The organism is Streptomyces sp. NPDC059371 (assembly GCF_042751995.1).
Taxonomy (GTDB): Bacteria; Actinomycetota; Actinomycetes; order Streptomycetales; family Streptomycetaceae; genus Streptomyces.
Genome location: NZ_JBHYXD010000018.1, coordinates 1 through 49,203, shown reverse-complemented (window position 1 = coordinate 49,203; position 49,203 = coordinate 1). Strand labels below are relative to the sequence as shown.

38 protein-coding genes and 1 tRNA gene are annotated in these 49,203 nt (G+C 71.2%); 15 read left to right on the top strand and 24 right to left on the bottom strand.

Translation table 11 applies throughout. The features are described 5' to 3' along the window. Window positions 1–277 precede the first annotated feature (277 nt). The 4 genes from ACFXGX_RS13360 to ACFXGX_RS13345 form a co-directional block, all read right to left on the bottom strand. Window positions 278–1,051, bottom strand: coding sequence for a class III extradiol dioxygenase subunit B-like domain-containing protein (locus ACFXGX_RS13360; protein ID WP_384789240.1), 774 nt, complete (start codon window positions 1,049–1,051; stop codon window positions 278–280). 97 nt (window positions 1,052–1,148) lie between these two features. After that, window positions 1,149–2,675: a tRNA (N6-isopentenyl adenosine(37)-C2)-methylthiotransferase MiaB gene (gene miaB, locus ACFXGX_RS13355; protein ID WP_384789237.1), complete on the bottom strand. Its 1,527-nt coding sequence runs from the start codon at window positions 2,673–2,675 to the stop codon at window positions 1,149–1,151. Window positions 2,676–2,804: 129 nt separating this feature from the next. Beyond that, window positions 2,805–3,683, bottom strand: coding sequence for an alpha/beta fold hydrolase (locus tag ACFXGX_RS13350; RefSeq protein WP_384789234.1), 879 nt, complete (start codon window positions 3,681–3,683; stop codon window positions 2,805–2,807). Between the two features lie 103 nt (window positions 3,684–3,786). After that, window positions 3,787–4,194: a hypothetical protein gene (locus ACFXGX_RS13345; protein ID WP_384789232.1), complete on the bottom strand. Its 408-nt coding sequence runs from the start codon at window positions 4,192–4,194 to the stop codon at window positions 3,787–3,789. A gap of 236 nt (window positions 4,195–4,430) precedes the next feature. Here ACFXGX_RS13345 and ACFXGX_RS13340 point away from each other — a divergent pair, with 236 nt between their 5' ends. Further along, window positions 4,431–5,429: a TAXI family TRAP transporter solute-binding subunit gene (locus ACFXGX_RS13340; protein ID WP_384789229.1), complete on the top strand. Its 999-nt coding sequence runs from the start codon at window positions 4,431–4,433 to the stop codon at window positions 5,427–5,429. A 36-nt stretch (window positions 5,430–5,465) separates the two neighbouring features. Here ACFXGX_RS13340 and ACFXGX_RS13335 read toward each other — a convergent pair whose 3' ends face one another. Continuing rightward, window positions 5,466–6,872: a sensor histidine kinase gene (locus ACFXGX_RS13335; protein WP_384789226.1), complete on the bottom strand. Its 1,407-nt coding sequence runs from the start codon at window positions 6,870–6,872 to the stop codon at window positions 5,466–5,468. A gap of 9 nt (window positions 6,873–6,881) precedes the next feature. Next, a complete protein-coding gene (locus ACFXGX_RS13330) occupies window positions 6,882–7,568 on the bottom strand; it encodes a response regulator transcription factor (RefSeq protein ID WP_384789223.1) in 687 nt (228 codons plus the stop codon). A 376-nt stretch (window positions 7,569–7,944) separates the two neighbouring features. On the opposite strand from ACFXGX_RS13330, the gene ACFXGX_RS13325 reads away from it, so the two are divergent. From ACFXGX_RS13325 to ACFXGX_RS13290, 8 genes are all read left to right on the top strand, one after another. Then, entirely contained in the window at window positions 7,945–8,721 is a 777-nt protein-coding gene (locus tag ACFXGX_RS13325; protein ID WP_384789220.1) for an amino acid ABC transporter ATP-binding protein, read from the top strand. A gap of 140 nt (window positions 8,722–8,861) precedes the next feature. Continuing rightward, window positions 8,862–9,704, top strand: a complete 843-nt coding sequence (locus ACFXGX_RS13320) for a glutamate ABC transporter substrate-binding protein (protein WP_384789217.1) — start codon at window positions 8,862–8,864, stop codon at window positions 9,702–9,704. A 180-nt stretch (window positions 9,705–9,884) separates the two neighbouring features. Then, window positions 9,885–10,550 (top strand): amino acid ABC transporter permease, encoded by a 666-nt coding sequence (locus tag ACFXGX_RS13315; protein WP_384789214.1) that lies wholly within the window; start codon window positions 9,885–9,887, stop codon window positions 10,548–10,550. Further along, entirely contained in the window at window positions 10,547–11,449 is a 903-nt protein-coding gene (locus tag ACFXGX_RS13310; protein WP_384789211.1) for an amino acid ABC transporter permease, read from the top strand. Before ACFXGX_RS13315 ends, ACFXGX_RS13310 begins: the two co-directional genes overlap by 4 nt. 185 nt (window positions 11,450–11,634) lie before the next feature. Further along, window positions 11,635–13,383: an FAD-dependent monooxygenase gene (locus ACFXGX_RS13305; protein ID WP_384789208.1), complete on the top strand. Its 1,749-nt coding sequence runs from the start codon at window positions 11,635–11,637 to the stop codon at window positions 13,381–13,383. A gap of 106 nt (window positions 13,384–13,489) precedes the next feature. Next, entirely contained in the window at window positions 13,490–13,576 is an 87-nt protein-coding gene (locus ACFXGX_RS13300; protein ID WP_384789403.1) for a putative leader peptide, read from the top strand. Between the two features lie 76 nt (window positions 13,577–13,652). Continuing rightward, complete coding sequence (locus ACFXGX_RS13295) at window positions 13,653–14,228, top strand: cysteine dioxygenase (RefSeq protein ID WP_384789205.1); 576 nt, start codon at window positions 13,653–13,655, stop codon at window positions 14,226–14,228. After that, window positions 14,225–14,638, top strand: coding sequence for a rhodanese-like domain-containing protein (locus tag ACFXGX_RS13290; protein WP_384789202.1), 414 nt, complete (start codon window positions 14,225–14,227; stop codon window positions 14,636–14,638). The genes ACFXGX_RS13295 and ACFXGX_RS13290 overlap by 4 nt, the downstream gene beginning before the upstream one ends. A 117-nt stretch (window positions 14,639–14,755) precedes the next feature. Here ACFXGX_RS13290 and recX read toward each other — a convergent pair whose 3' ends face one another. Beyond that, entirely contained in the window at window positions 14,756–15,727 is a 972-nt protein-coding gene (gene recX, locus ACFXGX_RS13285) for a recombination regulator RecX (protein WP_384789198.1), read from the bottom strand. 3 nt (window positions 15,728–15,730) lie between these two features. Continuing rightward, entirely contained in the window at window positions 15,731–16,858 is a 1,128-nt protein-coding gene (gene recA, locus ACFXGX_RS13280) for a recombinase RecA (protein WP_384789195.1), read from the bottom strand. A 390-nt stretch (window positions 16,859–17,248) separates the two neighbouring features. Between recA and ACFXGX_RS13275 the strand changes: the two genes are divergently transcribed. Continuing rightward, window positions 17,249–18,028, top strand: a complete 780-nt coding sequence (locus ACFXGX_RS13275) for a hypothetical protein (RefSeq protein WP_384789192.1) — start codon at window positions 17,249–17,251, stop codon at window positions 18,026–18,028. 41 nt (window positions 18,029–18,069) lie between these two features. Here ACFXGX_RS13275 and ACFXGX_RS13270 read toward each other — a convergent pair whose 3' ends face one another. Beyond that, window positions 18,070–19,281, bottom strand: a complete 1,212-nt coding sequence (locus ACFXGX_RS13270) for an AI-2E family transporter (protein WP_384789189.1) — start codon at window positions 19,279–19,281, stop codon at window positions 18,070–18,072. A 71-nt stretch (window positions 19,282–19,352) separates the two neighbouring features. Next, entirely contained in the window at window positions 19,353–19,547 is a 195-nt protein-coding gene (locus ACFXGX_RS13265) for a DUF3046 domain-containing protein (protein WP_384789186.1), read from the bottom strand. 80 nt (window positions 19,548–19,627) lie between these two features. Here ACFXGX_RS13265 and ACFXGX_RS13260 point away from each other — a divergent pair, with 80 nt between their 5' ends. Beyond that, window positions 19,628–20,572 carry a hypothetical protein gene (locus ACFXGX_RS13260; RefSeq protein ID WP_384789183.1) on the top strand — a complete coding sequence of 315 codons (945 nt, stop codon included), beginning with the start codon at window positions 19,628–19,630 and terminating at the stop codon, window positions 20,570–20,572. A gap of 121 nt (window positions 20,573–20,693) precedes the next feature. On the opposite strand, the gene ACFXGX_RS13255 is transcribed toward ACFXGX_RS13260, so the two are convergent. Genes ACFXGX_RS13255 through ACFXGX_RS13245 form a run of 3 tightly spaced genes read right to left on the bottom strand, consistent with a single transcriptional unit; the run spans window position 20,694 to window position 22,740 of the window. Next, the gene (locus ACFXGX_RS13255) at window positions 20,694–21,002 is read right to left on the bottom strand and encodes an AzlD domain-containing protein (protein ID WP_326785127.1); all 309 of its coding nucleotides are present in this window, start codon (window positions 21,000–21,002) and stop codon (window positions 20,694–20,696) included. Then, on the bottom strand, window positions 20,999–21,847 hold the full coding sequence (locus tag ACFXGX_RS13250) for an AzlC family ABC transporter permease (protein ID WP_384789400.1): 849 nt from the start codon (window positions 21,845–21,847) through the stop codon (window positions 20,999–21,001). Before ACFXGX_RS13250 ends, ACFXGX_RS13255 begins: the two co-directional genes overlap by 4 nt. Next, entirely contained in the window at window positions 21,748–22,740 is a 993-nt protein-coding gene (locus ACFXGX_RS13245) for an AraC family transcriptional regulator (RefSeq protein WP_384789179.1), read from the bottom strand. Before ACFXGX_RS13245 ends, ACFXGX_RS13250 begins: the two co-directional genes overlap by 100 nt. A 292-nt stretch (window positions 22,741–23,032) precedes the next feature. On the opposite strand from ACFXGX_RS13245, the gene ACFXGX_RS13240 reads away from it, so the two are divergent. Genes ACFXGX_RS13240 through ACFXGX_RS13230 form a run of 3 tightly spaced genes read left to right on the top strand, consistent with a single transcriptional unit; the run spans window position 23,033 to window position 29,753 of the window. Beyond that, the gene (locus tag ACFXGX_RS13240; RefSeq protein ID WP_384789177.1) at window positions 23,033–28,093 is read left to right on the top strand and encodes an ATP-dependent helicase; all 5,061 of its coding nucleotides are present in this window, start codon (window positions 23,033–23,035) and stop codon (window positions 28,091–28,093) included. Window positions 28,094–28,125: 32 nt separating this feature from the next. Next, on the top strand, window positions 28,126–28,959 hold the full coding sequence (locus ACFXGX_RS13235; protein ID WP_384789174.1) for an Fpg/Nei family DNA glycosylase: 834 nt from the start codon (window positions 28,126–28,128) through the stop codon (window positions 28,957–28,959). Window positions 28,960–28,991: 32 nt separating this feature from the next. After that, complete coding sequence (locus tag ACFXGX_RS13230) at window positions 28,992–29,753, top strand: SDR family NAD(P)-dependent oxidoreductase (RefSeq protein ID WP_384789171.1); 762 nt, start codon at window positions 28,992–28,994, stop codon at window positions 29,751–29,753. A 341-nt stretch (window positions 29,754–30,094) separates the two neighbouring features. On the opposite strand, the gene ACFXGX_RS13225 is transcribed toward ACFXGX_RS13230, so the two are convergent. The 9 genes from ACFXGX_RS13225 to ACFXGX_RS13185 form a co-directional block, all read right to left on the bottom strand. After that, complete coding sequence (locus tag ACFXGX_RS13225) at window positions 30,095–30,565, bottom strand: Dps family protein (protein ID WP_384789168.1); 471 nt, start codon at window positions 30,563–30,565, stop codon at window positions 30,095–30,097. Window positions 30,566–30,819: 254 nt separating this feature from the next. After that, the gene (locus ACFXGX_RS13220; protein ID WP_384789165.1) at window positions 30,820–31,197 is read right to left on the bottom strand and encodes a helix-turn-helix domain-containing protein; all 378 of its coding nucleotides are present in this window, start codon (window positions 31,195–31,197) and stop codon (window positions 30,820–30,822) included. A 109-nt stretch (window positions 31,198–31,306) separates the two neighbouring features. Further along, on the bottom strand, window positions 31,307–31,852 hold the full coding sequence (locus tag ACFXGX_RS13215) for a CinA family protein (protein ID WP_384789162.1): 546 nt from the start codon (window positions 31,850–31,852) through the stop codon (window positions 31,307–31,309). Then, window positions 31,849–32,598: a CDP-diacylglycerol--glycerol-3-phosphate 3-phosphatidyltransferase gene (gene pgsA / locus ACFXGX_RS13210; protein WP_384789159.1), complete on the bottom strand. Its 750-nt coding sequence runs from the start codon at window positions 32,596–32,598 to the stop codon at window positions 31,849–31,851. The genes ACFXGX_RS13215 and pgsA overlap by 4 nt, the downstream gene beginning before the upstream one ends. Beyond that, window positions 32,595–34,073 (bottom strand): 30S ribosomal protein S12 methylthiotransferase RimO, encoded by a 1,479-nt coding sequence (gene rimO, locus ACFXGX_RS13205; RefSeq protein WP_384789156.1) that lies wholly within the window; start codon window positions 34,071–34,073, stop codon window positions 32,595–32,597. The genes pgsA and rimO overlap by 4 nt, the downstream gene beginning before the upstream one ends. A gap of 92 nt (window positions 34,074–34,165) precedes the next feature. Then, window positions 34,166–35,023 (bottom strand): helix-turn-helix domain-containing protein, encoded by an 858-nt coding sequence (locus ACFXGX_RS13200; RefSeq protein WP_384789153.1) that lies wholly within the window; start codon window positions 35,021–35,023, stop codon window positions 34,166–34,168. A gap of 497 nt (window positions 35,024–35,520) precedes the next feature. Next, window positions 35,521–38,274, bottom strand: coding sequence for a DNA translocase FtsK (locus ACFXGX_RS13195; RefSeq protein WP_384789150.1), 2,754 nt, complete (start codon window positions 38,272–38,274; stop codon window positions 35,521–35,523). A 179-nt stretch (window positions 38,275–38,453) separates the two neighbouring features. After that, window positions 38,454–39,137 carry a two-component system response regulator gene (locus ACFXGX_RS13190; protein ID WP_384789147.1) on the bottom strand — a complete coding sequence of 228 codons (684 nt, stop codon included), beginning with the start codon at window positions 39,135–39,137 and terminating at the stop codon, window positions 38,454–38,456. A gap of 333 nt (window positions 39,138–39,470) precedes the next feature. Then, window positions 39,471–44,966 carry a HAMP domain-containing protein gene (locus ACFXGX_RS13185; RefSeq protein WP_384789144.1) on the bottom strand — a complete coding sequence of 1,832 codons (5,496 nt, stop codon included), beginning with the start codon at window positions 44,964–44,966 and terminating at the stop codon, window positions 39,471–39,473. Between the two features lie 386 nt (window positions 44,967–45,352). On the opposite strand from ACFXGX_RS13185, the gene ACFXGX_RS13180 reads away from it, so the two are divergent. Next, window positions 45,353–48,103: a SpoIIE family protein phosphatase gene (locus tag ACFXGX_RS13180; RefSeq protein ID WP_384789141.1), complete on the top strand. Its 2,751-nt coding sequence runs from the start codon at window positions 45,353–45,355 to the stop codon at window positions 48,101–48,103. 115 nt (window positions 48,104–48,218) lie between these two features. Here ACFXGX_RS13180 and ACFXGX_RS13175 read toward each other — a convergent pair. Together ACFXGX_RS13175 and ACFXGX_RS13170 are read right to left on the bottom strand one after the other, a co-directional pair. Next, window positions 48,219–48,291: transfer RNA gene (locus ACFXGX_RS13175), tRNA-Thr, on the bottom strand. Window positions 48,292–48,374: 83 nt separating this feature from the next. After that, the gene (locus ACFXGX_RS13170) at window positions 48,375–49,037 is read right to left on the bottom strand and encodes a DegT/DnrJ/EryC1/StrS family aminotransferase (RefSeq protein ID WP_384789397.1); all 663 of its coding nucleotides are present in this window, start codon (window positions 49,035–49,037) and stop codon (window positions 48,375–48,377) included. Window positions 49,038–49,203: the final 166 nt, after the last annotated feature.

Below are 49,203 nucleotides of genomic sequence, written 5' to 3'. Positions count from 1 at the left end.
GGGGCGCCGGGCCCGCGGCCGGCGCGCCCCGCCCCGCCGGCGGCCCGGGCGCCGCCGGGGCGGGGGGCGGGGGCGGGGGCCGCGCCCGGCCCCCCCCCGGCCGTCCGCCGCGTCCGGACCCCGTAGGTCCACGAGTTCCGCCCGGACCTACGCGTTCCACGGAACCTACGAGACCGAGGGGCCCGCGGGCCTACGCGCCTCCCGGCTTACGGGCGTACGCGACCGCGGACCCACACGCCTCCAGACTTACGGGCGTACGCGACCGCGGACCCAACGCCTACGACCAGGCCGCCACCATGTAGCCCACTCCGTAGGGAGCGTCGTCGTGGAGCAGGGCGCCGCCGAGTCCCGCGCCCTCGGCCGCGCCCGCGAGAACCTGCCAGGGGGCTCGCCCCGCGGCTTTCAGTTCGTACGCCAGAGAGGTGTCCAGCGCCTTGAGGGCCGCGACGTCGGCCGTCCCGAGCGCCCGCGCGACCTCGGCGTCGAAGTCCTCCGCGCGCGCGTCGAGATAGCCGGGCGCCTTGAGGGTCCTGCACGCGCTGGCGTCACCCATCACCAGCAGGGCCACGCGCCCGGCCCGGCGGCCGATCCGCTCCCCGGTCCGGACGCACCGCTCGGCCTCCAGCGGCTCCCCGACCCCGAGCCCCTCCACCGGGGCGTCGGACCAGCCGGTGCGCTCCAGCAGCCAGGCGGCGACGGCGAGGGAGGGCGGCAGCTCACGTTCCGGGGCCGCGGTGCCGTCCGCGTCCGGGTGCGCGTCGCCGGTGCCGTCCGCGTCCGGGTGCGCGTCGTCCGTTTTCGGACGGCCGAGGCATACGTCGAGGTCGACCCCGAAGCCGCTGAACGAGCCCCGGGTGCCCTCCGGATGGGGCCCGCGACCACTCTCGTCGGCCGGGCCGACGACCACCAGCAGGTCCGGACGCGACGCGGCGAGCACGCCCAGCGCGTCCGTGCACGCGGCACGCGCGGCGTCCAGCTCGGGGGCCGCTCCGGCGGCGACATCGGGGACGAGCAGCGGAGGGCAGGGGCAGATTGCGGCGGCTACAAGCATGGCCCGCAGCGTAACGCCGCGCACCACCGGTCCGCTTCGGCGCGGTGGGCCCGCGGGTGGGCCCGCGCGGGCGCGCCGGCCTGCGGGGCGGCCGCGGTCAGTCGCAGCCGCAGCCGCTGCCCGCGGCGACCGGAAGCGGCTCCGGGGCGCCGATCCTCGGCAGGCCCAGCATGACGCCGGCCGGCTTGGCGGCCTCGGCGGCGTTGCGCTTCTCCCAGGCGTCCCCCGCGCGCGTGCGGCGCACGTCCAGGACGGCGCCCTCGGCGAGCAGGTGGTGCGGGGCGGCGTAGGTGATCTCGACGGTCACCACGTCACCGGGGCGGACCTCCGCGTCGGGCTTGGTGAAGTGGACCAGCCGGTTGTCGGGGGCGCGGCCCGAGAGGCGGTGGGTGGCGCCGTCCTTGCGGCCCGCACCCTCGGCGACCATCAGCTCCAGGACACGGCCGACCTGCTTCTTGTTCTCGTCCCAGGAGATCTCCTCCTGGAGGGCGACGAGACGCTCGTAGCGCGCCTGGACGATCTCCTTGGGGATCTGGCCCTCCATGGTGGCCGCCGGGGTGCCGGGGCGCTTGGAGTACTGGAACGTGAAGGCCGCCGAGAAGCGGGCCTCGCGAACGGCGTGGAGGGTCTGCTCGAAGTCCTCCTCCGTCTCGCCGGGGAAGCCCACGATGATGTCGGTGGTGATCGCCGCGTGCGGGATGGCGTCCCGGACCTTCTCGATGATCCCGAGGAAGCGCTCCTGGCGGTACGAGCGGCGCATCGCCTTCAGGACCGTGTCCGAGCCGGACTGCATCGGCATGTGGAGCTGCGGCATGACGTTCGGCGTCTCGGCCATGGCGGCGATCACGTCGTCGGTGAAGTCGCGCGGGTGCGGCGAGGTGAAGCGCACACGCTCCAGGCCCTCGATCTTCCCGCAGGCGCGCAGCAGCTTGCTGAAGGCCTCGCGGTCGCCGATGTCGCTGCCGTACGCGTTGACGTTCTGGCCGAGGAGGGTGATCTCGGAGACGCCCTCGCCGACCAGTGCCTCGATCTCGGCCAGGATGTCGCCGGTCCTGCGGTCCTTCTCCTTGCCGCGCAGCGCGGGGACGATGCAGAAGGTGCAGGTGTTGTTGCAGCCGACGGAGATCGACACCCAGGCCGCGTACGCGCTCTCGCGGCGGGTCGGCAGCGTGGAGGGGAAGGCCTCCAGGGACTCGGCGATCTCGATCTGTGCCTCTTCCTGGACGCGGGCGCGCTCCAGGAGGACCGGCAGCTTGCCGATGTTGTGCGTGCCGAAGACGACGTCCACCCAGGGCGCCCGCTTCACGATGGTGTCGCGGTCCTTCTGGGCGAGACAGCCGCCGACGGCGATCTGCATGCCGGGGCGCTTCGTCTTCATCGGGGCGAGGCGGCCGAGGTTGCCGTAGAGCTTGTTGTCGGCGTTCTCGCGTACGGCGCAGGTGTTGAAGACGACGACGTCCGCGTCCCCGTCCGCGCCCTCGGGCGCCCGCACGTAACCGGCGTCCTCCAGGAGCCCGGAGAGCCGTTCGGAGTCGTGGACGTTCATCTGACACCCGTAGGTGCGCACTTCGTACGTCTTGGATTCCTGAACGTCCACTGCCTGACTCCGGTCGCCGCTGCTCATGGGACAAGGGTAGGCGGTGCCGGGAGTGCGTCCGGACGCCGGAGCCGCCGCCGGCCGCCGTCCGTCACACGACGTGCGGCCTCCGGCACCAGGCGTGCGGCCTCCGGCGTGCGGTCCCGGGCCCGCCGGTCATCCGCCCAGCGCGACGAACCGTTCGGCGACGGTCCTCGCGGCGGTGCCGAGCAGGATCGTGTAGTGGTTGGAGCCCTCGATCAGTTCGGCGGGGAGGCGCCCCGCGACGCCGGTCCAGTCCTCGACGACGGACGCCGCGAGCATGGGCGGCTCCTGGCCGAGCAGTCCGAGCGGCGCGTGCAGCAGCAGCGCCGGGACGCCCAGTCCCGTGAGGGCGGCGGCGAACAGGCCGGCGGACGTGAGCAGATCGCGTCCGTCGTGCCGCACGGCCTCCTCCCGTACCTTCGACCGCCTGGCGCCCCGGGTCCCCGTGACGTCGTAGCGCACGTATGCCTCGATGTCCGCGTTCCAGTGCGGTCCGAGCGCCGGATGCGCGCGGAAGAAGTCGACGTACGCCTCGTCGCTCTCGTACGTCCGGCCGAGGCGGGCCAGCGCGGGTCCGAGCGTGGCGTCGAGGACGGCGTCGGGGTCCGTGCCGGGCGGGACGGGCAGCGGCAGACCGCCGTCGACGAGCAGCAGCCGGTCGAACAGCCCGGGCCGGCGCGCGGCCGCCTTCAGCGCGGTGTAGGCGCCCATCGAGTGCCCGGTCAGGGCGACCGGCCGGCCACCGCCCAGGTCCTCGGCCAGGCGGCACAGGTCCCCGGCGTGCCGGTCGAGGCCGTACGGGCCGGGGGTGTCCGCGCTTCCGCCGCGTCCGCGCAGGTCGGGCGCGAACAGACTCCACTCGTCGGGGAGGTGACGGGCCACGGCGCGGAGGGACATCCCGGATCCGGTGATGCCGTGGGCCGCGAGAGCGGTCCGCGGCCCCCCGCCGAATCTGAGGACACGGAGGGTTCCGCCCTCGACGGGCAGATCGAGTTCGGCCGGCTCGTTCATGCGCTCTCCTGCTCGTCGCTGGCGTCCGTACGGTGGCTGCGGCCGTGCCGCCTTCCCGTCAGGGGCGCGGCGGTGCGGCCTCCCCATGACGGCTCCCCAGGTCTTACGCGCCCGGCGCGCTCCACCCCTGCCGACGCAGTACCTCCGACACGTCCGGTGCCCGGTAGTGCTCGCCCTTGAGGACCTTGCCGTCGGCCCTGCGGGCGACGTGCCCGTCGGGGCCGAGCTTCGTCATGTTGGCCCGGTGGATCTCGGCGATCACCGCGTCGAGGCCGATCCCGTGGACGAGCGCGGTGCCGTACGCCACGTACACGACGTCGGCGAGCTCGTGCGCCAGCCGGTCGAGCGGCCCGTCGACCGAGACCTCGGCGACCTCGGCGGCCTCCTCCGCGAGCAGCTCGCCCCGGTGCGCGGCGACCTTCGGGGAGACCTCGGTCGGGGTGCCGCGGACGTCGAGGCCGAAGGCGAGATGGAACTCACGGACCAGGGAGGCCGGTGAGGCCTCCGGCACGACCGGAGACTCGGGATACCTGGGCGGCGGCGGGGCCTGCGGCGCAGGAGATCCGGGCAGCGGGACCGGTGAGGCCTCAGGCGCGGACGGCGGGACCCGGAACACGGGCGATGCGGACGGCGGGACCTGCGACGGCGGGGACGGCTGCATTCGGCGAGCCTACCCATCCGCCGGAGCCCGACCCCGGGACCGGCTGCCCTGGCCAGGACCGGCCCCGGGCTGGCAGGATCGCGCGCATGTTCCAGGCAATCACGCTTATCGGCCGGCGCCGCGCCCTGTTCGGCTCGGCGGCCGTCTGCGCGGTCGTCGGGCTGCTGCTGTGGTGGTTGCTGCCGCTGGACAAGGAGTCCCCGAGCGGGACGATCACCTTCAGCACGGGCACCGCGACCGGGGTCTACCAGATGTACGGCAAGCTCCTGCAGGGCGCCATCGCCAAGGACATGCCCGACCTGAACGTGCAATTGCAGGACAGCGACGGATCTCAGCAGAACATCAGCCGGGTGGCCACGGGCGAGGCGGACTTCAGCATCGCGGCGGCCGACGCCGTGGAGACGTACCTCCTCCAGCACAAGCCGGGCGCGCGCCGGCTGCGCGGCTGTTCGCGGCTCTACGACGACTATGTGCACCTGGTGGTCCCGCGCTCCTCGCCCGTGCAGTCCGTGGAGGATCTGAGGGGCCTGAAGGTCGCCGTGGGACCGGGCGGTTCCGGGGTGCGGCTGATCGCGAACCATGTGCTGGAGGCGGCGGGGCTCGACCCCGGCAAGGACATCGAGCCGCTCGCCGTCGGCATCGCGGACATGCCCGAGCTGCTCAAGGATCACAAGATCGACGCCTTCTTCTGGTCGGGCGGTCTGCCGACGAACGCCGTTCAGGAGCTCTCGAAGGCCGACGACATCCGGCTGGTTCCGATCGGCAACGACCTGGTCGCGAAGCTGCACGAGCAGGGCGGCGCCTCCCGCTACTACCGGTCGGCCGTGATGCCCGCCGACGCCTACCCCGCGGCGCAGCGCGGTTCCGCCGTGCCGACGCTGGCCGTGGCCAACTTCCTGATCACCCGGGAGGACGCGGACGCGAACCTCACCGAGGAGCTCACCCGCACGGTGATCGGGAGCCGCGACCGCATCGGCTACGTGGTGCACGCCGCCCAGCTCGTGGACCTGCGCACGGCGATCTACACGGATCCGCTGCCGCTGCACGAGGGCGCGCGCCGGTACTACCGGTCGATCAAGCCGTAGCGGCACCCCCGCGACGGGGGCGCCCCTCGGCCTCGCTCAGGCCGTCGGCTCCGACCTGGGCACGGTCACCGTCACCCGCAGCCCGTGCGGTTCGTGGTGGCCGTACGCGATGGAGCCGCCGCCCGCGGCGAGCAGGGTCCGGGAGATGGAGAGGCCGAGGCCCGAGCCCTTGATGTTCTGATGGGCGGCGCTGCGCCAGAACCGGTCGCCGATCCGGGCCAGGTCCTCGTCGCCGAGGCCGGGGCCCCCGTCGGTGACCACGACCGTGGAGGACTCGCCGTTCGAGGCGACCGTCACCTCGACGGTCTCCCCCTCCGGCGTGAACTTGACCGCGTTGTCTATCACCGCGTCCAGGGCGCTGGACAGGGTGATGGGGTCGGCCCACGCCGTCGTGGGCGGGCAGTTGCCCGCCAGCCGTACGCCTCGGCTGTCGGCGACCGGCTGCCAGGACGCCACGCGCTCGGCGGTGAGCGCGCCGATGTCGGTCAGGCGCGTGTCGGCCTCGGCGTGCTCCGCCAGTGCCAGGTCGAGCAGGTCGTCGAGCACCTGGGTCAGACGCTTGCCCTCGGTGCGGACCGACGCGATCTCCTCGTTGCCCTCCGGGAGTTCGAGGGCGAGCAGCTCGATCCGCAGGAGCAACGCCGAGAGCGGGTTGCGCAGTTGGTGCGATGCGTCGGCGACGAAGGCGCGCTGCTGTTCCAGCACGCTCTCGACGTTGTCCGCCATCTCGTTGAACGACCGTGCCAGACGCTGGAGTTCGGGCGGTCCGCCGGCGGGCGCGACTCGCGACTTCAGACGGCCGGTCGCGATGTCGTGGGTGGTGGCGTCGAGAACGCGTACGGGCCTGAGCACCCAGCCGGTGAGGCGCAGCGCGGCGCCGAGCGCGAGCAGCATCGCGGCGATCTCGCCCGCGCCGATGATCAGCCAGCCGTGCAGGGTCTCGGAACGCATCTGCCCGGTGGGCGAGTCGGTGACGACGACGCCGATGACGTCGCCGTCCCTGACGACCGGGGAGGCGACGACGAGACGGCGGTGCTGCCAGGGCCAGACCTGTTGGGGATCGTGGCTGCGGCGGCTGACGAGCGCCTCGTTGAAGGCGTCGCGGGCCGCGCCGGTCTCGGGCAGGAGCCAGGTCTCCGGCGCGTTGGCCATCGGCTCGGCGTCGCGATAGAAGACGCCGGCCCGGATGCCGTACACCTCGTAGTAGCGGCTGAGTTCGGTGCGCAGGGTCTCGCCGCGCTCGTCCGGGAAGCCGGCCCGCGAGCGGCTCGGAGAGTCGGTGACGTACTGGGCGAGGGCCGCGAAGCGCGCGGTGTCGTCGATGCGGTCGACGACGACGCGCTGCTGCTGCTGCGCGGCGACACTCGTCGCGAGCGGGACGCCGAGCGCGAGCAGCACGGCCGCCATCAGGACGATGAGCAGCGGCAGCAGTCGGGTACGCACCTGTGCCCGCTACGCGGCCGGGGCGACGAGCCGGTACCCGACGCCGCGCACGGTCTCGATCAGCGCCGGCATGCGCAGTTTGGAGCGCAGCGACGCCACGTGCACCTCCAGCGTGCGGCCGGTTCCTTCCCAGCTCGTGCGCCACACCTCGCTGATGATCTGCTCCCGCCGGAACACCACTCCGGGGCGCTGGGCCAGCAGCGCGAGGAGGTCGAACTCCTTGCGGGTGAGCTGGACCGTCGAACCGTCCACGGTGACCGTGCGGTTGGGGAGTTCGATACGCACGGGTCCCAGGAGCACCAGGTTCTCGCCGGGCGCCGACCCGTCGTCGTGGGCGGTGCGCCTGCTGACGGCGTGGATCCGGGCGAGCAGTTCACCGGTGTCGTACGGCTTCACCACGTAGTCGTCGGCGCCGAGGTTGAGTCCGTGGATGCGGGACCGGACGTCCGCGCGCGCGGTGACCATGATCACCGGTGTGGCGGTCCGCTTGCGGATCTTGCCGCAGACCTCGTAGCCGTCCTGGTCGGGCAGTCCCAGGTCGAGCAGCACGACGCCGAAGCCGTCGCTCTCCGGGACGAGGGCCTGTAGCGCCTCCTCGCCGCTGCGGGCATGCGTGACCTCGAAGCCGTGCCGTGCCAGCACGGCGGACAGGGCGGCGGCGACGTGGTTGTCGTCCTCGACGAGGAGCAGTCTCATTCCGGCCCCCTCCGGCTCATCGGTCGTACCGTTTCATCGGTCGTACGGTCTTGGCTGTCGTCGGTCGTACGGTCTTGGCCGTACCGACTCGGTCGTACGGTCTCGGGTCTCATCAGTCGTACGGTCCCTTTTCAAGAACGCGGTGCACGCACGCGTGCACCAAGGAAGTCACGCCGATGGACAAGGACGGCGTCAAGGGGCTTCGGGTTGCCCGGGGCTTCCGTTACCCAGCCGGTACGCGCGTCCGTGCGGTCGCTACGACACGTGTCCGATTGCTATCGGATCGTGATGCTCAGATTCCCCTCAGATGTAATGACGCTGGTCGTAAGGGGTCACTACTGTCCTCGGAAACCGAGGAGGACGGAGCCCCAAAGCGATGACCGATGCATCGGTGGCCAAGGACGCCATGGCCGGGACCGACGAACTGGTCGTCCTGAAGAGCGTCGACAAGCATTTTGGCGCGTTGCACGTGCTCCAGGACATCGACCTGACGATCACCCGTGGCGAGGTCGTCGTGGTCATCGGGCCCTCCGGGTCCGGGAAGTCCACCCTGTGCCGCACCATCAACCGTCTGGAGACGATCGATTCGGGTGACATCTCGATCGACGGCAAGCCGCTGCCCCGGGAGGGCAAGGCGCTCGCCCGGCTCCGGGCCGATGTGGGCATGGTCTTCCAGTCCTTCAACCTCTTCGCGCACAAGACCGTGCTCGAGAACGTGATGCTGGGGCAGATCAAGGTCCGCAAGACCGGCAAGCAGGCGGCGGAGGAGAAGGCCCGCGCGCTGCTCGACCGCGTCGGCGTGGGCACCCAGGCCGACAAGTACCCGGCGCAGTTGTCGGGCGGCCAGCAGCAACGCGTCGCGATCGCACGGGCGTTGGCGATGGACCCCAAGGTCATGCTCTTCGACGAGCCGACCTCGGCGCTGGACCCCGAGATGATCAACGAGGTGCTGGAGGTCATGCAGCAGCTCGCCCGGGACGGCATGACCATGATCGTCGTCACCCATGAGATGGGCTTCGCCCGTTCGGCTGCCAACCGAGTCGTCTTCATGGCCGACGGCCGCATCGTCGAAGAGGCTGTGCCGGACCAGTTCTTCAGCAATCCGCGCAGCGACCGTGCCAAGGACTTCCTATCGAAGATCCTGCACCACTGATGTCCCCGCGCGACGGGATCACGTCCCCGCACCGGCGGGCCCCGTTCCCGTACAGCGGGAGCGCCTCCCGGCGCGGGGGGACCGCGCGTCGACCGACCGTCGACGGACCGTACTTCACCCTTACCCGAAGGATGTTCACCATGAAGCTCCGCAAGGCAGCCGCCGCCTCGGCCGCCGTACTCGCGCTCGCCGTGACCGCCACCGCGTGCGGTTCGAGCGACAACAACGACAGCGGGTCCTCGCCCTCGGGCGGCGGCGAGATCAAGGTCGGCATCAAGTACGACCAGCCCGGTCTCGGCCTGAAGCAGCCGGACGGTTCCTTCGCCGGTTTCGACGTGGACGTCGCGACCTATGTGGCGGGGCAGCTCGGGTACAAGCCCGGCCAGATCAAGTTCGTCGAGACCAAGAGCGCCGACCGCGAGAACGCGCTCGCCCGCGGTGACGTGAAGTTCATCGCCGCCACCTACTCGATCACCGACGAGCGCAAGCAGAAGGTCGACTTCGCGGGCCCGTACCTGCTGGCCCACCAGGACCTGCTCGTCAAGACGGACTCGAACATCGCCAAGGGCACGGACCTCAACGGCAAGAAGCTGTGCTCCGTGACCGGTTCGACCTCGGCGCAGAACATCCACGACACCATCGCCCCGAAGGCCAACCTGAAGCAGTACGGCGGCTACTCGGAGTGCATCGCCGCCCTCCAGAGCGGCGCCGTCGACGCGGTGACCACCGACGACTCGATCCTCGCGGGCTTCGCGGCGCAGGACAAGTACAAGGGCCAGTTCAAGCTCGCCGGCCTCAAGCTGAGCAACGAGAACTACGGCGTCGGCATCAAGAAGGGCGACGCCGAGCTGGAGAAGAAGATCAACACCGCGCTGGCGAAGATGGTCAGCGACGGCTCCTGGCAGAAGGCGGTCGAGAAGAACTTCGGCCCCGCGAACTACAAGAACGAGCAGGCCCCGAAGATCGGCGTGATCGTCAAGTAACGCGGGCACAGCCCAGCAGCAGGGGGATCACCGGGTAACTCGGGGGCCCTCGGGCAACGCGGGAAACCGCGGTTCACACGGGGCTGCGCGGGTGTGCCGCCGCCCGCCGCGATCACGGCGGCGGCATGCCCGACCCACCCCGTCCGCCACGTACGCCACCACCCGGAAGCGCGGGAGATCGTGTTCGACTTTCTTCAAGGTTATGACGTCCTGGGGGCGTTCTGGACGACGGTGCAACTCACCGTCTTCGCCGCCCTCGGCTCCCTGGTCCTGGGCACACTGCTGGCCGCGATGCGGGTCAGCCCGGTCCCGCTCATGCGCGGATTCGGCACCACCTACGTGAACATCGTCCGGAACATCCCGCTGACGGTCATCATCGTGTTCAGTTCGCTCGGTCTCGCGGACATCTTCGGTGTGACCATGGGCGCCGACGACTTCAAGGTCCAGGGCTTCCGGCTCGCGGTGCTCAGTCTCGTCGGCTATCACGCGGCCTTCGTCTGCGAGGCGCTGCGCTCCGGCATCAACACCGTGCCGGTCGGTCAGGCCGAGGCGGCCCGCGCGATCGGGCTCGGCTTCGGGCAGACCCTCAGGCTGATCGTGCTGCCGCAGGCGTTCCGTTCCGCCATCGTCCCGCTGGCGAACGTGCTGATCGCGCTGACCAAGAACACGACCGTGGCCGCCGCCATCGGCGTGGCCGAGGCCGCCAGCCTGATGAAGACGATGATCGAGAACGAGGCCCAGACGGTCCTCATCGCCGCGGTCTTCGCCTTCGGGTTCGTGGTCCTGACCCTCCCCACCGGCCTCTTCCTGGGCTGGCTGGGCAAGCGACTGGCGGTGAAGCGATGACCTCCGTTCTCTACGACGCCCCCGGCCCCCGGGCCAAGCGCCGCAATGTGCTCCTCTCGGTCCTCTTCGTCGTCCTGCTCGGGCTGCTGCTGTGGTGGGTATGGCTGGCCATGGACGACAAGGGCCAGCTCAAGTGGGACCTGTGGGAGCCGTTCACCACGGCGGACGCCTGGAACACGTATCTGCTGCCGGGCCTCTGGGGCACACTGAAGGCCGCCGCGCTGAGCATGGTGATCGCCCTCCCGCTGGGCGCCGTCCTCGGTATCGCGCGCCTCTCCGACCACCGCTGGGTGAGTGTCCCGGTAGGCGCCGTGGTCGAGTTCTTCCGGTCGATCCCCGTCCTGTTGCTGATGCTGTTCGCCAACGAGCTCTACGCCCGGTCCGCGAACATCGCGAGCGAGGACCGTCCGTTCTACGCGGTCGTCACCGGCCTGGTGCTCTACAACGCCTCGGTCCTCGCCGAGGTCGTCCGTGCGGGCATCCTGGCGCTCCCCAAGGGGCAGACGGAGGCCGCGTACGCGATCGGTCTGCGCAAGGGTCAGACGATGACCAACATCCTGTTGCCGCAGTCGGTCACCGTGATGCTCCCGGTGATCGTCAGCCAGCTCGTCGTCATCGTGAAGGACACCGCGCTGGGCGGTGTGATGATCGGCTTCCAGGAGCTCCTCACCGCGCGCAGCACCCTCGCGGCCAACTACGCGAACGTCGTCCAGAGCTTCATCGTGGTCGCCGTCATCTTCATCGTCCTGAACTTCACGATCACCAGCTTCGCCTCCTGGCTGGAGGGGCGGCTGCGCCGCGGCAAGAAGTCGACCGGCGCGGTGCTCTCGCCGAACGACGCGACCATCGCCGGGACCGCGGGGACGGGCGCGGGCGGAGCCGCGGGCGGAGGCTTCTGACGAATCGTCCGAACATCAGTCGATCAGTGTGACCGACGGGGTCAGTGACGGGACCGCCACTGACCCCGTCACTTGACGCAAGCAGCGGCAATGGGTTGCATACGTTCTGTGATCGTGCACCCTGCTCCACCTGCCTGTTCCCGTACGTCCCTCAGGACACAGCTCCGTGCAGGGGGCACCGCGCCGTGGACCCGGTGATCATCGTCGGAGCCGGGCCCGTGGGGCTCACCCTCGCCCTTGCGCTGGCCCGCCAGGAGGTCCCCTCCGTGGTCCTCGACGAGGGTCCCGGCAAGGACGAACAGCGGCTCGCGCGGACCGTGGTGCTGCGCGAGGACACGGTCGCGCTCGTCGAGCGGCTGACGGGTCTGCCCCTCGACGACGCCGGCTTCCGTTGGGCCGGATGGCGGTCGATGCGGCGCAGGCAGGTGATGCGCGAGATCGTGTTCGACGGGGAGGGTTCCACGGATGCGAACGGCGCCGCCGATCCCCTCGGCGGCCAGGCCGTGCGGGGCGACGGTCCTCGGGGGATCGTCGCCGCACGCGGTACCGGCGCCCCCCGGGGCCCGGAAAGCCCGGTGGACGGCGCGGAGTTCAGCGCTCCGCTGCACATCGCCCAGCACGCGCTGACCGGCGCGCTGCGCGAGGCCATCATCCACGAGCGGCTCGTCAAGGTCGCCGCGCACAGCCGTCTCGACTCCGTCGAACAGGACGCCTCCGGCGTCACGGCGCACACGCGGGGCCCCGACGGCACCTGGTGGCGCGGCAGCTATCTGATCGGCTGCGACGGACCGCGCTCGACGGTGCGCAAGCTCCAGGACATCCGCTTCCCCGGGCGCACCGCCGTCGAACGGCACGCCGTGGCGGCCCTGCGCGCGGAACTCCCCTGGCCCGGCGAAGCGTTGCTGCACCGGATGACACCGTGGCGCGCCTCCGGACCCTCGGCCGGCGAGGTGAGCGCCCGTCCGCTCGCCGAGGACGTCTGGCGGCTGGACTGGCTGCTGCCCCCGGGCAAGGACCTCGTCACGCCCGACCTGCTGGTGGCACGCATCCGGGAGACCCTCGCGGGCTGGAGCGGCGGCGCCACACCCGCGTACGAACTGCTCGACACCGGAGTCCACACCGTTCACCACCGGCTGGCCCGCCGCTGGCGCGTCGGCCGGGTCTTCCTCGCCGGGGACGCGGCCCACCTGCTCGGCGCCCTCGGCACCCAGGGTCTGGACGAAGGACTGCGGGACGCCGACAACCTCGCCTGGAAACTGGCACTCGGCTGGCACCACGGTCCGCACACCGCGCTCCTCGACAGCTACCAGGCGGAGCGGCGAGCGGTGGTCGCCGCCCGGCTGCGCGCCGCGGACCAGGCGCTGCCCCTGCTGCGGAGCGGCGGTGGCCTGCGCGCCTACGTCCCCGGGACCGCCCGCGGGCACGACGCGTTGCTCACGGACGGCCACCTTGGCTGCGGCCCGCTCGGCGCGCCGGGGGCGTACGCCGACTCCCCGCTCATGCCCCCGCCCGCCGAGTCGCACGCCGTCGTCGGCACCGAGCCCGGCGCGCCGGTCGTCGACGTGCTGGTGACCGCGGAGGACGGCTCGTTCGTTCCACTGCGCGAGCGGCTCGGGCGCGGCGTTCTGCTCGTCGTGCTGATCGCTCCGGGTACGGGGGTGTGGGAGCGCAAGCACTGGGTGACGGCCGGCGTCATGCCGCGGCTCGCCGCCGCCGTGACCGCCCTTCCTCACCCGGCCGAACTGCTCGTCGCGGAGAGCTACCCGGGTGCGGCCGCGCACACCGTGCTGCTGGTCCGCCCCGACGGACACCTGGTCACCGCCTTCGGCGGGGTCCGGCCGGCCGACCTGTACGAGGCGGCCGAGGCGGCCCTCGGTGGACCGGCACGGGTGGACGCGGAGAGCGCCGCGGAGGCGACCGCGGGCAGGTGTTGAACGCTCTGTGACCGTCCGGCCAGGGTTTCCCTGATCCGCGGGCCTTCATGGTCCATATAGTGACGGTGAGTTGACCGGTCTGCGCCACCATGGTCTACTCCGGATCGTGACCGACACCTGTGTGCGCCTGTGGCGGAGGGTCCATATGGACCTCGTCCGCTATGCGGGCTGCGTGTGTCGCCTGTCCTTCTGACTTCGCATCCTCATCTCCCGCGCGCCGCCGCCGTGCCTCCGCGCGCTTCTCTTCGCGAACTCTCAGGACGGTCCGAGTGTCTGTGCCACCCCCTGTCTCCACGTCTGTCCCCGCCTCCCCCTCCGCCTCCGTGCCCTCCGCCGTCTCCGGCGCGCCCCGGACCCCCACCCAGGCCGACCTCCTGGACTTCGTACGCCGCACGGCGGCCGATCCCGAGCTGATCGCCTCGCTCCCCCTCGACCCCGAGGGCCGTACCTGGGTGCGGCTCGAAGGCCCCGGCGGCAGTGAGGCCTGGCTGATCGGCTGGCCGCCCGGGACCGGGACCGGCTGGCACGACCACGCCGAATCGGTGGGCGCCTTCCTCACCGCGGCCGGCGAGCTCAAGGAGAACTCCCTCGCCGCCCGGCTGCCCGCCGACGGCTGGAAGACCCTGGAACTCACCGAGGAGATCGACCGGCAGCGGAAACTGCCCGCGGGCACCGGCCGCGCCTTCGGCCGGCATCACGTGCACGAGGTGCTCAACGAGTCCACCGAGGAGCACGCGATCTCGGTCCATGCCTACTACCCACCGCTCCCGCAGATCCGCCGCTACAGCCGTACGGGCCAGATCCTGCGCCTGGAGCACGTCGAGCGTCCGGAGGACTGGCAGTGAGCGGCACCGGGCAGCCCATCGGCATCGACGCCCTGCTGGAGCAGGTCCGCGCGGGCCTGGACCGGGTGGAGGCGGAGGAGGCCTTCGAGGCCGTACGGCGAGGCGAGGCGCTTCTGGTCGACACCCGGTACGCCGCCCTGCGCGAACGGGACGGTCTGATCCCCGGCGCTCTCGTCGTCGAGCGCAACGAACTGGAGTGGCGGCTCGACCCCACGGGCAGTCACCGCGCCCCGGAGGCCACGAGTCATGACCTGCGGGTCGTGCTGTTCTGCAACGAGGGGTACGCCTCCAGCCTGGCCGCCGAGTCCCTGCGCCGGCTGGGACTCCACAGGGCCACCGATCTGATCGGCGGTTTCCAGGCCTGGAAGAGCGCGGGCCTCCCGGTGACGGCCACCGGCCCGGAGAGCTGACCGCGTTCCGCCTCGCAGAGACGGGTCACCCGGACGAGCTGTCCTTGTCGAGCTGTCGATGTCGAGCTGTCCATGTACGGGAGCCCGCGAGGGCACGGTGACGGGACGTCCGTGGGATCAGAATCCCTCGTCGAGCCCTTCCGTGTCCTCGCCCTCTTCCTCCAGTGCCTGCCGGACCACGCGCAGGGCCATGCCCTGGGGGTAACCCTTGCGGGCGAGCATGCCGGCGAGGCGTCTCAGCCGCTTGTCCCGGTCCAGTCCGCGGGTGGAGCGCAGTTTGCGCGCGACCAGCTCCCGCGCGGTCGCCTCCTCCTGCTCGGAGTCGAGCTGTCCGACTGCCTCGTCGATCAGCGTCGATTCCACGCCCTTGGTCCGCAGTTCCTGGACGAGCGCCCGCCGGGCCAGCCCCCGGCCGTGGTGCCGGGACTCCACCCAGGCGTCGGCGAAGGCGCTGTCGTTGATCAGCCCGACCTCCTCGAACCGTGACAGCACCTCGTCCGCCACCTCGTCCGGGATCTCGCGCTTGCGCAACGCGTCCGCCAGTTGCTTCCGCGTGCGCGGGGTCCCGGTGAGCAGGCGCAGGCAGATCGCTCGCGCCCGCTCAGCCGGGTCCCCCGGGGACTCCCCCTTCTCGGCCCTCGACGAGGAGGGAGTGTCTCCGTCCCGCGGGTCGCCGGACGGGTCGCCGAAACCGCCGCCCCGTCGACGACCTCTTCCACCACGCGGTCCGCCCGCGGCACGTCCACCGCGCCGGGAGACCGCGTCCGGCGAACCGTGACCGCGCGGCAGGCCGTCACCGTGCCGTGCGTCACCGCCCGTCGAACCACCGTGGTCCGGATCCCCGTCGTCCGGACCGACGCCGTGGAAACCGTCGGCTCCGTAGAACCCGCCGTCGGTGCCGTAGAGCCCGCCGTCGGCTCCGTGGAGCGCGTCGTCGGTGCCGTACGGCTGACCGCCGTACCCCCCGGCACCGTCGTACGACCTGTCACCGTTTCCGGCCGGGCCGCCGTCACCCCCGTACCCCTGCCCCGGCCGCCCCTCGGGGGTCTGGGGATGGGCGTATTCGGCCCAGTCGGTTCGTCGTGTCATGGACTAGCTCTTGGCCGCCGCGGCCCTGGACTTGGTGGCCTTGGCAGCCGGAGCGGGCACCGTCTTCGCGGCGTCGTCCGGGGCAGCCGAGACCGCCGCGTCCGCGCCCGGCACGGCGGTGGGCTCCTCGGGCTTCTTCACACCGACGCCCAGCTTCTCCAGGATCTTCTTCTCGATCTCGTTGGCGAGGTCGGGGTTGTCCTTCAGGAAGTTGCGCGCGTTCTCCTTGCCCTGGCCGAGCTGGTCGCCCTCGTACGTGTACCAGGCGCCGGCCTTGCGGACGAAGCCGTGTTCCACGCCCATGTCGATCAGGCCGCCCTCGCGGCTGATGCCGTGCCCGTAGAGGATGTCGAACTCGGCCTGCTTGAACGGCGGCGCGACCTTGTTCTTGACGACCTTGACGCGGGTGCGGTTGCCGACCGCGTCGGTACCGTCCTTCAGCGTTTCGATGCGCCGGATGTCGAGGCGCACCGAGGCGTAGAACTTCAGCGCCCGGCCACCCGTCGTCGTCTCCGGAGAGCCGAACATGACGCCGATCTTCTCGCGGAGCTGGTTGATGAAGATCGCCGTGGTCTTCGACTGGTTGAGCGCGCTGGTGATCTTGCGCAGGGCCTGGCTCATCAGTCGGGCCTGGAGACCCACGTGCGAGTCGCCCATCTCGCCCTCGATCTCGGCCCGCGGCACCAGGGCGGCGACGGAGTCGATGACGATGAGGTCGAGCGCGCCGGAGCGGACCAGCATGTCCACGATCTCCAGGGCCTGCTCGCCGTTGTCCGGCTGCGAGAGGATCAGGTTGTCGATGTCGACGCCGAGCTTCTTCGCGTACTCGGGGTCGAGGGCGTGCTCGGCGTCGATGAACGCCACCTGGCCGCCGGCCTTCTGCGCGTTCGCCACCGCGTGCAGGGTGAGGGTCGTCTTTCCGGAGGACTCCGGGCCGTACACCTCCACCACGCGGCCGCGGGGCAGGCCGCCGACGCCGAGGGCGACGTCGAGCGCGGTCGACCCGGTGGGGATGACCTCGATGGGCTCATTCGGCCGCTCGCCCAGGCGCATCACTGCGCCCTTGCCGAACTGCCGTTCAATCTGCGCGAGCGCGGCGTCGAGCGCCTTCTCGCGGTCGGTTCCTGCCATGGGTTCCACCCGGTTTGCTTGAGTCGATCGCTTCACGTCAAAGACGCTAACGCCTGCCACTGACAATGCGCCCCGACGCCCGTCCAGCCTGTGGATAACTCGGGCACATATCTGTCGAAACCATGCCGAATCACCCGTCGTAAGCTTCGCCGGAACCTCCATGAGAATGGATGTTCGATTTCCGTGTCAAGCGCACCACGCGGCACTTCCGAGACTACGTTCGCCCTCCGACAACGACCGGGGATCCCGCGCCTTCGGGCCCGGCACCCGCCCCGGCACATCCCCCGGAGCCCGGTACCCGCCCCGGACTCGGGCTACTCCCCGCGGCGTACGGCCGGCGCCTTCGGGCGTACGACGACACCGGCGGGCCCGCCCGGCAGGCTGTGGGCCATGCCGACGACGACACCGCTCCCCCTGCCACCGCCGAAGCCCTCGCTCCGGCAGGCCGAGCGGCTCTGCCGGGCCACGGGCGCTCTGCTCGTCGCCTCGGGCCTGCTGCATCTGCTGGTCTTCGCCGTCGACGGCGGCCCGTGGGACGGTCCCGTCTCCTGGCGCAAGCCCGTCACCTTCGGGCTCTCCTTCGGTCTGACCCTGATCGCGGTCACCTGGGTCACCTCGTACGTGCGGATGGAGGCGAGGCCGCGCACCGCGCTGCTCGTCGTGTTCGCCGCGGACTGCGTGCTGGAGGTCGGCGGGATCACCCTTCAAGCGTGGCGCCGGGTTCCCTCGCATCTCGACATGGAGACCGGCTTCGACACCGCGGTGTCCATGATGCTCGCGGTGGGCGGCGGGATTCTGGTCGTGGTGCTCACCGCGTTCGCGGTCGCCTCGTTCCGCCACCGGCCCTCGGGGCCCGCGGGCATGCCGGTCGCCGTGCGCTCGGGGTTCGCGATCCTGCTCGTCGCGCTGGCCTCGGGCGCCGTCATGATCGCGCGCGGGGTCGTTCTCACCAGGACCGGCCACCAGGAGGCCGCGTACCACTCGACGGCTCCGCTCAAGCCGCTGCACGGCGTGAGCCTGCACGCCGTCCTGGTGCTGCCCGTGCTGGCCTGGCTGCTCTCCCGCACCGGCTGGAGCGAGGGGACCCGACAGCGGATCGTGTGGGCGGCGGTCGGCCTCTACACGGCGGCCGTCGTCCTCGCCGGTGTCCAGGCCGTCCTCACCTGGTGAACGTCACGACCGGAACGTCACGACCGGGCCTCCGGTGAACGTCACCGGCCGAGCTGCCCCCGCACCCGCGCGAGGAGTCCCGCCGAGCTGCGGGTGCGGTGCCCGTGCACCCGCGGGTCGTCCGTGACGTCGTAGCGCTTCACGTACGCGCCCAGGAACGCCTGGAGGGTGGCCACGGCGGGGATGGCGATCAGCGCGCCGACGGCTCCGAGGAGCGCGGTGCCCGCGATCACGGACCCGAAGGCGACCGCGGGGTGGATGTCCACCGTCCTGGAGGTCAGCTTGGGCTGGAGCACGTAGTTCTCGAACTGCTGGTAGACCACGACGAAGACGAGCACCCACAGCGCGTACCAGGGGTCGATCGTGAACGCGATCAGCATCGGCAGGGCGCCCGCGAGATAGGTGCCGATGGTCGGGATGAACTGCGAGACAAGACCGACCCACACACCGAGCACGGGCGCGTAGGGAACGCCCAGCGCCTCCAGCAGGATGTAGTGGGCGATACCCGAGATCAGCGCCATCAGGCCGCGTGAGTACAGATAGCCGCCGGTCTTGTCGACGGCTATCTCCCAGGCGCGCAGCACCTCGGCCTGCCGGGCCGGCGGCAGCACCGAGCACAGCGCGCGCCGCAGCCGGGGTCCGTCGGCGGCGAAGTAGAACGAGAACAGCGCCACCGTCAGGAGCTGGAAGAGACCGCCGAGGACCTGGCCGGACACGTCCAGGACGCCGGTGGCGCTGTTCTGCACGTACTTCCGCAGCCAGTCGGAGTGGAGCAGGCCCTCCTGGATGTCGACCCGCCTGAGGTCGGTCTGGAAGTGCGTGTTGATCCAGTTGATGACCGAGTCGAGGTAGTCGGGGAAGTCCTCGATCATCTTGATGATCTGGCCCGCGAGCATCGAGCCGAGCAGGGTGATGAACCCGGCGATCATGATCAGCGAGCCCAGGAAGACAAGGAAGGTGGCCAGCCCTCTGCGCATGCCCCGGGAGGCCATCCAGCTCACCGCGGGTTCTATCGCGAGCGCGAGGAAGAACGAGATCAGGATGTTGATCAGCAGGCCGGTGAGCTGGTGGAACGCCCAACTGCCGAGCTGGAAGACGGCGACGAGCGCGAGGGCGAGCACCATGGCTCGGGGCAGCCAGCGCGGCATGCGCATGCCCGCCCCGGCCGCGTCGGCATCGGGTGGACCGGGCGGCGTCGTGCCGAGCGGTGATGACTGCTGATCGACCTGCGTGTTCTCGTCTGTCGGGGCCACCCGCCAAGTCTGGCCCACGCCACCGACACCCGATCCACGTCCCCCCGGACTTTCCCGGTCTTCGGTCCCGTTCAGTGGTTTTCGTACGGAACGTTCATGGTCGCGCACACCACGCGCCACACGTCCTTGGCCTCCCAGCCCGCGTCCAGCGCCTCGCGGACGGTACGCCCGCCGAGTTCCGTCATCACATGATCGCGCGCGAACGTCTCGGCGTACCCCGCGCCGAAGTGATCAGCCATTCGCTGCCAGAAGACCGTCAACCGCATGACACCAGTATCCCGCCCCTGAGAGTGGCCCCGAGCCGGGGCCGCGTGGCGAGACCGCTTTCCGCCCTACGGTCTGACGCATGGCCGAAACCGGAGCATCCCGACTCCCCCAGACGCCCCCCGCGCACTCCCCCCTCGCCCGCGCCGAGCACTTCGTCTGGCTCACCGCGCGCGTGCTGGAACAGCGCCGCTTCGCCTATCACTTCCTCGATGGCGGCGCCGACGCGGTGGAGACGGCGCTGGCCGCCTACCGCAACGACGACGAAGGGTACGGTCACGCGCTCGAACCCGATCTGCGCGGCCCGGTCAGCCAGCCGCTGCACACGGCGCACGCGCTGCGCGTGCTCGACTCGATCGGGCGCTGCGGCGGGCAGCGCGTGGAACGGGTGTGCCGCTATCTGACCGCCGTGTCGACCGCGGACGGCGCGCTGCCGGCCGTCCATCCGAGCCAGCGCGGCTATCCGGCGGCTCCGTTCGTGCCGGTCGTCGACGATCCGCCGAGCGAACTCCTCGCCACCGGCCCGGTCGTGGGCCTGCTGCACCGCAACGAGGTGTGGAACGCCTGGCTGTTCCGGGCCACGGACTTCTGCTGGCAGGCGGTGGAGTCCCTGGAGAAGTCGCATCCGTACGAGATCGAGGCGGCCGTCACCTTCCTGGACTCGGCGGCCGACCGCCCGCGCGCGGAGGCGAGCGCCGACCGGCTGGGCCGGCTCGTCCGTGAGCAGCGGCTCGCCGTGCTGGACGCCGGGCGCCTGGAGGCCTACCCCGTCGCGCCCGGTTACGCGCCGGGCGAGCACCACTTCCCGCACGACTACGCGCGGACGCCGGACTCGCTCGCGCGCGCGTGGTTCACCGACGAGGAGATGGCCCGCTCGCTCGACCACCTCGCGGACGAGCAGCAGGAGGACGGCGGGTGGCCGATCCACTGGCGCCGGTGGGCTCCGGGCACCGCCCTGGAGTGCCGTCCCATGGTGACCGTCGAGGCCCTGCGCACACTCCGGGCGTACGGCAGGGCCATCGACTGAGGACCGCGGGGCCGGTGTCCGGGCGGTGTCCGGGCACACCGGTGTGCCCCCGTGCCCGTCCCCTCGCCGGGGACAGGGGGGCACACCGGCCTGTCCAGTGTCCCGGCCTCGCGCGCGGGGGTCAGCCGGTCAGCGCGCGGACCCCGGCCGTCACCACCACGGCCGCGGCGACGACCACCAGGAACGGGGCGCGCAGGATCAGCGCGACGGCCGCCGCGGCGAGCCCGGCGGCCTTCGCGTCGAGGACGAGGACCCGCCCGTCGGCGAACGTCTGCTGGGCCGTGAGAGCGGCCAGGAGCGCGACGGGCAGCAGGGCGGCGAGGCGCTGGACGAGCGGCCGCTCCAGCACGCCCGCGGGGATCAGCAGACCGATGAGCTTGACGGCGTAGCAGCCGACGGCGGTGACGCCGATGGCGATCCAGATGTTCAACGTACGTCTCCTGACGCGTCCGGCCCGTCGTCGTGCGTACCGGCCGGTGAACCGTGCTCCGCGCGGTTCTGTGAAGGGTTCTCCACGTCGGACAGTGACCCGTTGTCCGCACCGGCCGGTGTCCCGTGCGACGCGTCGGCGGAGGCGTCGCGGGCGGTGTCCGCGCGACGGCGCCCCGTCGCCCAGAGCACGGCGGGGGCGGCCAGGGCGGCCACCAGCACCGGTACTCCGGCGGGCAGCACGGGCAGCAGACCGAGCCCCAGAAGGACGGCGATTCCCGCGACGGCGCGTTCCGTGGCGGTCTTCAGCATCGGCGCGAGCAGCGCCAGGAACACTGCGGGTCCGGCCGCGTCCAGGCCCCACGCGTCGGTGTCGCCGATGGCCTCGGCCCCGGCCGCGCCGAGGAGGGTGGTGAGGTTCCACAGCAGGTAGAGGGACAGGCCGGTGACGGTGAAGCCGATCCGGACGCTGCGGCGGGTGGGCTGGGCGAGCGCCACGGCCGTGGTCTCGTCGATCACCCACTGCGCGGCGAACGGGCGCACCGCGCGCGGGAGGGCCAGGAGCTGGGACAGCCGCAGCCCGTAGAACGCGTTCCGGACCCCGAGGAAGAACGCGCCGGCGGCCGCGGTCAGCGGGTTGCCCCCGGCCGCGAGCGCGCCCACGAGCGCGAACTGCGACGCCCCGGTGAACACCAGGAGGCTGAGGGCGCAGGTCTGGAGCAGGCTGAGCCCGCTGCCGGCCGAGGTCACCCCGAAGGCGAAACCGGACAGTCCGACGGCGACCCCGACTCCGAGGGCGTCGCGGACGACGGCCGCGTCGGGTTTTCCGTGTTCTTCACTGCGTATGTCCGGGAGAGCTGTCTGTTGTGCCACGCGTCGGACGGTACGAGCAGTCGGCCCCCCGCGTCTTGTACGTTCTTGCGCTCCCGCTGATAGGCGCCCGGAGGGACGCCCACGATCCGGCTGAAGTGGCGGTTGAGGTGCGGCTGGTCGGTGAAGCCGACGGCGACGGCCGCTTCGGCGGGTGTGGACCCGGCGTCCAGGAGGTGGCGGGCCCGGCGTACCCGGGCGTCGGTCAGCCAGGTGTGGGGCGGCATGCCGTAGGCGTCCCGGAACGCGCGCAGCAACGCGAACGAGCTGGTGCCGAGGTCCGCCGCGAGCCGTTCCAGGGTCGGCGGCTCGGCCATCCGCTCGTCCAGGACGCCACGCGCGCGTGCCGCGAGCCGGCCGCCGGCGGTGCGCACGGCCCGCTGCGGCAGCGGGCCTCCGTTCAGGCGCAGCAGCCGGGTCACGGCGACCCTCAGCAGGGTGTCGGCGGCCAGCGCGTTGCCCTCCTCCGCGGCCCGCAGCACCTGGTGGACCAGGCCCGCCGCGTAGGGGTCGTCGAGTACCGGGCTGCTGAATCCGGGGGTGCCGCGGAGGGTGGTGGTCTCGGCGGCGATCTCGGCGACCGTCTCCGGCGAGGGGTACACGGCCCCGTACCTCCAGCCCTCGGGGACGCCCGCGCGGCCGGTGTGCGGGGTGTCGGGATTGACCAGTGCCAGCGAACCCGGGCCCGCGTACTGGTCGGCGCCGCCGTGGTGGAAGACCTCGACGCCCTCGGTGACGGCGGCGATGACGAAGTTCTCGTGGGTGTGCCGCACGAAGATCTTCTCGACGTAGCGGGCCCGCAGCAGATCGACACCGGGCAGCTCCGCGTACTGCCAGTGCCGCGCCCGCTCCTGCCCCGAACCTGCCACGTCCTCATTGTCCGCCACCGCGCCGTGACGGCTCGCCGACCGGGGAACCACCGCACCGCGGGAGCTCGCCGACCGGGGAGCATCGCGCCGCGAGAGCTGGCCGACCGGGGGGCATCGCGCCGCGACGGCCTGCCGACCGCGGGAGCCGCCTCGCCGCGACCGACCGCCGCCGCCTCCCGGCTTCGCCCACATTGGCCCGGCTCCGGCACGGTACCGGTCTCCCCCGCCGTGCTCAGCCACGGCGTTCTCGCAGGTCAGCACGATTGTCAGTGGGCGGGTGCAGGATGGACGCATGGTCAGCTCCGCGCACCCTGCGCTCGACGGCTTCTCCCCCGCGACCCGCGGCTGGTTCACGGGGGCCTTTCCCGCGCCCACCGCGGCCCAGGCCGGGGCGTGGGCGGCCATCGGCGCGGGTTCGGACGTGCTGGTCGTCGCCCCCACCGGTTCCGGCAAGACGCTGGCCGCGTTCCTCGCCGCGCTCGACCAACTGGCCTCGACGCCGCCCCCTGCGGACCCGCGCAAGCGCTGCCGGGTGCTGTACGTGTCGCCGCTCAAGGCGCTCGCGGTCGACGTGGAGCGCAATCTGCGCAGCCCGCTGACCGGCATCCGGCAGGAGTCCGTGCGGCTCGGACTGCCGGAGCCGGAGGTGAAGGTCGGCATCCGTTCCGGCGACACCCCGCCCGCCGAGCGCCGGGCGCTGGCCACCCGCCCGCCGGACATCCTGATCACGACCCCCGAGTCGCTGTTCCTGATGCTGACCTCGGCCACGCGCGACGCGCTGACCGGCATCGAGACGGTGATCCTGGACGAGGTGCACGCGGTCGCGGGCACCAAGCGCGGCGCCCATCTCGCGCTCACCCTGGAGCGTCTCGACGAGTTGCTGCCGAAGCCCGCCCGGCGCATCGGCCTCTCCGCGACGGTGCGTCCCGTGGACGAGGTGGCGCGCTATCTCTCGCCCCGCCGCAAGGTGGAGATCGTCCAGCCGCCGTCGGGCAAGGAGTTCGACCTGTCCGTGGTCGTCCCGGTGGAGGACCTGGGCGAACTGGGCGGGTCCCCGGCCGCCGACGGCAAGGAGGGCGCGGAGAAGCCCTCCATCTGGCCGCACGTCGAGGAGCGGATCGCCGACCTCGTCCAGTCCCACCGCTCGACGATCGTGTTCGCCAACTCGCGTCGTCTGGCCGAGCGGCTGTGCAACCGGCTGAACGAGATCGCCTACGAGAGGGCGACGGGCGAGCCCTTGGAGGAGGCACACGCGCCGGCCGAGCTGATGGGCGGCTCGGGCGCGGCGCAGGGGGCGCCGCCGGTCATCGCCCGCGCTCACCACGGTTCGGTCTCCAAGGAGCAGCGGGCGCAGGTCGAGGAGGATCTGAAGGCTGGGCGTCTGCCCGCCGTGGTCGCCACCTCCAGCCTCGAACTGGGCATCGACATGGGCGCGGTCGACCTCGTCGTCCAGGTGGAGTCGCCGCCGTCCGTGGCCTCGGGGCTGCAGCGGGTGGGCCGTGCGGGTCACCAGGTCGGCGCGGTCTCCACCGGTGTCGTCTTCCCGAAGTACCGGGGCGACCTGGTGCAGGCGGCGGTGGTCACCGAGCGGATGCGCACCGGCTCCATCGAGTCCCTCCGGGTGCCCGCCAACCCGCTGGACGTGCTGGCCCAGCAGCTCGTCGCGATGACGGCGCTCGACACCTGGCAGGTCGACGATCTGCTCACCACGGTCCGCCGGGCGGCCCCCTTCGCCTCGCTCCCGGAGTCGGCGTTCACCGCCGTCCTGGACATGCTCGCGGGCCGCTACCCTTCGGACGCCTTCGCCGAGCTGAGGCCCCGCGTGGTGTGGGACCGCGTCGCGGGCACGGTGACCGGCCGCCCCGGCGCCCAGCGTCTCGCCGTCACCTCCGGGGGCACCATCCCCGACCGCGGACTCTTCGGGGTGTTCCTCGCGGGGGCCGACCCCAAGAAGGGCGGCGGACGGGTCGGCGAGCTCGACGAGGAGATGGTCTACGAATCCCGGGTGGGCGACGTCTTCACCCTCGGCACGAGCTCCTGGCGCATCGAGGACATCACCAGGGACCGGGTCCTGGTCTCCCCGGCGCCCGGCGTTCCCGGCAGGCTGCCCTTCTGGAAGGGCGACCAGCTCGGGCGTCCGCTCGAACTGGGGCGCGCGGTGGGCGCGTTCCTCCGCGAGGTCGGAGCGCTCTCCGAGGGCGACGCCCGGCTGCGGCTGCTGGCGGCGGGCCTGGACGCCTGGGCCGCCGACAACGTCATCGCGTATCTCACCGAACAGCGCGAGGCGTGCGGGCACATCCCGGACGACCGCACGATCGTCGTCGAGCGCTTCCGCGACGAGCTGGGCGACTGGCGTGTGGTCGTGCACTCCCCCTTCGGCGCCCAGGTGCACGCTCCCTGGGCCCTCGCCCTGAGCGCCAAGCTCTCCGAGCGCTACGGCATGGACGCCCAGGTCATGCACGCGGACGACGGCATCGTGCTGCGGCTTCCCGACGCCGATCTGATGGGCCTGGACCTGCTCGACCAGTCACCCGCGAAGCCGGGCACGGAGTACGACGCGGAGCAGGCTCCGGTCGGCGCGGCGGACGTCGCCTTCGACAAGGGTGAGGTCAACCAGATCGTCACGGACCAGGTCGGCGGTTCGGCCCTGTTCGCCGCCCGCTTCCGCGAATGCGCCGCCCGCGCCCTGCTCCTGCCGCGCCGGAGCCCCGGCAAGCGCACCCCGCTGTGGCAGCAGCGGCAGCGCGCCGCTCAACTGCTCCAGGTGGCGAGCGAGTTCGGTTCGTTCCCGATCGTCCTGGAAGCGGTGCGCGAATGCCTCCAGGACGTCTTCGACGTACCGGGGCTCACGGAACTGATGGGCGACATCGAGTCCCGCAAGGTGCGGCTCGTCGAGGTCACCACCCCCGAACCCTCCCCCTTCGCCCGCTCCCTGCTCTTCGGATACGTCGCCCAGTTCCTGTACGAGGGCGACTCGCCACTCGCCGAGCGGCGGGCCGCCGCGCTGTCGCTGGACTCCCGTCTGCTGGCCGAACTGCTGGGCCAGGCCGAACTGCGCGAGCTCCTGGACGCGGACGTCCTGGCGGATCTGGAGCGCGAGCTCCAGTGGCTCACCGAGGACCGCCGCATCAAGGACGTGGAGGGTGTCGCCGACCTGCTGCGTCTGCTGGGGCCGCTCACGGAGGCCGACTTGGCCGAGCGGGGCGCGGAGCCGCAGTGGGCGAAGGAACTGGCGGCCGCCCGCCGCGCCATCCGGGTCCGGATCGCCGGAGCCGACCACTGGGCGGCCATCGAGGACGCGGGCCGGCTGCGCGACGCGCTCGGCACGGCCCTGCCCGTCGGCGTCCCGGAGGCCTTCACCGAGCCGGTCAAGGACCCGCTCGGCGATCTCCTCGCCCGGTACGCCCGCACCCACGGGCCGTTCACCTCGGCGACGGCCGCCGCCCGTTTCGGTCTCGGCACGGCCGTCACCGACGGCGCGCTGCATCGCCTCGCCGCGAACGGCCGGGTCGTCCAGGGCGAGTTCCATCCCGCGGGCATCGGCCAGGAGTGGTGCGACGCGGCGGTCCTGCGCAGGCTCCGCCGCCGTTCGCTCGCGGCGCTGCGCCATGAACTCGAACCGGTCCCGCCCGCCGCTCTCGCCCAGTTCCTGCCGCAGTGGCAGCACGTGGGCAGCGGTCACGGACTGCGCGGCATCGACGGACTGGTGCGCGCCGTCGAGCAGTTGCAGGGCGCGTCGGTACCGGCGTCCGCGCTGGAGAAGCTCGTGCTGCCGTCCCGGGTCGCCGGTTACACCCCCGCCCTGCTCGACGAGCTCACGGCCGCCGGTGAGGTGGTCTGGGCCGGGGCGGGTTCCCTGCCGGGCAAGGACGGCTGGGTGTCGCTGTATCTCGCGGACGCCGCTCCCCTGCTCCTCCCGGCCGCGCACCCCCTGGAGCCGACGGCGCTGCATCAGTCGGTTCTCGACACCCTCTCCGGAGGCTATGGTCTGTTCTTCCGCCAGATCGCCGACCAGGTCCGCGCCACCACGCACCCCGACGCGACGGATCCGCAGCTCGCGGACGCGATCTGGGAGCTGGCCTGGTCCGGGCGACTGACGAACGACACGCTCGCGCCGATGCGCTCCCTGCTGGGTTCGGGCCGCACCGCGGGCTCCACGGCCCACCGCGCCAAGCGGTCGGTCCCCCGCGGGCGCTACGGCTCCCTGACGGGCGGGGCGCGCCCCCAGTCACGTACGGGTCCCCCGACCGTGGCGGGCCGCTGGTCGCTGCTGCCCGAGCGTGAGCCCGACGCCACCGTCCGGGCCCACGCCCTGGCCCGTACCCTGCTCGACCGCCACGGCGTGGTGACCCGGGGAGCCGTCGCGGCGGAGGGCGTCGAGGGAGGCTTCTCGGCGGTGTACCGCATCCTGTCGGCCTTCGAGGACAGCGGTCAGGCGCGGCGGGGCTATGTGGTCGAGGGGCTCGGCGCGGCCCAGTTCGCCATGGACGGCGCGGTGGACCGGCTCCGCGCCGCGGCGAACGCCCGCGACCGGGGCGCCGCCCTCTTCGATCCCGCCGTCCCGGACAACTCCCCCGCCGCCAACGGCTTCCCGGACACACCTGTCTTCCCGCCCTCCGGCCCGGACTTCGGCGGCAAGGGCCACGGCGAGGCGTACGTCGACCGGGGCGACATCGCGGACGGTCCGGATTCCCTGAACGACCTCACCCGTGACTTCACCCTCGGCCCCGGCTCCCCGCTCGGGCCCGGCTCCGCCCTCGACCTCGATTTCGACGACGCCCACACGTTCTCCGCCGATTCCGCCCTCACGGCCGGCGCCCCTCACCCCGACGCACCCCACCCCTACGCGCCCCACAGCCGGAACACCCGGTCCGGCCGCGGCGGCACGGCGTACCCGGCGAACGGCTCCGGCCACCCCGGCGGCTCGGGTTTCCCGGGCGCCCGCCCCCGTTCCCGTACCGCCTCCCCCGCTGTCGTGCTGGCCGCCGCCGACCCCGCGAACGCCTACGGCGCGGCCCTCCCCTGGCCCGAGTCCCCGACCGAAGCGGGCCACAAGCCGGGCCGCAAGGCGGGTTCCCTGGTCGTCCTGGTCGACGGCGAACTGGCTCTGTACATGGAACGTGGCGGCAAGACACTGCTGGCCTGGCCGGCCGACCCGGACACCCCCCTCGCGCAGGACACCCGTCTGGGTGTCGCGGCGGAGGCCCTCGCCGCCGCGGCCCGCGCGGGCTCGCTCGGCACGGTCACCGTCGAACGCGTCAACGGCACGTCGGCCCTCACCTCGCCCCTCGGCACTCTCCTGGAAGGAGCGGGCTTCATCGCCACCCCGCGCGGACTCCGCCTTCGCGCCTGACCCGGCCGCCCCCACCGTGCCACCCTGGAGTCATGCCCGAAGGAGACACCGTCTGGCAGGCCGCGAGGCGCCTGCATGTCGCCCTCGCGGGCAAGGTCCTGACCCGTTCCGACCTGCGGGTGCCGCGGTACGCCACGGCCGACCTCACCGGCCGCGCCGTTCTGGACGTCACCCCGCGCGGCAAGCACCTGCTCACCCGGATCGAGGGCGGCCTGACCCTGCACTCGCATCTGCGGATGGACGGTTCGTGGAAGGTGTACGAGCCCGGCCGGCGCTGGAGCGGAGGTCCGGCCCATCAGATCCGGGCCATCCTCGGCACGTCGGACCGCACGGCGGTCGGCTACCGCCTGCCCGTGCTGGAGCTGCTCCGCACCGCCGACGAGACCCGAGCGGTCGGTCACCTCGGGCCCGATCTCCTGGGCCCTGACTGGGACCCGGACGGAGCCCTGGAGAACCTCCTTCGCGACCCCGACCGCCCCCTCGGCGAAGCCCTCCTGGACCAGCGCAACCTCGCCGGCATCGGGAACGTGTACAAGAGCGAGCTGTGTTTCCTGCTCGGCGTCACACCCTGGCTCCCCGTCGGCGCGCTGCCCGCCGACCGCGCCGCCCAACTGCCGTTCCTCGCCAAGAGGCTGCTGGAGTTCAACCGCGACCGTCCGATCCGTGTCACGACCGGGCGGCGCGAACAGAACCTGTTCGTGTACGGGCGCACCCCTCGCCCGTGTCTGCGCTGCGGAACGCCGGTCCGCTCGGGGAACCAGGGCGACGGATCCCGCGAGCGCCCCACGTACTGGTGCCCCCGCTGCCAGAGCGGCCCCACCCCGCCGCCGGCCCGTCCGCACAGCAACTTGCGCACGACCAATTGACGACCCGTCAGATTCCTTCGTACCGTCCCTTCATGGGCCTCCCCGTGTACGACCTCACCGGACGCACCGCCTTCGTCACCGGCGCGGCCGGAGGCATCGGCCGCGCGACGGCGGTCCTGCTCGCGGAGGCGGGCGCCACCGTGCACTGCGCGGACCTCGACGAGGCGGGCCTGCGCGAGACCGCGAAGCTGATCGAGGGCCAGGGCGGCACGGCGCTCGGTCACCCGCTCGACGTCACCGACCGGGCCGGGCTCCGGCAGGCCGTGGCCTCGTGCGGCCGCGTCGACGTCATGGCGGCGATCGCCGGGATCATGCACAGCAGCCCGGTCCTGGAGACCCTGGACGAGGATCTGGACCGGGTCCTGAACGTCAACTTCAAGGGGGTCCTGTACGCCTGTCAGGAGGCCGCGCGCTCCATGATCGCGAACGGCGTCCGCGGCAGCGTCATCACCATGGCGTCGGGCGCGATCGACTCCGGCGGTCCGGGCCTGCTGTGCTACAGCGCGGCCAAGGCGGCCGTCGTACAGCTCACGAAGACGCTGGCGACCGAGGTCGGTCCGCACGGCATTCGCGTCAACGCCGTGGCGCCCGGCTGGATCCGTACCCCCATGACCGACCGTCACGGAGAACGCCAGGCTCACACCGAGGCGTTCATGGCACGCCTGTCGCCGCTGGGCCGCGTCGGGGAGCCCGAGGACATCGCCCACGCCGTGCTGTACCTGGCCTCGGACGCCTCGGCCTTCACCACGGGCCAGATCCTCCGTCCCAACGGCGGCGTCGCGATGCCCTGGTAGCCCGCCCGGCGGCCCGTCGGCGCCGGATCCCCCGCCAGTGCTCCCGCCACCGGTCCGACCCGACGGCACCGGCGGCACGGGACTTCGGCACGCAGTGCACCGGCAGCAGGCTGAGCCCCCACCCGCCCGCGGCTATCGCTCCTTCGACCACCCCGGCACCGGGTGCCAGCACAAGCCGAAGCACGCTGAACCACCACAGCGCACCGAGCACCAGACAAGCCCCCCGGCGCACTGTTCGCCCCGCCATGTCACCTCCTCCGGCGCGGCACCGGGCCGCCGATCTCACGCGCGAGCAGGGCACACCGGCGGGACCCACCGGCCGGGGGCGAAACAGGTACCGCTCACCCGTTCTCCGCCTGGAACATCCAGTGATGCTTCTCCAGGTCGGCCGTGATGGCGATGAGGATGTCCTGGCTCACCGGATCCGGGTCCGCGGTGACGGCCACCCGTTCCCGCATCCGCGCGATCACCGCGCCGAGCGCCTCCACGAGCGTCCGTACGGCGTCGGTGTCCTTGATCCAGCCATCGGGGGTGTGTCCGACGCCGCTGCTCGACGCCACGGTCGCGGCCCGCCCGTCCGGCGGCACGCCCAGCGTCGAGGCGCGCTCCGCCACGGTGTCCGAATGCAGCCGCGCGATGTCCACGACCTCGTCGAGCTGGAGGTGGACGGACCGGAAGCGGGGCCCCACCACGGTCCAGTGGACCTGCTTGGCCACCAGGGAGAGGTCCAGCAGATCGACCAGGGCGCCCTGGAGCGCCTCGGAAACGGTCTTCAGGTCCGCGTCCGGCAGGGAGCTCTTCACGACGTACATCCGCATCCTCCGATTGACGACGGCTCCGGTGGCCGGCCCGACGGCCGCACGCTCACGACGGCCGGCGTCGGCTTCGCCGGTCTCTCCACCATGGAGTCCGCGCCGGATACCGGCAAACGGGCGGCGAACCGGCCCATGAAGGACTTCGGGGCACGCGAAAGCCCCGGCCCGGCTTCTCCGGGTCTCCCCGGGGAAGCCCCGGCCGGGGCTTCGGTGGTACGTCTCTCAGCTCAGGTGACGCGAGCTGGTGAGCGTCAGGCGGCGACGACGTCGACCGCTTCGGCAGGCGCCTTGATCGTGACCCGTTCCGGTGGCACACCGGTCACCGATACGGAATTGAGCATCGGGCGACGCACCGGTGCGGGCACCGGTTCGGTGGCCGCGGCCGACTGTGCCAGCTCGGCGAGGGCGAGATCGTCGCTCACTTCCCGCATGAGCTCGGACATCCGTACGTCCAGCGCGTCGCAGATCGCGGAGAGCAGCTCGGAGGATGCCTCCTTCTGCCCCCGCTCCACCTCGGAGAGATAGCCGAGTGAGACTCGGGCGGACGAGGAGACTTCGCGCAGAGTACGGCCCTGGCGCTGGCGCTGCCGACGCAGCACGTCACCCAGCAGGCGACGGAGCAGAATCATCGGTGGCTCCCTCCTCGGACCGCGTAGCCGCATCCTTCACGCCCCACCGTACCGCCTTGCGCCGCGGCCGTGCGGGGAGCGATGTCGTGTTCACTCAGGGCTGCAAACATCAAAACCCCCCGTTCTGTTCCGTATCCTGTGCCCGCTCATTCCCGGTCTGTTCGCCCGCGAGCTCCCGAAGAAGCGCCGCGAGTACGCTGCGTACACTCTCCATACGGATTTCCGCCCGGTCGCCGTTCAACCGCAGCGGCACCACTTTCCCGCCGCGAACGGTGCCGGAGGGGCCTTCGAAGGGCCCGTCGACGGCCACGTAGACCGTACCGACCGGCTGTCCGTCCTGCGGATCGGGACCGGCGACGCCCGTGGTCGCGATCCCCCAGTCGGCTCCGAGCGCCGCACGCACCCCGGCCGCCATCTGTGCCGCGACCTGCGCGTCCACCGCGCCGCGCTCGGCCAGAAGAGTGACGTCGACGCCTAGCAGCTCGTGCTTCAGTTCGGTGGCGTACGCGGTCACGGAGCCGCGGAACGCCTTCGAGGCACCCGGCACCGCGGTGATCTCCGCGGCCACCAGACCACCGGTGAGCGACTCGGCGACGGCGAGCGTCTCGCCCCTCACTGTGAGTAGTCGCACCACTTCGGCGGCCACGGGACTCACCGCTCGGCCTCCGCCGCGGCCGCCCGCCGCTCGGCGATTCCGCGGCGCCGCAGCACGACGGCCTGGCGCACATAGTCGAGCCCGGTGACCACGGTCAGCACGATCGCGACACCCATCACCCAGAACCTCAGACTGGCCAGCGCCCCGGTCAGCGGCAGGATGTACATGCCGACCGCGGTGCCCTGGGCCAGTGTCTTCAGCTTGCCGCCCCGGCTCGCCGGGATGACGCCGTAGCGGATCACGACGAAGCGCAGCAGGGTGACGCCGAGTTCACGCCCCAGGATCACGAAGGTGACCCACCAGGGCAGGTCGTCGAGGGCGGACAGGCAGACCAGCGCCGCACCCATGATCGCCTTGTCGGCGATGGGGTCGGCGATCTTCCCGAAGTCCGTGACGAGGTTGTACGTGCGCGCCAGGTGACCGTCGAAGATGTCGGTGATCATGGCGACGGCGAAGGCGGCCCAGGCCCAGGCCCGCATGGCGGGGTCGTAGCCGCCGTCGGCCAGCATCAGCGCCACGAAGCCCGGCACGAGGACGAGCCGGATCATGGTCAGGATGTTGGCGATGTTCCAGAGGCTGGCCTGGTTGACGGCCGCGGCGCCCAGTTTCCCGCCACGAGGCGTCTTCGGGCCTCCCGGGGCGTCGGGCGCACCCGAGACACCGGATGCGCCGGGAGCACCGGATGCGTCCGGAGCGCCCGTCGCGCCCGGGGAGCCGCCTGCCGCGGATGCCGGGGCTCCCGTCATCTGGCCGCCTCCTCAGTACACGCGAGCGAGCCGACGAGAAGCGGCTCGGCCACCAGGTCGACACCTTCCGTGCCGACCACCTTGGCCTCGACGATATGGCCGACGGTCAGACCCTCGCCGCTCGTGAACAGGACCTGGCCGTCCGTCTCCGGCGCCTGGTGCGCGGCGCGGCCGTACGCGCCGTCCTCGTCGTCGATGCCCTCGACCAGCACGCGCACGGTCTCGCCCACGCGCTCCTCCGCGCGCTGGGCGACCAGTTCCTCGGCGAGCCGGGACACCCGCGCGAGGCGCTCGGCGACCACGTCCTCGTCCAGCTTGTTCTCGTACGTGGCCGCTTCGGTGCCCTCCTCGTCGGAGTACCCGAAGACGCCGATCGCGTCGAGGCGGGCTCCGGTGAGGAAGCGCTCCAGCTCCGCGAGGTCGGCCTCGCTCTCGCCGGGGAAGCCCACGATGAAGTTGGAGCGGACGCCGGCCTGCGGGGCCTTGGCGCGGATGGTGTCGAGCAGTTCCAGGAAGCGGTCGGTGTCACCGAAGCGGCGCATCGAGCGCAGCACGTCGGGCGCGGAGTGCTGGAAGGACAGGTCGAAGTACGGGGCGACGTTCGGCGTCGAGGTCAGCACGTCGATGAGCCCGGGGCGCATCTCGGCGGGCTGGAGGTAACTGACCCGCACACGCTCGATGCCGTCGATCTCGGCCAGCTCGGGGAGCATCGTCTCCAGGAGACGGATGTCACCCAGGTCCTTGCCGTACGAGGTGTTGTTCTCGGAGACGAGCATCACTTCCTTCACGCCCTGCTCGGCGAGCCAGCGGGCCTCGTTCAGGACGTCGCTGGGGCGGCGCGAGATGAACGAACCGCGGAAGGAGGGGATGGCGCAGAACGTGCAGCGGCGGTCGCAGCCGGAGGCCAGCTTCACCGAGGCGACCGGGGATCCGTCCAGCCGGCGGCGCAGGGGCGCGCGGGGGCCGGAGACCGGGGCGACGCCCTCGGGGAGGTCGGAGGGGGCGCCGTGGCCGGGAAGGGCCACTTCCTCGCCGGCGCTCTGCCGCTCGGCCGGGCTGATCGGCAGCAGCTTGCGCCGGTCGCGCGGGGTGTGGGAGGCGTGGATGCCGCCGTTCAGGATGGTCTGGAGGCGGTCGGAGATGTCGGCGTAGTCGTCGAAGCCGAGCACACCGTCGGCCTCGGGAAGCGCCTCGGCGAGTTCCTTGCCGTACCGCTCGGCCATGCAGCCGACCGCGACCACGGCCTGGGTTCTGCCGTGGCCCTTGAGATCATTGGCTTCGAGGAGGGCGTCGACGGAGTCCTTCTTGGCGGCTTCGACGAACCCACAGGTGTTGACGACGGCGACGTCCGCTTGCTCGGCGTCCTCCACGAGTTGCCAGCCGTCCGCCTCCAAGCGGCCTGCGAGCTCCTCCGAGTCCACCTCGTTACGGGCGCAGCCAAGGGTGACGAGTGCGACGGTACGGCGTTCAGGCATGGGCTCAAGACTACTTTGTCTGGCCGACACCCCACGTCGACGGGGTTGGCCGATCTTGGCCAACCCCGTCGACGGTGTACTGCTGGGGACCCCTATCCGACCTGCGGGTCGCCCTTCGTGTACGTCAGACGCTCCACGGCGCCCGGCTGGAACTGATCCTCGATCTTCTTGCCGTTGACGAAGAGCTGGATGGCTCCGGCGTCGCCGAGGATGAGGTTGATCTTGGAGCTGTCCTGGAAGGTCTTCGACTCGCCCTGCTTCAGCAGCCCGTCGAAGAGCATCCGCCCGTTGTGGTCCTTGGCGGAGATCCAGCTCCGTCCGTCCGCGGCACTGACCTGGACGGTCACCTTGTCCTGCGGGGCGGCCGCGATGGCGCTGTCGGACGGCTCGGGCTTCGGATCGGCGGGCTTGGTGGCGGTCGCGGACGGGGCGGCGGACTTCTTGGTGATCGGCGTCGAGCCCTCGGCGACCTGGGTCTTCGAGTCGTCGCCGGCACCGCCGCCCTTGACCATGGTGAACCCGACGAAGCCGATCACCGCGACGATCGCGGCGACCATGGCGGCCGTCCAGTTCGGCCCACGGCGCTCGGGGCGGATACGTTCCGCCTCGAACAGCGGAGCCGCGGGCGTCGGCGCGGGACGTCCGCCGTGCTCGGCGTCGTACTGCGCGAGCAGCGGAGCCGGATCGAGCCGGACGGCGCGGGCCAGGGTCCTGATGTGCCCGCGCGCGTAGACGTCGCCACCACAGGGAGCGAAGTCGTTCTGTTCGATGGCGTGGATGATCGTGATACGGACGCGGGTGGCGTTGCTGACGTCGTCGACGGTCAGATGGGCCTCGATGCGTGCCTTCTGGAGGGCACGTCCGATCGAGAGCCGGTCGGCCGTAGGGTCGTCTTCGAACGGACGCTCGTCTTCGGGGGAGTTGCCGTCAGGTGAGTTGACGATGGACACGGGGGCGCCTTTCGAGCGTGTAGCCACCTGTGCTGGAAGTACAGTCTAGGGGGGGTACGAAAGGGTGGGGCAACCGGGCGGTGGGACTTTGTACGCCATCAGAATGGCCGGTCATCCTGATATAGGGACATGGTGGCGCCCCTTCGCTCAACTTGACGTGCGACAAGGCGAAACGGTTGCCCACCGACTCCTTACGGGTGAGTCACATTCACATATCAGCCGGGTGCGGAACATGACGTTCCGCCATCCGCCCGACACCACCGCCGCTCCCTGAGCGACCGCCACGCGCTCACCTCGCCGTTGCCGGCTGTCCCGTCCCCCTCGCCGGGGGTTCCAGGCGGTGCCGTTCGGACCAGTCCGGATCAGGCCGCGGCGTCCGGCGCGGTGCGTCGCGGGGCGGAGCGTCACCCGCGTACTGGACGTACTTGGGTGATGCGACGACGCCGCGAGGTGCCGTGCCGGGCGCCGCGGACCCGGACTGGTCCGAACGACACCGCCTAGGCTTCTGCTTCCCCGCGCATCACGGCCAACACCCCGTCCAGCTCATCGGCCTTCACAAGGACGTCACGCGCCTTGGAACCCTCGCTGGGCCCGACGATCCCGCGCGATTCCATGAGGTCCATGAGCCGGCCGGCCTTGGCGAAGCCGACGCGCAGCTTGCGCTGGAGCATCGAGGTGGACCCGAACTGCGTGGAGACGACCAGCTCGGCGGCCGCGCACAGCAGATCGAGGTCGTCGCCGATGTCCTCGTCGATCTCCTTCTTCTGCTTGGTGCCCACGGTGACGTCGTCCCGGAAGACGGGCGCCATCTGATCCTTGCAGTGCTGCACGATCGCCGCGACCTCATCCTCCGTGACGAAGGCGCCCTGCATACGCGTGGGCTTGTTGGCCCCCATCGGCAGGAAGAGTCCGTCACCCTTGCCGATGAGCTTCTCGGCACCGGGCTGGTCGAGGATGACCCGCGAGTCCGCGAGGGACGAGGTGGCGAAGGCCAGCCGGGAGGGCACGTTCGCCTTGATCAGACCCGTGACGACGTCCACGGACGGCCGCTGGGTGGCGAGCACCAGGTGGATGCCGGCCGCGCGCGCGAGCTGCGTGATGCGCACGATCGAGTCCTCGACGTCGCGCGGGGCGACCATCATCAGGTCGGCGAGCTCGTCCACGATCACCAGGAGGTACGGGTACGGGGTCAGCTCGCGCTCGCTGCCCTCGGGCAGCTTGACCTTGCCGTTCCTGATGGCCTCGTTGAAGTCGTCGATGTGCCGGAACCCGAACGCCGCGAGGTCGTCGTAGCGCAGGTCCATCTCCCGTACGACCCACTGCAGCGCCTCGGCGGCCCGCTTCGGGTTGGTGATGATGGGCGTGATCAGGTGCGGGATGCCCTCGTACGCGGTCAGCTCGACGCGTTTGGGGTCCACGAGGACCATCCGCACGTCCTCGGGGGTCGCCCGGACCATGACCGAGGTGATCAGGCAGTTGATGCAGGACGACTTGCCGGAGCCGGTGGCGCCGGCGACGAGGACGTGGGGCATCTTCGCCAGGTTGGCCATCACATAGCCGCCCTCGACGTCCTTGCCGAGCGCCACCAGCATCGGATGGTCGTCCTCCGCCGCGTCCGCCAGACGCAGCACGTCACCGAGGTTGACCATCTCGCGGTCGGTGTTGGGGATCTCGATGCCGACCGCGGACTTGCCGGGGATCGGGCTGATGATCCGCACATCGGGGCTGGCGACCGCGTACGCGATGTTCTTGGTGAGGGCGGTGATCCGCTCGACCTTCACGGCGGGGCCGAGCTCGACCTCGTAGCGGGTGACCGTCGGTCCGCGGGTGAAGCCGGTGACGGCGGCGTCGACCTTGAACTCCCGGAAGACGTTCTGCAGGGAGGCGACGACCGCGTCGTTGGCGGCGCTGCGGGTCTTGCCGGGGCCGCCGCGCTCCAGCAGGTCGAGGGAGGGCAGTGAGTAGGTGATGTCCCCGGAGAGCTGGAGCTGCTCCGCGCGCGGGGGCAGCTCGCGGGGAGCGTCGGGCGCGGACTTGGTGAGGTCGGGCACGACCGACTCGACCGGCAGGACCTCCTGCTTGGGCCGCTTGGCGCCCGGGACCGCCTTGGCGCGGGCGGCAGGTACCGGCGTCGTCTCCTCGTACCCGTCACGTTCGACGCTGACGCCCTGCGTCAGATCGGCGACCAGGGGCGAGGGCGGCATCCCGTGCAGCACGGCACCGTCCAGCGCCGCGGCGGCTGCCGCCGCGACGTCCACGGCGTCCATCGGCCGGTTCATGTCGGGCTGCTGCGCGCCGGGCCGCCGGGGGCGGCTCCGGCGCCGGGTGAGCGCGTCACGCTCCGCGCTGTCGGCGTCGTAGGCCTCTGGGGCGCGCGAGCGTCCGCCGGGGCGCCCCGCGATCCCCTCGCGCCACTGCTCGTCGTAGCGCTCCTCGTCCTCGCGGAACGCGTCCTCGTCGAAGTCCGCCTGGACGATGCCGAGCTTCTGGCCGAGCAGCCGCAGCCGCTGCGGAATCGCGTTGACCGGGGTCGCCGTGACGACGAGCAGCCCGAAGATCGTGAGCAGCACCAGGAGCGGTACGGCCAGGACGTCACCCATCGTGTACGTCAGCGGGGTGGCCGACCCCCAGCCGATGAGCCCGCCGGCGTCCCTTATCGCCTGCATCCCGTCGCCGCGCGCCGGCGAACCGCACGCGATGTGCACCTGGCCGAGCACGCCGATCACGAGTGCCGACAGACCGATCACGATCCGGCCGTTCGCCTCGGGCTGCTCGGGGTGGCGGATGAGCCGCGCCGCGATCAGGGCGAGAAGTATCGGGACGAGAAGGTCGAGGCGGCCGAAGGCGCCGGTCACCAGCACCTCGACGAGGTCGCCGACGGGACCGCGCAGATTGGACCACGTGCCCGCCGCGACGATCAGCCCGAGGCCGATGAGCAGGAGCGCGAGTCCGTCCTTGCGGTGCGCCGGGTCGAGCCCCTTGGCGCCGCGCCCTATCCCGCGGAAGGTGGCTCCGACGGCATGGGCGAGGCCCAGCCACAGGGCGCGTACGAGTCTGTACACGCCCGCGGTCGGGTTGGGCGCCGGCGCGGGGGCGGGCTTCTTGGCGGCGGCCCTCTTGGCGGGCGCCTTGCCGGCGGCCACCTTCTTCGCGGGGGCCTTTTTCGCCGGGGCCTGCTTCGCCGGAGCCTTCGTCGGAGCGGCCGCCTTCTTCGCGGGCGGCTTCTTGGCTGCGGACTGACGTGAGGCCATGTGTGTGAGGTTACCGGTGGAGACGACAGCGGACACGTGTGCCCAGTCCTTCACCCGATCGTGTCGCCCTTACGGAGATCGGAACTGACGCTTCCTCACGGTGTGACGGGCGTTCCCTCACGGTGCGGCGGGAGCTTCCTCAAGGACTGACGCTCCGTCCGGGCAGGCGAGCGCGGGCCTCAGCTCTGCGACGGCAGCGAGGTCGCCCCGCTGCCGGTGCCCGGCTCCAGCGCGTCCAGCGCCCTGCGCAGTCCGGTGAGTTTGCGTTCGAGATGGGCCGCGGTCGCCACGGCGGCCGCGTCCGCGGAGTCGTCGTCGAGCTGCTTGGACAGCGCCTCGGCCTGCTCCTCGACGGCGGCGAGCCGCGCGGAGAGTTCGGCGAGAAGTCCGGCGGGCTCCTTGGCCTCGCCGAGCGCCGCCTTGCCGCCGCCCTCGAGCTGGAGCCGCAACAGGGCCGCCTGCTCGCGGAGTTGGCAGTTCTTCATGTAGAGCTCGACGAACACCGAGACCTTCGCGCGCAGCACCCACGGGTCGAAGGGCTTGGAGATGTAGTCCACGGCGCCGGCCGCGTACCCCCGGAAGGTGTGGTGGGGGCCGTGGTTGATCGCCGTGAGGAAGATGATCGGGATGTCCCGGGTCCGCTCCCGCCGCTTGATGTGCGCGGCCGTCTCGAATCCGTCCATGCCGGGCATCTGAACGTCCAGCAGAATGACCGCGAAGTCGTCCGTGAGCAGCGCTTTGAGCGCTTCCTCCCCGGACGATGCCCGTACCAGTGTCTGATCGAGCGCGGAGAGGATCGCCTCCAGCGCCAACAGATTCTCCGGCCGGTCATCGACCAGGAGGATCTTGGCCTTCTGCACCATGGCCCGCCCTCCTCGCCCCGGCATGGGGCCTCCCCTGTCCGCAGGACTAGGGGAGGCGCCGGGCGCCGCCCCTGGGGACGACTCCCTTGCGCCGTCCGTCCTTGTGCCGGTCATGCTAGCCGCACCCCGCCCGTCGCCACACCCTGTCACCGTGATGTCACTGTGCACGTAGCAGAAACGCGGCAGGGGACCAGAAGGTTCCCCGTATCCCGTGCTTCTACACGGCTTCGGGCACAGTCAGTCATCCGACGCCCGGCCGCCCGAAAGCCCGTGCCGCACGGTGTGCCGACGACCGGACGCACCCTGACGACCCGGGTCGTCTCCTCGAGTGTGTCACCCCTCACGCATCCACTGCGCCATCACCGACAGCAGGTGATCGGGATCGACCGGCTTGGTCACATAGTCGGAGGCACCTGACTCGATCGCCTTCTCCCGGTCGCCCTTCATGGCCTTCGCCGTCAGCGCGATGATCGGCAGACCCGCGAACTGCGGCATCCGCCGGATCGCCGTGGTCGTGGCATAGCCGTCCATCTCGGGCATCATGATGTCCATCAGAACGACCGTCACATCGTCGTGCTGTTCCAGGACCTCGATGCCCTCGCGGCCGTTCTCCGCGTACAGCACCGAAAGTCCGTGCTGTTCGAGGACGCTGGTCAGCGCGAAGACGTTGCGGATGTCGTCGTCGACGATCAGCACCTTCTCGCCCTCGAATCGGATGCCCCTGCCCCCCTGCGGTCCCGCGTCCTGCTGCCCCGCGGCCGCCCACGGCTCCTGAGCGGCGCCCGCGGCACCGTCCGGCTGCCCGGAGACGTCCACTCGCTGCTCGGCCGTGGGCAGCGCCCTGCGGCGCCTCCTGAACAGCGCGGCGGGCCCGTTCTGGGCCTCCTGGTACGACTTCACCTCGGCCGGCATCCCGATGCTGTGCAGTTCACCCTCCGAGGCCAGCAGCTCCCCCGCCTCCAGCGCGGGCGCGAGCTGCCCGTAGCCCTGGGGCGGCAGTTCACTCGGGTGCAACGGCAGGTACAGCGTGAAGGTGGAGCCGCGTCCCGGCTCGCTCTGGGCATAGATCTCGCCGCCCAGCAGCCGCGCGATCTCCCGCGAGATGGAGAGCCCGAGGCCCGTACCGCCGTACTTGCGGCTCGTCGTGCCGTCCGCCTGCTTGAAGGCCTCGAAGATCACCCGCATCTTGCTCGCCGCGATCCCGATACCCGTGTCGGTCACGGAGAACGCGATGAGGTCGGCGTCCGCGTCCCGCAGCGACCCCGACTCCAGGAGCTGCTCCCTGATGGCCACCGGCACGTCGGCCCCGGCGGGCCTGATCACCAGCTCGACCGCTCCGGAATCGGTGAACTTCACCGCGTTCGAGAGGAGGTTGCGCAGCACCTGGAGAAGACGCTGCTCGTCGGTGTGCAGCGTGGCGGGCAGCTCCGGCGAGACCCGTACGGAGAAGTCGAGCCCCTTCTCCGCGGTCAGCGGACGGAAGGTCGCCTCCACGTAGTCGACGAGCTGGACGAGCGCGATGCGGGTCGGCGACACGTCCATCTTGCCCGCCTCGACCTTCGACAGGTCGAGGATGTCGTTGATGAGCTGGAGCAGGTCGGAGCCCGCGCCGTGAATCGTCTCGGCGAACTCGACCTGCTTCGGCGTAAGGTTCGTGTCCGCGTTGTCGGCGAGCAGCTTGGCCAGGATCAGCAGCGAGTTGAGCGGCGTCCGCAGCTCGTGCGACATGTTCGCCAGGAACTCGCTCTTGTAGCGCATGGAGACCGCGAGTTGTTCGGCGCGCTCCTCCAGGACCTGCCGCGCCTCCTCGATCTCGGTGTTCTTGACCTCGATGTCGCGGTTCTGCTGGGCCAGCAGCTCGGCCTTGTCCTCCAGTTCCGCGTTCGAGTCCTGGAGCGCCTTCTGCCGGTTCTCCAACTCCGCGGAGCGTTCCCGCAGTTGCTCGGTGAGCTCCTGCGACTGCCGCAGCAGCACCTCCGTCTTGGTGTTGACCGAGATGGTGTTGACGCTCGTCGCGATCATCTCCGCGATCTGGTTCAGGAAGTCCCTCTGGATCTGCGTGAAGGGCGTGAACGACGCCAGTTCGATGACACCGAGCACGGTTCCCTCGAAGAGCACCGGGAGCACGATGACCTGCGCCGGAGGCGCCTCTCCCAGTCCGGAGGAGATCTTCAGGTATCCGCTCGGCGCGTTCTCCACGAGGATCGTGCGCTTCTCCTGCGCGGCCGTCCCGATCAGCGCCTCACCGGGGCGGAACGACGTCGGCATGGAACCCATCGAGTAGCCGTACGACCCGAGCATGCGCAGCTCGTACGCCTCCTCGTCCTCGGTGCCCGCGTCCGCGCCGTCGACCAGCGGCATCGACAGGAAGAACGCGCCGTGCTGGGCCGAGACGACCGGCGTCAGCTCGCTCATGATCAGCGAGGCCACGTCGTCGAGATCGCGGCGGCCCTGCATCAGCGCGGAGATGCGGGCGAGGTTGCCCTTCAGCCAGTCCTGCTCCTTGTTCGCGATCGTGGTGTCGCGCAGGTTGGCGATCATCTTGTTGATGTAGTCCTGGAGTTCCTGGATCTCGCCGGAGGCGTCCACGTCGATCTTCAGGTTCAGGTCACCGCGGGTCACCGCGGTCGCCACGCGCGCGATGGCGCGCACCTGCCGGGTCAGGTTCCCGGCCATCTCGTTCACCGACTCGGTGAGGTCGCGCCACGTGCCGTCGACGTCACGGACCCGCGCCTGGCCGCCCAACTGCCCCTCGGTGCCCACCTCGCGGGCCACCCGGGTGACCTCCTCGGCGAACGACGAGAGCTGGTCGACCATCGTGTTGATGGTGGTCTTGAGCTCCAGGATCTCGCCGCGCGCGTCGATGTCGATCTTCTTGGTCAGATCGCCCTTGGCGATGGCCGTGGTGACCATCGCGATGTTGCGCACCTGGCCGGTCAGGTTGGACGCCATGCCGTTCACCGACTCGGTGAGGTCCTTCCACGTCCCCGCGACTCCCGGGACGTGCGCCTGACCGCCGAGGATGCCGTCCGTGCCCACCTCGCGGGCCACCTTCGTGACCTGCTCGGCGAACGAACTCAGCGTCTTCACCATGGTGTTGAAGGTGTCGGCGAGCTGCGCGACCTCACCGCGCGCCTCGATCGTCACCGTGCGGGTCAGGTCGCCGTTGGCGACGGCCGCCGCGACCTGCGAGATGTTCCGCACCTGCATGGTCAGGTTGTAGGCCATCAGGTTGACGTTGTCGCTCAGGTCCTTCCAGATGCCCGTGACACCGGGCACCCGTGCCTGACCGCCCAACTGGCCCTCGGTGCCCACCTCACGGGCCACCCGGGTCACCTGCTCGGCGAACGACGAGAGCTGGTCGACCATCGTGTTGACGGTCGTGACCAGTTCGAGGATCTCGCCCCTGGCGTCGACGGTGATCTTCTTGGACAGGTCTCCCATGGCGACCGCGGTCGTGACCTCGGCGATGTTGCGCACCTGGATGGTCAGGTTGTTGGCCATGAAGTTCACGGACTGCGTGAGGTCCTTCCAGGTGCCCGAGACACCCTGCACCTCGGCCTGCCCGCCGAGGATGCCCTCCGTGCCCACCTCGCGGGCCACCCGCGTCACCTGCTCCGCGAAGTTCGAGAGCTGGTCCACCATCGTGTTGAGGGTGTTCTTCAGCTCCAGGATCTCTCCGCGCGCGTCCACGTCGATCTTCTGCGACAGGTCACCGCGGGCCACCGCGGTCGCGACCTGCGCGATGTTGCGCACCTGGGCGGTGAGGTTGCCGGCCATGCCGTTCACCGAGTCGGTCAGGTCGCGCCACACACCGGCGACACCGGGCACCTGCGCCTGACCACCGAGCCGGCCCTCCGTACCCACGTCGCGGGCCACCCGCGTCACCTGGTCGGCGAACGCGGAGAGCTGGTCGACCATCGTGTTGATGGTGTTCTTCAGCTCCAGGATCTCGCCGCGCGCGTCCACGTCGATCTTCTGCGACAGGTCGCCGCGGGCCACCGCCGTGGTCACCTGCGCGATCTGCCGCACCTGCGAAGTCAGGTTCCCCGCCATGAAGTTGACGGAGTCCGTGAGTTCCTTCCAGGTGCCGGAGACGCCGTCCACCCGGGCCTGTCCGCCGAGCCGGCCCTCCGTACCCACGTCACGGGCCATCCGCGTCACCTGGTCGGCGAAGCTCGAAAGCTGGTCCACCATGGTGTTCACGGTGACCTTCAGCTCCAGCATCTCGCCGGCGACCTCGACGGTGACCTTCTGCGACAGATCGCCGTTGGCGACCGCCGTCGTCACCTGGGCGATGTTGCGCACCTGACCGGTCAGGTTCTGGAACGCCGTGTTGACGGAGTCCGTCAGGTCCTTCCAGGTGCCGGCGACTCCCGGAACCTGTGCCTGGCCGCCCAGCTCACCCTCGACGCCGACCTCGCGCGCCACGCGCGTGACCTCGACACCGAACGACGAGAGCTGGTCGACCATCGTGTTGACGGTGTTCTTCAGCTCCAGCATCTCGCCGGCGACCTGGACACTGACCTTCTGCGACAGATCTCCGTTGGCCACGGCGGTCGTCACGGCGGCGATGTCGCGCACCTGGGTCGTGAGGTTCCGGAAGACCGTGTTGACGGAGTCCGTGAGGTCCTTCCACGTCCCCGCCGCCCCCGGCACGTTCGCCTGACCGCCGAGCCGGCCCTCGCCGCCGACCTCGTTGGCGACACGGGTGACCTCGTCGGCGAACGTCCGCAGCGTCTCGGTCATCTGGTTGATCGTCTCGGCGAGCTGGGCGACCTCACCGCGCGCGGAGACGGTCACCTTCTGCGACAGGTCACCGCTCGCGACCGCCGTGGTCACCTGCGCGATCCCGCGCACCTGGGCCGTCAGGTTGCCGGCCATGAGGTTCACCGAATCGGTGAGGTCCTTCCACACGCCGGCCACACCGGGCACCTGCGCCTGACCGCCCAGCTCACCCTCCGTACCCACCTCGCGCGCGACCCGTGTCACCTCGGAGGAGAAGGAGGACAACTGGTCCACCATCGTGTTGACGGTGTTCTTCAGCTCCAGCATCTCGCCGGCCACATGAACGGTGACCTTCCGCGACAGGTCACCCTTGGCGACCGCCGTGGTCACGAGAGCGATGTCACGCACCTGGGCGGTGAGCCGGTACGCCATCGTGTTGACCGAGTCCGTGAGGTCCTTCCACGAACCGGACATACCGCGGACCCGGGCCTGCCCGCCCAGCTTGCCCTCGGTGCCCACCTCGCTGGCCACGCGGGTGACCTCGTCGGTGAACGTCGAGAGCTGGTCCACCAGATTGTTGACGGTCCGGCCGACCTTCAGGAACTCACCGCGCAGCGGATGCCCGTTCCCGTCCGCCGCCTGCGCGCGCAGGTCCATGCGCGGCGACAGATCGCCCTCCGCGACGGCGGACAGTACCCGGCCGACCTCGGAGACCGGCCGTACGAGATCGTCCACCAGCGCGTTCGACGCGTCGATGGCGGCCGCCCAGGCGCCTTCACCCGCGCCCGCCTCCAGGCGCTCCGTGAGCTTGCCCTCACGGCCCACCACGCGCCGTACCCGCGACAGCTCACCCGTCAAGTGCATGTTCCGGTCGGCGACCTCGTTGAAGACGGCCGAGATCTCGGACATCACGCCGTCACCGGAAACAGTGAGCCGCTTGCGGAAGTTGCCGTCCCTCATCGCCACCAGGGCCGCCAGCAACCGGTTCAGGGCCGCCGTGTCCACCTCGGTGGTTCCGGTGCGCGGTGTGCGCCCGCTCTTCAGGGACTGTCCGCCCTTCGCGCGCGTCCTACCGCCCCGCGTCGCTGCGCCAGACTCCACTGTGTCCCTCCCGCAAGGGTCGACCAATACTGCTCGGCGTACTCGGGTACTTCTTCTCGTGGTGCGCGGGAGGCATGCGACCTGCCCGGACCTTCTCCTGGAGCCTGCCCAGTGTTTCACCCCGGCCGAACCAGGCCATAACAGTTCGGCAGCTTCGCACATCGTCCGCACACCCGCGGGACAATCCTCCGGCCCCGGTCGGAGGCAATCACACGCACCTGTCCGAACGGAACACCGCACTCTTCAAGACGGAAACACCCGCGACCGGCATCCGCGGGGGCCGCGGAGGTAAGTAACCTTGCAAGCGGCTGTCCAGCCGTGCCGGTCCCGTCCGGCCTGGGCGGTGGCACGAGTACGAGCGGGCAGGCATCGGAGGGCACCGCACCATGACCACCGGACTGCATCCCGGGGAGACACCCCAGGATCCCCGGCCGACAGGGCACCACGCTCTGCCCACGCAGGAGCGGGCCGGCCACGGAAGCCCGCACGCCGCCGACGACCGGACAAGGAGTTCTGTGATCACCGCGCGCGCGGCCGCCAGTTTCGAACCCGTGGGACGGTCCGTCGCGACCGCCCGCTCGTTCGTCCGGGACACCCTCCAGGGCTGGGGCTTCGCCGACATCGTCGACGACGCCGTCGTTCTGACCAGCGAGCTGGTCACGAATGCCGTCGTGCACGCGGGCACCTCCGCCGACGTTCTGTGTCTGCGCAGCGACGACGGCGTGCGCATCGAGGTGGCGGACCGCTACCCGGAACGTGAGATTCCACTCCAGGCGGCGGCCATCAACATGGGAAGCCCCGACCGCGAGGGCGGCCGCGGCCTCCAGCTCTGCGCGGCTCTCGCCCGCCGCTGGGGCGTCGACTACACGCCCACGCACAAGCAGGTCTGGTTCCAGCTCGACCTCCCCGAGCGCGCCATCGGCACCCGGACCGCCGGCCCCTCTCTCCCCGCCGACCTCCTCCCCCTGGCCGACGGCCGCGTCCGCGTGGCAGTCGTCCAGATCGACCGCACCGGCGCCGTCAACGCCTGGAACGAGGACGCCGAGGAACTCTTCGGATACGCGGCCGAGCAGGTCATCGGCAAACCGCTCACCGACTTCGCGGCCTGGCCGCACACCCCCGGCACCGGCACCGGAATCGTCGAAGCCCTCCAACTCTCGCGCTGGGAAGGCAGTTACGGCGTCCGCTGCGCCGACGGCCGCGTCACCCCGGTGTACGCCTCGCACCTGCGGGTCCGCGACACGACCGGCGAGCCCTCCACCGTCTGCCTCCTCGTACGCGACCACGAACGCGCCGTCCTGCAGACCCCGTTGCGCGGACCCGCCTCGGACACGGGCACCCACGCAGAGGGCCAGGCCACCGATCCGTTCGAGGTCTTCATCGGATCACCGGCCCCGGACGACCTCGACGGTCTCCTCCAGCGCACGGTGGAACGGGCCCGCGACATGCTCGACGGCGACTCCGCCTTCCTGCTCCTCGCCACCGACGACGAGACGGAGTTGGAGGTGCGCGCCTCCACGGGCCTGCCCTCCGCCCGCCAGCGCTTCGCCCGCGTCCCCGTCGAGGCGGGGCCCGGCCGCTACGGCTCGGCCCGGATGCCCGCCGTCCACGAGGACCTGACCCTCGTCCCCGGCGCCGTACCGCTCCTCGGCGGCACCGGCATGCGCTCGGTCGTCACCGTCCCGCTGAAGGTCGAGGGCCGCCTCACCGGCTCCCTCGGCGTCGCGGCCGAATCGCCGGGACGCTACTCCAACGAAGAGGCCCTGCGCCTCCAGTTCGCCGCCGACCGCATCGCCCTGGCGGTGGAATCGGCCCGCCTCGGCGAACTGGAACGCCTGCGCCGCGGCTCGCTGTCCTTCCTCGTCGAGGCCTCGGACCTGCTCGCCGGTACCCTGGACCGCGACCAGACGCTCGCCCTCATGGCCCAGATGACGGTCCCGACCCTGGCCACCTGGTGCGCCGTGTACACGATCGCCGACCAGGCCTCCGAGCCGTACCTCTCCTACGTCCTGCACGAGGACGAGGAACTCATCGACGGCCTCAAGGCGTTGCTCTCGAAGATCGCCCCGCCGGACCCGGTGCCCACCCCGGGCGCCCGTGTCTGGTCGGCTCCGGCCGCGGCCGCCCACGACGCCGCCCTGCGGACCTCGATGCGCAGTCTGGGCCTCGGCGGGCAGCCGTCGGCGAGCTACGGCATCGGCCCGACCCTGGCGACGGCCGCGGCGGTCGGCGGCGAGACCGTCGTCCTTCCCCTGGTCGCCCGCAATCGTGTCATCGGCATGCTGACCCTCGGCAAGCCGTCGGACGAGCATTTCCGCCAGGAGATCCTGGAGTTGGCCGAGGACCTCTCCCGGCGAGCGGCTCTCGCACTGGACAACGCCCGCCTGTACTCGGAGCGCACGGCCATCAGCCAGTCCCTCCAGCGCAGTCTCCTGCCTCCCGAACTCCCGCAGATCGAGGGCGTCGAGGTCGAGGTCATCTACCGGGCGGCCGGCGAGGGCAACGAGGTCGGCGGCGACTTCTACGACCTCTTCCCGATCCGTGACGGCGCGTACGGCTTCGCCATCGGCGACGTCTGCGGTACGGGCCCGGAGGCGGCGGCGGTCACGGGCCTGGCCCGGCACGCACTGCGCCTGCTGGCCCGCGAGGGCTACGGCGGCCCCGCGGTCCTGGAGCGGCTGAACTCCGCGATCCTCGACGAGGGCGCCCGCAGCCGCTTCCTGACGCTCCTCTACGGCGAGTTGTGGCCCCAGGAGGACGGCAGCGCCGTCCTGAAGGTCGTCTGTGCCGGCCATCCGCTCCCGCTGCGCCTGCGGCAGGACGGAACGGTCGAGCCGGCCGCCGAACCGCAGCCGCTCCTCGGTGTCATGGAGGACCTGGAGCTGTACGAGCAGAGGGTCACGCTCGATCCGGGCGATGTCCTGCTGTGTGTCACGGACGGCGTCACGGAGCGGCGCGAGGGCACCCGCATGCTCGGCGACGACGGTCTCGCGGACGTCCTCACCACCTGCACGGGTCTGACGGCCGGCGCGGTCGCCGCACGCATCATGCGCGCGGTCGAACGCTTCGCCTCCGACGCCCCGTCGGACGACATGGCGATCCTGGCGATGCGTGTCCCCGGCCTCCACACGGACTGAGAACCGCAGGACCGACGCTCCTGGGACTCGGGTCCCGGGAGCCGAGGTCCGTCGGCTCGGAACCCGGGAAATGCGAAAGGCCCCCGCCCACAAGGGCGGAGGCCTTTTCTGCTTGAGCCCCCCAACGGAATCGAACCGTTGACCTTCTCCTTACCATGGAGACGCTCTGCCGACTGAGCTAGGGGGGCCTGTCGCTTTTGAGGTTTCCCTCGCGGCAACAAGAGAGATCATACCCTGAATTGGACCGTGTTCCCAACCTGTACGGCCCTGATCAGAAGGCCGGTTGCAGCAGTCCGCCGAGTGCGTTGCACGCGGAGACGATCCGCTGCATCTCCCGCTTCGTCAACGTCCCGTCCACAGGAAGCGAGAGGGTCTCGTCGGCGGCTCGCTCGGTCTCGGGAAGGTGTACGTCCATGCGGAACCCGGGCAGGCGGTGCACCGGCGTCTTCACCGGCACCCGGCACTCGACTCCCCTGGCCCGTACGGCCGCTGCGAAGGCGTCACGGTCCGGACGCCCGTTGCCGGGCACCCGCACCACGTACTGCTGGTAGGTGTGTCCGTCGCCGCTGACCGGCGTGCGGACGCCCCTCAGCCTGCCGTCGAGGTAGGCGGCCCGCTCCCTGCGCTGCGCGATCTCGTCGTACGGCGCCTCGGACTCGCCCTGTTCCAGCACCAGCACCTCGTGCCGCTGCCCCAGCTCCCGCAGCCGCGCCAGGTCGGCGGTCCGCCCGAAGCGGTGCACGACGACGAGCGCCGCCGTCTGCGGGGTTATGACTGCCTCCACCGCGTCGGGGTCGAGGCAGTACGTCACCGGGTCTATGTCGGCGAAGACGACGGTGGCGCCGGCCTGGGTGACGGCTTCGGCGACCTCCACGTTCCCGAAGGCCGGGACGACGACCTCGTCACCGGATCCGACTCCCGCGGCGGTGAGCATGGCAGCAGTACTCATGATGGGGATATTGGTCGCGTAACGTGAACTTCAAGTGACAGCAAACAAAAAAGAGCTGGTCCCCGAACCGAAGTTCGGGGACCAGCTCTCTAAAATTTGTTCGGCGGCGTCCTACTCTCCCACAGGGTCCCCCCTGCAGTACCATCGGCGC

Coding starts and splice junctions, on each gene's coding strand:
- ACFXGX_RS13360 (WP_384789240.1), bottom strand. CDS start 1,051: ATGCTTGTAGCCGCCGCAATCTGCCCCTGCCCTCCGCTGCTCGTCCCC.
- miaB (WP_384789237.1), bottom strand. CDS start 2,675: ATGAGCAGCGGCGACCGGAGTCAGGCAGTGGACGTTCAGGAATCCAAG.
- ACFXGX_RS13350 (WP_384789234.1), bottom strand. CDS start 3,683: ATGAACGAGCCGGCCGAACTCGATCTGCCCGTCGAGGGCGGAACCCTC.
- ACFXGX_RS13340 (WP_384789229.1), top strand. CDS start 4,431: ATGTTCCAGGCAATCACGCTTATCGGCCGGCGCCGCGCCCTGTTCGGC.
- ACFXGX_RS13330 (WP_384789223.1), bottom strand. CDS start 7,568: ATGAGACTGCTCCTCGTCGAGGACGACAACCACGTCGCCGCCGCCCTG.
- ACFXGX_RS13325 (WP_384789220.1), top strand. CDS start 7,945: ATGACCGATGCATCGGTGGCCAAGGACGCCATGGCCGGGACCGACGAA.
- ACFXGX_RS13320 (WP_384789217.1), top strand. CDS start 8,862: ATGAAGCTCCGCAAGGCAGCCGCCGCCTCGGCCGCCGTACTCGCGCTC.
- ACFXGX_RS13310 (WP_384789211.1), top strand. CDS start 10,547: ATGACCTCCGTTCTCTACGACGCCCCCGGCCCCCGGGCCAAGCGCCGC.
- recX (WP_384789198.1), bottom strand. CDS start 15,727: ATGACACGACGAACCGACTGGGCCGAATACGCCCATCCCCAGACCCCC.
- recA (WP_384789195.1), bottom strand. CDS start 16,858: ATGGCAGGAACCGACCGCGAGAAGGCGCTCGACGCCGCGCTCGCGCAG.
- ACFXGX_RS13275 (WP_384789192.1), top strand. CDS start 17,249: ATGCCGACGACGACACCGCTCCCCCTGCCACCGCCGAAGCCCTCGCTC.
- ACFXGX_RS13265 (WP_384789186.1), bottom strand. CDS start 19,547: ATGCGGTTGACGGTCTTCTGGCAGCGAATGGCTGATCACTTCGGCGCG.
- ACFXGX_RS13260 (WP_384789183.1), top strand. CDS start 19,628: ATGGCCGAAACCGGAGCATCCCGACTCCCCCAGACGCCCCCCGCGCAC.
- ACFXGX_RS13240 (WP_384789177.1), top strand. CDS start 23,033: ATGGTCAGCTCCGCGCACCCTGCGCTCGACGGCTTCTCCCCCGCGACC.
- ACFXGX_RS13235 (WP_384789174.1), top strand. CDS start 28,126: ATGCCCGAAGGAGACACCGTCTGGCAGGCCGCGAGGCGCCTGCATGTC.
- ACFXGX_RS13230 (WP_384789171.1), top strand. CDS start 28,992: ATGGGCCTCCCCGTGTACGACCTCACCGGACGCACCGCCTTCGTCACC.
- ACFXGX_RS13225 (WP_384789168.1), bottom strand. CDS start 30,565: ATGTACGTCGTGAAGAGCTCCCTGCCGGACGCGGACCTGAAGACCGTT.
- ACFXGX_RS13220 (WP_384789165.1), bottom strand. CDS start 31,197: ATGATTCTGCTCCGTCGCCTGCTGGGTGACGTGCTGCGTCGGCAGCGC.
- pgsA (WP_384789159.1), bottom strand. CDS start 32,598: ATGACGGGAGCCCCGGCATCCGCGGCAGGCGGCTCCCCGGGCGCGACG.
- rimO (WP_384789156.1), bottom strand. CDS start 34,073: ATGCCTGAACGCCGTACCGTCGCACTCGTCACCCTTGGCTGCGCCCGT.
- ACFXGX_RS13195 (WP_384789150.1), bottom strand. CDS start 38,274: ATGGCCTCACGTCAGTCCGCAGCCAAGAAGCCGCCCGCGAAGAAGGCG.
- ACFXGX_RS13190 (WP_384789147.1), bottom strand. CDS start 39,137: ATGGTGCAGAAGGCCAAGATCCTCCTGGTCGATGACCGGCCGGAGAAT.
- ACFXGX_RS13180 (WP_384789141.1), top strand. CDS start 45,353: ATGACCACCGGACTGCATCCCGGGGAGACACCCCAGGATCCCCGGCCG.
- ACFXGX_RS13170 (WP_384789397.1), bottom strand. CDS start 49,037: ATGCTCACCGCCGCGGGAGTCGGATCCGGTGACGAGGTCGTCGTCCCG.